The sequence below is a fragment of the Yersinia massiliensis CCUG 53443 genome, assembly GCF_000312485.1.
GTDB classification, from domain to species: domain Bacteria; phylum Pseudomonadota; class Gammaproteobacteria; order Enterobacterales; family Enterobacteriaceae; genus Yersinia; species Yersinia massiliensis.
Genome location: NZ_HE997644.1, coordinates 230,685 through 288,355, shown reverse-complemented (window position 1 = coordinate 288,355; position 57,671 = coordinate 230,685). Strand labels below are relative to the sequence as shown.

Sequence of the window (57,671 nt, the reverse complement as noted above, 5' to 3'; positions counted from 1 at the left end):
GGGTCTTTTTTGGCTGACATGGTGAGCATGTCGCCATACTGGTACATCTCCAGAATGATCTCTTTGATCGACTTATCGCCATAACCAGGTTCACGTTGCTTAATAAACCAAGCGTTTTCGCAGAAGCGGGCCGAGTCAATGACAACGGGGATATTATGCTGTTGAGCAATGCGATACACCTCGCGCATATTGCTCATTGAAATCGGCTGTCCGCCAGAGCTGTTACAGGTGACGGTCGTAATAATTGAGACGACGTTTTCTGCCCCGTATTCGGCAATGGTGGCCTTGAGTTGATCTAAATCGAAATCGCCTTTCCAATCGTAATAAGCCACAGTATCAAAGGCTTTCGGCGTCACAACGTTGATGGCTTTGGCACCATTCATTTCAACGTGGGCGGCAGTAGTATCGAAATGGAAGTTAGAAATAAAGACAGGGTTTTTCGCGCCGCCCGCTTTTTGTTTTTTCGCAATCAAGCAAGGGAATAGGATTTGTTCCGCTCCACGGCCCTGATGGGTGGGAATGGTAAACGGGTAACCGATCAGCTTCTTCACTTGATCACACAAATTATAATAATTGCGTGAACCCGCATAGGCTTCATCGCCCATCATTAACCCCGCCCATTGACGATCACTCATTGCGCCAGTACCTGAGTCCGTCAGTAAATCAATATAGACATCTTCACTCGGTAATAAGAAAGGGTTATAGCCGGCTTCAATTAATGCTTTCTCGCGATCTTCCCGATTGGTCATCCGAATATTTTCTACCATTTTAATACGGAAGGGTTCAGGGATACGTTTCATAGCTTATTACTCCAAATACCTTGAGTACTGGACGCCGCATAAATATAGCCACGCACATGCACGGGCTTACTTGCAGCACCAATGACTTTGGGTGTTTTTAGATATTAATATTTAAAATACAGTCATGTTTTGGCAATAAAAATAGCCAACCGATTAACCATGACGGCAATAAAAATAAGAATGAGATGTTTCAGCCGAAGCTGAATAAGCGATGAGAAACTAACGCGGGAAATCGTTGGCGAGGCGGTAATCAATATTAAACCAAGCTCGGCTGTCGCCGGAGATGCGTGCTTCGTAACGCAGTGCGATGCGTATCATAAGGCGCCCTCTAGGAGTGGATGGTGGGAAACAGCATACCGTTGTTTAAGAAATAAAAAGTGACCGCTAGCACAGAATACAATCAATAAAAATCACATTAACCCCCCTAATAGGTAGGCAATCTAATAACTTACGATATTGTTATATAACAGATTGATTATGCGGGTTTTTGGTTGTTTAGGTTATTATCTCAGGAAAAATGGGGGGGCATTTGATTAATATTTTTGTGCGATCTTTAATGATTGGTATTAGGAAGATTATGACGACAATAATACCGCATCATTTCCCGTGGCATATTGGATGAAGGTAAAGTAAGCCAGCAATATAAATATTGCTGGCTCCAAAGGATATTAACGTAAAAACGCGGGCTGCTGTTTTTCGTAGGTAGAAATAGCCTTTTCATGTTGCAGTGTCAGACCAATACTGTCCAAACCATTAATCATGCAATGGCGGCGGAAACTATCAATCTCGAACGAATAACTTTTGCCCCCTGCATTCACGGTCTGCGCTTCCAAATCGACAACAAATTGAATGCCTTCGTTATTTTTAACTAACTGGAATAACGTATCAATATCGGCTTCACTTAATGTGACCGGCAGCAGTTGGTTATTAAACGAGTTGCCATAGAATATATCGGCAAAGCTCGGTGCAATAACTACTTTAAAACCGAAATCGGTCAATGCCCAAGGTGCGTGTTCACGAGATGAGCCGCAGCCGAAATTCTCACGTGCGAGCAAAATGCTGGCACCTTGATAGCGAGGCTGGTTCAGCACAAATTCAGGGTTAGGCACTTTGCCGGCATCGTCTAGAAAACGCCAATCGTTAAACAGGTGTTGTCCAAAACCGGTGCGGGTGACTTTCTGCAAAAACTGTTTAGGGATAATCGCATCGGTATCGACGTTCGCCGCATCTAACGGGACAACCAAACCAATGTGTTGAGTAAATTTAGCCATGGTGGTATCTCCGGTTAGTGGGTGGCGGCGGATAAGTCGCGAACGTCAGCAAAATGACCACTGACCGCCGCTGCTGCTGCCATTGCGGGGCTAACCAAATGGGTACGCCCACCACGGCCTTGACGGCCTTCAAAGTTACGGTTGCTGGTGGAGGCACAGCGCTCACCCGGTTCCAGACGGTCATTGTTCATTGCCAAACACATTGAGCAGCCGGGTAAACGCCATTCGAAACCGGCGTCGATAAAGATCTTATCCAAACCTTCGGCCTCTGCCTGCGCCTTCACGGGGCCAGAACCTGGGACCACGATAGCCTGTACGCCACTGGCAACTTTACGCCCTTGCGCGATAGCGGCAGCAGCCCGCAAATCTTCAATGCGCGAGTTGGTGCAAGAGCCGATAAACACTTTATCAATCGCCACTTCGGTTAACTTAATACCTGGGCGTAAATCCATATAAGCCAAGGCTTTTTCGGCCGAAGCACGTTCGACAGGATCGCTAAAGGACTCCGGTGCCGGAATGGTTTGATTCACGGCAATCACTTGGCCTGGGTTCGTCCCCCAAGTGACTTGCGGTGCAATATCTGCCGCGTCTAAGGTGACAACCGTATCGAATTTAGCCTCAGCATCTGACTTCAAGCCGCGCCAGTAGGCCACGCCTTGTTCCCATTGCTCACCCGTTGGCGCAAATTGACGCCCTTTCAGGTAATCGAAGGTGGTGTCATCCGGTGCCACTAATCCCGCTTTAGCGCCCATTTCGATAGCCATATTGCACAATGTCATACGGCCTTCCATGCTCAACGCTTCAATGGCGCTGCCACAGAATTCCACCACATGGCCCGTACCACCGGCACTGCCGGTTTTGCCAATAATGGCCAACACGATATCTTTAGCCGTAATCCCTGCGCCGACATCGCCATTGACTTCAATTTTCATGGTCTTGGCACGGCCCTGTTTCAGGGTCTGAGTTGCCAACACGTGTTCAACTTCTGAAGTCCCGATACCGAAGGCCAAGGAGCCAAATGCGCCATGCGTAGCGGTATGGGAGTCGCCGCAGACAATGGTCATGCCGGGTAACGTCATGCCTTGTTCTGGGCCAATTACATGGACGATGCCTTGGAATGGATGGTTCAAGTCATATAAAGAGACGCCAAATTCAGCGCAGTTCTTAATCAACTCTTGCATCTGAATGCGCGCCATTTCGCCGCTAGCATTAATATCTTTGGTCTGCGTTGAAACGTTGTGATCCATGGTGGCAAAGGTTTTACTTGGCTGACGCACAGGGCGTCCCATAGCCCGCAAGCCATCAAATGCTTGCGGAGACGTCACTTCATGCACTAAGTGACGGTCGATATACAACAAGGGTGTTTCATTCGGCGCTTCGTGCACGATGTGGGCATCGTACAATTTTTGATATAACGTTTTGCCCATGTTAAACCCCCTCAGCCACGAATTTAGCGATGATATCGCCCATTTCGTTGGTGCCAATGGCTTTGCCATCACCGGCTAAATCAGCGGTACGATAGCCTTGTTCCAATGCCTGATTGATTGCGCGCTCAATAGCATCAGCGGCCTCGTCTTTGCCTAAACTAAAGCGCAGCAGCAAGGTTAAAGAGAGGATCTGAGCGATCGGGTTTGCGATGTTTTTGCCGGCGATATCCGGTGCGGAACCGCCAGCGGGTTCGTATAAGCCAAAGCCTTGCTCGTTCAAACTGGCGGATGGCAACATCCCCATTGAGCCGGTAATCATGGCGCACTCATCGGACAGAATATCGCCAAATAAATTGGAGCACAGCAACACGTCAAACTGCGAAGGGTCTTTGATTAACTGCATAGTGGCGTTATCGATATACATATGGGACAACGCCACATCTGGGTAATCCGCAGCAATCGCGTTGACCACTTCACGCCACAAAATCGAGCTTTGCAACACGTTGGCTTTATCGATTGAGGTCACTTTGCTACGACGTTTACGCGCAGATTCAAAGGCAATACGGGCAATCCGCTCAATTTCGAAGCGATGATACACTTCGGTATCAAACGCACGTTCGTATTGGCCTTGGCCTTCACGGCCCTTCGGTTGACCGAAATAGATACCGCCAGTTAACTCACGCACACACAGAATATCGAAGCCTTTGGCGGCGATATCACTGCGCAGTGGGCAGAAATCTTCCAGCCCTTGATATAAGCGTGCTGGGCGCAGGTTACTGAATAATTTAAAGTGTTTACGCAGCGGCAATAATGCTCCGCGCTCAGGTTGTTCCGCTGGTGGCAAGTGCTCCCATTTAGGGCCGCCAACTGAGCCGAATAAAATGGCATCAGCCTGTTCGCAGCCGTTAACGGTTGCTGGCGGTAATGGGCTGCCGTGGCGGTCAATGGCCGCACCGCCCACATCATAGACGCTAGTTGAAATCTTAATGCCGAAACGCTGGCGTACTGCATCCATTACTTTATTTGCTTGAGCCATTACTTCTGGACCAATGCCGTCTCCGGGTAAAACGGCAATATGATAAGTCTTCGTCATGTTCACACCATTTCCTGATTATTTTGTTGCAAGCGCTGTTTCTCGATTTCAACTTGATGAGCGCGCCAGATATTATTTAATACGTTAACCAATGCCTTAGCAGAGGATTCGACAATGTCCGTTGCCAAACCTACGCCATGGAAACGACGGCCCTTGTGATCAACCACGATATCAACCTGACCCAATGCGTCTTTACCTTGACCTTTGGCCGATAATTGATATTTCACCAGTTCAATGGGGTAGTCGGTGATGCGGTTAATCGCTTGATAGACCGCATCTACCGGACCGTTACCTGTGGCTGCTTCTGATTTTGTTTCTTCACCACAAACCAATTTTACTGAGGCAGTTGCCATCACACTGGAGCCTGATTGGACGCTGAAATAGTCCAAACGATAATACTCGGGTTCTTCTTGTTGCTTGTTGATGAAGGCCAACGCCTCCAAATCGTAATCAAACACTTGGCCTTTTTTGTCTGCCAATTTCAGGAAGGCATCGTACAAAGAGTCCAAATTATAATCTTTATCCTGATAGCCCATCTCTTCCATACGGTGTTTCACTGCCGCGCGACCAGAGCGAGAGGTCAGGTTCAACTGCACTTCTTTCAGGCCGATAGACTCGGGCGTCATGATTTCGTAGTTTTCGCGGTTTTTCAGTACGCCATCCTGATGAATACCAGAGGAGTGGGCAAAAGCATTACTACCGACAATGGCCTTGTTACCAGGGATTGGCATATTGCATATTTTGCTGACCAATTGGCTGGTACGGTAAATTTCCTGATGATTGATATTGGTATGCACGCCTAACATCTGATGGCGCACTTTAATCGCCATGATCACTTCTTCCAGTGAACAGTTACCGGCACGTTCGCCTAAGCCGTTAATGGTGCCTTCAACCTGACGTGCACCGGCTTGAACGGCGGTAATGGAGTTAGCAACCGACATACCCAAATCATCATGGCAATGCACTGAGATGATTGCTTTATCAATGTTAGGAACGCGCTCATACAAATCAGTGATGATTCCGCCAAACTGATATGGCGTGGTGTAACCGACGGTATCAGGGATATTGATGGTGGTAGCACCGGCACTGATTGCCGCTTCCACGACACGACACAAGTTATCAATTGGTGTACGACCTGCATCCTCACAGGAGAACTCTACGTCGTCGGTATAGTTACGCGCGCGCTTCACAGAATGAACCGCCATCGCCAACACATCATCAAATGAGCGCTTTAATTTGGATTCGATGTGCAAAGTCGACGTCGCCAAAAAGACGTGGATACGGAACGCTTCTGCGATGCGTAAGGCTTCAGCCGCCACATCAATGTCTTTATCGACACAGCGCGCCAAGGCGCAGACTCGGCTGTTTTTCACTTGCTGCGCGATGGTACGGACTGATTCAAAATCGCCAGGAGAAGACACCGGGAAGCCGACTTCCATTATGTCGACACCCATTCTTTCCAGTGCCAACGCGATTTGCAGCTTCTCTTTAACGCTCAGACTGGCTTGCAACGCTTGTTCACCGTCACGCAATGTTGTATCAAAAATAATGACCTGTTGGCTCATGTGGGTATTCCTTGTCGTGTTTACATTTGCGCTTAGCGGGTAAAAAAAAACCCGCGCATTTGCGCGGGCTTGTTAATCTTGATGACTGAATCAGTTCTGATTTCCGTCCACCAACATACCGCGCAAGTGAGTTGCGTTGAGTAGTAGGCCTAGTAGACGGGTTGAATAGAACATTTTTTCAGTTTCTCATTGGTTACGATATTGCGTTACCTAAATTGATACGTGAATTCTATGGGTATGTCAATATTTGTTTGAAATAGTGTCTTCAACTGGTTATGACGACAAGGGAATTCTCTTATTGGAGTAAATGACTGATTTTTTCGTTAAATTGGATTGTTAGTCTAATTTATGGTTAATGACCTTTTTGTTTGTTTGGTATAACGATAGTAATGCGGGTTATTGTACTTTTCAGATTATTTTGGGTGATGATCCGTTTTTTGGGGGGACTGCTGTGCCAAAGATGATATTTACACTTAATAAGATAGAGGTTAATAACTGAAACTGTTCTTGATTGTTTAATCAGCGAGTAAATTTATAGCAAAACTTATTATTAATGATTTCTATGTCGTGTGGATATAAATACTTATTCGTGTAATGAATAGTGTTATTTATTTGATTAACATGTTATGACTATAACGTAAACTCATCATTGCATGAGCAAAATTCAATCTATTATTAAGTTAATTAGCCGCTATAATTAATAACTAATAAGTTTTCATTAATGAATTTATTATTTGTTAATGGCATAGTTGTCAATTATCTCATTTTGTGATGTGATCATGTTATTGCTTTTATTATTGACGCTTATGATATATCAGAATCTTATGTTTAGAGTGAATTAGTCCTAAGGGTTATATGGGGTACTTTATGTGGATGGCTTGTTCACGTATTTATCCATGGGCGTTATTGGCGGAAAATACATGGAGGCAATTCATATCGTTTTATATATACAAGGATGAGGCTCATTTTATCTTACAACGATAATAATGAAAATATTGGCGTCATTAATAGTAAGAAATCAAAGATATTTTGAGAAGATGATAAATATCAACAGGACTCTTTTATTAATCGTGTCATCTGCATAAAGCTTAGTGGAGTTAAGCATGTCTGAATACAACTTAGTAACCGACGGTCAAGCGACTAAAAAAGCATGTAGCGAAGTTCATTTAAGAAGTGTTGACCTCAATTTATTAACTGTTTTTGATGCAGTAATGCAAATGCATAATGTTACACGTGCAGCCCAGTCTCTGGGCATGTCTCAGCCCGCCGTGAGTAATGCCGTCGCCCGCTTGAAAGTGATGTTTAATGACGAATTGTTTGTTCGTTATGGCCGAGGGATTCAGCCGACTGCCAGAGCGCGTCAACTTTTTGGGCCGGTAAGACAAGCATTACAACTTGTCCAAAATGAGTTGCCGGGGGCGGGTTTTGAGGCTAAAAATAGTGGACGAGTATTTAATTTATCAATTTGTAGTCCATTAGATATTAGGCTTACAGCACAAATAATAGAGCGAATTAAGTCATTGGCACCTAATATACAACTCATTATCCGATCTTATCTTAATGAGAATATTGAGCATCAGTTACGTTATCAAGAAACTGAATTCGTTATTGGTTATACTAAATTCGAACGCCCAGACTTTCATGATATCTCATTATTTGATGATGAATCTGTCTTGGTTGTGTCTAAAGATCATCCACGTATTGACCATTCAATTACTCAAGAACAACTCATCTCTGAACAACATGCTGTTGTCTCATTAGATAAAATGGGCTCTTTCAGTGAGGCTTATTATGAGTCCATTGTAAGCGCTCAAACTATTGCCTATGAAAGTACGGATATGAATAGCGTACTTAATATTGTTTCTCAAACTTCCTTTGTGGCTATCGCACCTCGCTGGTTGGTTCAGCAATATAACGAAACGCTTAATTTGAAATTAATCTCATTACCTTGGAAAGAGAAAATAAGCCGACCTTGCTATCTCACATGGCATGAATCAACGGATAGAGATAAAGGCCATCAATGGATGAAAGAATTACTCGGACAACTTAGTACCCCTTTGTAGCGGCTTGCTAAGCCCTGCTGCTGAAATGATATATCGCTCAGTGGCAGGGAAAGTGAGATTGAATGCCATCTTGCTTCCTTCCATCGCTCATGACATCCCTTAGCAACATGTTGCTGCTTTACTTAACCCCTCAATCTTTATGCTCTGCTGCTGCTTTGGAAGCGGTATTTTTCATCAAAGTCTATTTTAGCTCACACTTCTGCGCTGAATTTTATTTGCCATAACCTCTAGAGCAGGTAGACTGCGCGAAAAAAGTGTACACATGTAAGCTGAATATCGGCGAACAACAAAGTTACAGTATACTTTATGAACGAATGATTGATTTAGCAGCGAGCAGCGATGTTATGACCCATACATTAGAGCAATACCACCTTGTGCGCCGTTTGCGCCAGCAAATCAGTGATCGCGCAGATCAAGTCGCCCTACGTGAATGGTCGCCAAAAGGAGAAAAACAGCTCAGTTGGCGTCAGGTTGACGAACACGTCACCCAGATTTCGACTGCGCTGTTGTCCTTCGGTGTCGCTATACAAGAGCGCATTGGGATTTTTGCTAATAACAGTATGGCTTGGTCATTGGCCGACTTGGCTATTTTGCAATTGCGTGGCGTGAGTGTGCCCTTATATGCCACTAATACCACGGCACAAGCCGCGTATGTGCTCAATGACGCCGATGTGCGCATTCTGTTTGTTGGTGGACAAGCACAATTTGATGTTGCCATCACGTTAAAGCCGCATTGTCCGCAGTTGACTCAAATTATTGTTTTAGACGCGGCAGTTGATTTGCGCGGATGTGAGTATGCTCAACACTTGGCTGATTTTGAACAACAACCTGATGTGGTACAGCGGCATTTATTGGCCACACGTCTAGAGCATTGTGACTTAGACGATTTGTTTACCCTGATTTATACCTCAGGTACGACCGGGGAGCCAAAAGGTGTGATGCTTGATTACCGTAATATGGCAGCCCAACTTTATTTGCATGATCAGCGCCTAACGCTGACCACCCATGACGTTTCCCTCAGTTTCTTGCCGTTATCCCATGTGTTTGAGCGGGCTTGGAGCTTTTATGTCATGCATACCGGCGCACAGAATGTCTACATCAGCGACACTGATTGGGTCCGTCCTGCCATGCAGGCGGTAAAACCCACGGTAATGTGTGCGGTTCCCCGTTTCTACGAAAAAGTATTCAGCGCCATCAATGATAAAGTCGCTCTAGCAAAATGGCATCGCCGGATGTTGTTCCGCTGGGCAGTGAACTGTGGCGAAAGCAAATTCCAGCATCAACAGCAGGGGAAAACGCTATCGCCGCTGTCTGAGCAGATGTTTAAGCTCGCGGATCGCTTGGTACTAAGTAAGTTGCGTGATTTATTGGGTGGAAGAGTGCGTTTCTTACCTGCTGCGGGTGCGCGGTTAGATGACAATATTATTCTGTTTTTCCAAGCGATTGGCGTCAATATCAAGTATGGGTATGGTATGACCGAAACCTGCGCCACGGTATCCTGTTGGGAAGAGAAAGACTTCTGTTTTGGCTCCATCGGCAAGCCATTACCGGGGATTGATGTCCGCTTAGGCGCTGAAAATGAAATTCAAGTTCGTGGTCCTATTGTCATGCGTGGTTATCTCAACAAGCCGCAAGAAACAGCAGAGTCATTTACCGAAGATGGCTGGCTCAAAACCGGTGATGCGGGCGCATTGGATGCCAATGGCAATTTATTTATCACTGAGCGGCTAAAAGACCTGATGAAAACTTCAGGTGGGAAATACATTGCGCCGCAAATGATTGAAGGCACGCTTGGTCAGGATCGTTTTATCGAGCAAGTGGCGGTTATTGCCGATACGCGTAAGTTTGTCTCAGCGCTGATTGTCCCCTGTTTCGAGTCACTGGAAGAGTACGCACGTTCGATTAACCTGAAATATCACGATAGATTGGAATTATTACGCCATAGTCATATTGTCAGCTTATTCGAGCAACGGCTTAAAGAGATGCAAAAAGAGTTGGCGCTGTTCGAACAGGTTAAACGCTTCACTCTGTTGCCGCAGGCATTCACCATGGAAACAGGTGAGCTGACACCAACCATGAAATTGCGGCGTAAAATCATTCTCCAGCGCTATCAGAATGAAATTGATTCCATGTATCGCGATTAATCCATCTTGTTTTCCGTTTTTGGCCACGACGGCTTATCTCTCACTTGATAGAGGCCGTCGTTGTTTTTATGTTCAAACGCCCGCTCTATCTACTCATTTCTGTGTAGTAGCTATCAATTTCCTGAATCCAATGCATAAAATCCATTAGCCTGATTTAGTGCTATTGTTACTCGTTTGTACGGCGTAAAAACCAAGACGATAGATTAATCGATAGTTTTTTATTTCTCTTTCAAGGTGAAATCCAGTGTGTGACTAACAGAATTGTCTTTAGGGCAGATAATTGCTGTTTGCCTGCCAGAAATTCTGACGTTATGTTAATAAGTTAGTAACCCTAACGATAACAAACTAAGAATAGGAATAAGGGGCGTTGTGCCTTTCCTACAGGATCCCGTGGAAATGACTTCCCGTTATCCAATGAGCAAACTAAGCCTGGAGGCAAAACCATGGAGATGTTGTCAGGAGCCGAGATGGTTGTCCGATCGTTAATCGATCAGGGCGTTAAGCATGTGTTCGGTTATCCCGGCGGGGCCGTACTAGATATCTACGATGCCCTGCACACGGTAGGAGGCATTGATCATGTGCTAGTGCGCCATGAGCAAGGTGCGGTTCATATGGCCGATGGCTATGCGCGGGCTACTGGAGAGGTCGGTGTGGTGCTCGTCACTTCCGGCCCCGGTGCAACCAATGCGATTACCGGTATTGCTACGGCCTATATGGATTCAGTACCCATGGTGGTGCTCTCTGGTCAGGTGCCTAGCTCGTTGATTGGCTATGATGCTTTCCAAGAGTGCGACATGGTGGGCATTTCCCGCCCAGTGGTTAAACACAGCTTTCTGGTTAAGCGCACGGAAGATATTCCCTCAGTACTGAAAAAGGCATTTTATTTGGCCTCGACAGGTCGCCCAGGGCCAGTCGTCATTGATCTACCAAAAGACATCGTCGGACCGGCGGTCAGAATGCCTTACGCTTACCCTGAACAGGTTAGCTTGCGCTCTTATAATCCGACGGTACAAGGTCACCGTGGGCAGATTAAGCGCGCACTGCAAACTATTTTAGCGGCTAAAAGACCGATCATGTATGTCGGTGGTGGCGCGATAAATGCGGCTTGTCACGAAGAGTTATTGGCTTTTGCTGAGAAACTAAACCTGCCTGTTACCAGTTCTCTGATGGGGTTAGGGAGCTTCCCCGGTACTCATCGCCAGAATGTTGGCATGTTGGGGATGCACGGGACGTTTGAGGCCAATATGGCCATGCATAATGCGGACCTTATTTTTGCTGTGGGCGTACGCTTTGACGACCGTACGACCAATAACTTGGCGAAATACTGCCCAGATGCAACCGTGTTACACATTGATATCGACCCGACATCCATCTCCAAAACGGTGACAGCAGATATCCCGATTGTTGGTGACGCTAAACAAGTCCTGACGCAAATGTTGGACTTGATGTCTCAGGTCGATTGCGCGCAAGATTTTGATAGCCTACGTGACTGGTGGCAATCCATTGAACAGTGGCGTGCCCGTGATTGCTTGGGTTACAGCAAAGACAGCGGCAAGATAAAGCCACAAGCGGTTATTGAAACGCTGCATCGTCTGACTAAAGGTGATGCTTACGTGACATCAGATGTGGGCCAACACCAGATGTTCGCTGCACTGTATTACCCGTTTGATAAACCGCGTCGTTGGATTAACTCCGGTGGTTTAGGCACGATGGGCTTCGGGTTACCGGCCGCACTGGGGGTTAAACTGGCGCTACCGGATGAAACCGTGGTCTGTGTGACCGGTGATGGCAGCATCCAAATGAATATTCAGGAATTATCGACGGCGTTGCAATATAACTTGCCGGTGCTGGTACTGAACCTGAATAACCGCTATCTCGGCATGGTGAAGCAGTGGCAGGATATGATTTATTCAGGCCGTCATTCACAGTCTTATATGGATTCACTGCCTGATTTCGTCAAATTGGCTGAAGCCTATGGGCATATCGGTATCGCAATCCGCACCCCTGATGAGCTGGAAAGCAAATTGGCCGATGCCTTGTCACAACTATCCGAGACCAATCGCCTAGTATTTGTGGATGTGACAGTGGATGAAACGGAGCATGTTTACCCGATGCAGATTCGCGGTGGTGGCATGGACGAAATGTGGCTTAGCAAAACGGAGAGGACATAATTATGCGCCGCCGGATCTTATCAGTTCTGCTGGAAAACGAATCAGGTGCCTTATCACGGGTAGTTGGCCTGTTTTCTCAGCGCGGTTATAACATTGAGAGTTTGACTGTCGCACCAACCGATGACCCAACACTGTCAAGAATGACCATCCAAACCGTGGGTGATGCCAAGGTATTGGAGCAAATCGAAAAACAGCTTCATAAGCTGGTGGATGTTTTGCGGGTCAGCGAGTTGGTCTCTGGCTCACATGTTGAGCGTGAAATCATGCTGGTCAAATTGCAGGCCAGCGGCTATGGGCGTGAAGAAGTGAAGCGCTGCGCAGAAATTTTCCGTGGGCAAATTGTTGATGTGACCGCTACGCTCTATACCGTTCAACTTGCTGGGACTAGCGATAAACTGGATGCATTCTTAAATGCCGTCAGGGAAGTCGCCGAAATTGTTGAAGTGGCGCGTTCCGGTATTGTTGGTGTATCCCGTGGCGACAAGATCATGCGTTAAGCTGAGGGATTAATCCTAATTATTAAGCTCGGCTGACATGCTGAGCTTTTTTTTCTTATTATTTAACCCAGATAGCGTTATATGGCGGTTAAAGCGGTTGCTCAATAACGAGTTCTGCGGTTAGATCTACAGAGCGCAATATCCGTAGTTAAACTATGTCTATAAGGTTTGATTGTTTAGTTGTCATCCTTAGGTTTTATGGCGGATTGAAATATTCCGAGAGATTTTGAGATATTGCGCGCTGGCAGACATCATGCCTTTCATTACTTTATTGGGTTTATAAGGGGTCAATGTGAAACTGGATGAAATCGCGCGTCTTGCGGGCGTTTCGCGCACAACCGCCAGTTATGTCATTAATGGCAAAGCGAAACAGTACCGAGTCAGCGATAAAACAGTCGATAAAGTGATGGCTGTTGTCAGGGAACATAACTATCACCCAAATGCTGTCGCGGCAGGATTGCGTGCGGGGAGAACCCGTTCGATAGGGTTAGTTATCCCTGATCTGGAAAATACCAGCTACACACGTATCGCAAATTATCTTGAGCGTCAGGCTCGTCAGCGTGGTTACCAGTTGTTGATCGCCTGTTCTGAAGATCAACCCGATAATGAAATGCGTTGTATTGAACACCTCTTGCAGCGTCAGGTTGACGCCATCATTGTTTCAACAGCTTTACCACCGGAGCACCCTTTTTATCAGCGATGGGCGAATGACCCACTGCCGATAATCGCACTTGATCGCGCGTTAGACAGGGAGCATTTCATTAGTGTGGTAGGGGCAGATCAAGAAGATGCGCTGATGTTGGCGCAAGAGTTACGCACATTCCCAGCCGAATCGGTACTGTATTTGGGCGCATTACCGGAGCTGTCAGTCAGTTTCCTGCGAGAAATGGGTTTCCGTGAAGCGTGGAAAGACGACCCTCGCAAAGTCGATTATCTCTATGCTAACAGTTATGAGCGTGAAGCTGCCGGTGCGCTATTCGCTGAATGGCTAAAGACCCACCCAATGCCACAGGCGCTGTTTACGACCTCATTCCAACTGCTACAGGGTGTTATGGACATCACGTTGAAGCAAAATGGGCGCTTACCCAGCAATCTGGCTATCGCCACCTTTGGTGATAACGAGTTGCTCGATTTCCTAGAATGCCCAGTGCTGGCTGTTGCACAACGTCACCGTGATGTGGCTGAGCGTGTGCTAGAACTGGTATTAGCCAGCTTAGATGAGCCACAAAAACCGAAACCTGGCTTAACGCGCATTCGCCGTAACTTGTTCCGTCGCGGCAGTTTGAGCCGCAGATAGCGTAAGTAAGAAATCATGATGACCAATCAGGGCAGTCAAAAGCCCTGATTGAGTACCGCCAACACTGAAACCAATCCTACTATCCTCGTCACACGCCCCAAATCCGTTGTGCTAGCACGCTCTAACTTGAGATAGAGTAGGGCAATCAAACATAACCTGCGACGCGGAACAACCTGCGGCAATACTCCAAAAAGTAACCATAAGCCACGCCCATCGCCATTGAAACCAAGGCATTACTCGCGACAGCGGTTGCAATTTGCTCTAAATCAGCGCCTACCGACCACAAAATCAACGCATAGACCGGTGACTGGAAACTCACGTATGCCAGTAAATCCGCCAGATTTCGTGCCCAGAAATGTTCCCCAGCATGACGATGTGCAAAGCGAATGAATGCATCTCGATACACGCCGTAAGGCCAAGCAATAAGAATGTTGACCGGTATTGAAACCAAGCGGGAGGAGAGTGACTGCTGAAAGGTCATTCCTGAGATCAGGATCTCAATAGCCATGCCAATGACAAAGCAATACACCACGAGAGCGAAAGTATCGGCTGCGGCACTACGCAGACGGGACCCAGTTGAAAACATGGTCATTAACTCCCTGTTTGGGGTAAAAATCTGCTAAAACGTCAATCAATGACATTATTAACAGGCTTTATATGTGGGTTTTTCTTTGAATGATGGTTAATTGTGTTGTGTTTTTGCTTGTTAAGTAGTCTACAGTGCCAGCTTGATCAATATAACTAGCTTAAAATTTTTATTTTTAACATTTGCCTGATTTTTATACTTTCTACTGTGGGATTTTGGGCTATCAGTAGTTTTTAAAATGGTGGTTTTTTTGTTTATTGTTTAAAAACAGATGGTTATGATTTTCCGTTGTTCGGGCAGATTAAAGCATGCAATTTAAGCCAAATATAAATTAGCGGCTGAATAAAATGCCATTTCGCCCTATTTTCCGAATTTAGGATTTATCTGTCTGAAGGTATTCATATTTCAGCGACACTCCTAAATATGTGCCATTAATTTATTTCAAAATAGATTAATCTTGGCGGCTTAATTGAAGTAAAATGCAGCGCCGGTAACACATGTTGTTTCCAAGGGTATTATTGTGTTGTTGTGGGTTTTACCGCTAATTTTCGCTGTTTCTCCTTTCGAGAAGCCAGCCAATGCGGCTTTTGTACTCAGATGAGCTATTTTCAGAACGTACAATTTTCATACTGGAAATGAGACATTCCTTGCAGAAGGAAATAATGAGACAATTAATCGACAATTAATTATTTATTTAAGTTGCTGGAATTACTGGCGGAAAAATAGCCCGTTAATCATGACCTTATTTTCTATTTCGAGCACTAAAGTAGCCCCTTCTACGAGATATATCTCAAAAATGGCCCATAAATATTGTCAAAGCCCCTCGGCTCTGGCTTGACAAGGTTTTCATACCATCCGTAAACTCTTTAATGTGGGGATTTGTGGGGTAAAGTGGTGAATTGGGTCATGAAGGGGTAACTCAGCCATGTTTCGTGGGGCAACGATGGTTAACCTCGACAGCAAAGGGCGGCTCGCCGTACCTACCCGTTATCGGGATTTGCTGAATGAGGAATCGCAAGGCCAGATGGTCTGTACCATAGACCTTCACCAACCATGCCTATTACTTTACCCACTCCCTGAATGGGAAATCATTGAGCAAAAATTATCTCGTCTGTCGAGCATGAACCCGGCTGAGCGTCGGGTTCAGCGTTTGCTGCTAGGACATGCCAGTGAATGTCAGATGGACGGTGCTGGGCGCTTACTGATCGCAGGAACATTGCGTCAGCATGCTGGGTTAAATAAAGAAGTGATGCTGGTTGGGCAGTTCAACAAGTTTGAACTGTGGGATGAACAGACCTGGTATCAACAAGTCAAGGATGACATCGACGCAGAGCAGTCCACTCAGGAACCACTTTCTGAGCGGCTACAGGACTTATCGCTATAAGCATGGTTGATAAAAATAAAGTTGTAGATAACACCTACAAGCACACAAGCGTATTGCTAGATGAGGCCGTGAATGGCCTGAACATCCGCGATAACGGTATCTATATTGACGGAACTTTTGGCCGTGGTGGTCACTCGCGTCTGATTTTGTCCCAACTTGGGCCAGAAGGGCGCTTGATAGCAATTGATCGCGATCCTCAAGCGATTGAAGCAGCAAAATCTATTACCGATCCGCGTTTTTCTATCGTACACGGTCCTTTTTCTGATTTGGCACATTATGTGCGGGAATTGGATTTAGTCGGCCGTATTAACGGTATCTTGCTGGATCTCGGTGTGTCATCACCGCAATTGGATGATCCAGAACGTGGTTTTTCATTTATGCGTGATGGGCCATTGGATATGCGCATGGACCCTTCTCGTGGGTTATCAGCCGCTGAATGGCTAATGAAAGCGAGTGCTGATGATATCGCTTGGGTATTGAAAACCTTCGGTGAAGAGCGTTTTGCTAAGCGTCTCGCTAAGGCCATTGTTGAGCGTAATCTCACGCAACCTATGACGCGTACTAAAGAGCTAGCGGATTTGATTGCGAATGCCAGTCCATTCCGTGAAAAGCACAAGCATCCGGCGACACGTAGTTTTCAAGCCATCCGTATCTATATCAACAGTGAATTAGAAGAGATTGAGCGTGCATTGGATGGCGCACATGAGGTGTTGGCACCTGAAGGTCGTTTGTCAGTGATTAGCTTCCACTCACTAGAAGACCGCATTGTGAAGAACTTTATCCGCCAGCATAGCCGTGGGCCACAGGTTCCAGCAGGGTTGCCGCTGACGGAAGCGCAGTTACGTAGCATGGGTGGGCGCACCATAAAGTCCATCGGCAAAATGATGCCAGCAGATGCTGAAGTGGCTGAAAATCCGCGGGCACGTAGCTCCGTATTACGTTTTGCTGAGAAGGTTAAAGCGTGATAGGCAACGAACGTCACGGATTAGTTGGGGTCATCGGCGGGGATTTACTCCGCAACGCGAAGATCCCCTTAATTCTACTGGCCGCGGTGTTAGTGTCTGCCGTTTTTGTTGTCACCACCGCGCACCGTACACGTTTGCTGACCGCCGAGCGTGAGCAGTTGGTACTGGAGCGGGATGCGCTGGATATCGAATGGCGTAACCTGATTCTGGAAGAGAACGCGTTAGGTGATCACAGCCGTGTTGAAAGTATCGCGACCGACAAACTGAAGATGCAACATGTTGATCCATCACAAGAAAATATTTTGGTTCAGCAATAAGGTTTTTCTTAACTTAGATTTAGTTAACAAACTGTTTTTCAAAGAAAAAAAGGAAATAGTGGCCACCATGACTCTACGTTGCCAAGGTAACGCATGAAAGCAGCGCGCCCTGGGAAGTTAAAGCGCCAACAAGAAGAACAAGCCAGCTTTATTAGCTGGCGTTTTGCGTTGTTATGCGGCTGTATTTTATTGGCATTGGTTGGCTTGATGTTACGCACGGCCTATCTGCAAGTAATTAATCCCGACAAGTTGGTGCGTGAGGGCGATATGCGCTCGTTGCGCGTGCAATCCGTGCCGACAGCGCGTGGCATGATAAGCGATCGTTCTGGCCGACCTTTGGCCGTCAGCGTACCGGTTAATGCGGTTTGGGCTGATCCGAAAGAGTTAATTGAGCGCGGCGGTATCACACTGGATACACGCTGGAAAGCCCTGTCAGATGCTTTGGAGATCCCCCTCGATCAATTGGCGACGCGAATCAACGCCAATCCAAAAGGTCGCTTTGTTTATCTGGCCCGCCAAGTTAACCCTGCCATTGGCGACTATATCCATAAGTTGAAATTGCCTGGCATTTACTTGCGTCAAGAATCCCGCCGTTATTATCCCGCAGGCCAAGTCATGGCGCACATCATCGGTGTGACCAATATCGATAGCGAAGGTATTGAAGGCGTTGAGAAAAGTTTTGACCGTTGGCTGACCGGACAACCTGGTGAGCGTACGGTGCGTAAAGATCGCTACGGTCGCGTGATTGAGGATATCTCCTCCGTTGATAGTCAAGCGGCACATAATTTAGCGCTGAGCATTGATGAGCGCTTACAGGCGTTGGTGTATCGCGAATTGAACAATGCGGTGGCCTTTAACAAAGCGGAGTCGGGTACGGCGGTGTTGGTCGATGTAAATACCGGCGAAGTGTTAGCGATGGCGAATAGCCCGTCATACAACCCAAACAATCTGACCGGTACGCCGAAAGACGCGATGCGTAACCGAGCAATAACCGATATTTTTGAACCCGGCTCAACAGTGAAGCCAATGGTCGTCATGACGGCATTGCAGCACGGTGTAGTGAAAGAAAACAGTGTGCTGAACACCTTGCCGTACTTTGTTAACGGTCACCAAATTAAAGACGTGGCCCGTTACGCAGAGTTATCTGTAACCGGGATCTTGCAGAAGTCGAGTAACGTCGGTGTTTCTAAACTGGCGTTAGCGATGCCATCCTCAGCGTTAGTAGATACTTACTCACGGTTTGGGTTTGGGAAAGCGACCAATTTGGGGTTGGTCGGAGAAAGCAGTGGCTTATATCCTAAAAAACAACGGTGGTCTGACATAGAGAGGGCCACCTTCTCTTTCGGCTACGGGCTAATGGTAACACCGTTACAACTAGCGCGAGTCTATGCAACCATCGGCAGCATGGGGGTTTATCGCCCGCTGTCGATCACCAAAGTTGACCCGCCAGTGGCCGGTGAACGCGTTTTCCCTGAACCGCTGGTACGTACCGTGGTTCATATGATGGAAAGTGTGGCATTACCTGGCGGCGGGGGCACTAAAGCCGCCATCAAAGGCTACCGGATCGCCATTAAAACCGGTACAGCCAAGAAAGTCGGGCCGGATGGCAAATATATGGACCGATACCTCGCTTACACCGCAGGCGTAGCGCCTGCGAGTAACCCTCGATTTGCTCTGGTTGTGGTCATTAATGACCCGCAGGCAGGGAAATATTACGGTGGTGCGGTTTCTGCACCGGTGTTCGGTGCCATCATGGGCGGCGTCTTGCGCACCATGAACATCGAGCCGGATGCATTACCCACTGGTGATAAAAGCGAATTAGTGACTAATACAAAAGAGGGTTCAGGTGGCAGATCGTAACTTGCGCAACTTACTCGCGCCTTGGGGGCTAGATGTCCCGGAGCGTGCGCTACGGGAAATGACATTAGACAGCCGTGTTGCCGCTGCCGGGGATTTGTTTGTCGCCATTGTTGGCCATCAGACGGACGGGCGTCGCTATATTCCGCAAGCCATCGCACAAGGTGTTGCCGCCATTGTCGCTGAAGCTGATGGTGTGGCACCGGATGCCAGTGTTGCAGAAATGCATGGTGTCCCTGTTATTTATTTGCGTAATTTGAATCAGCATTTATCCACGCTGGCAGGGCAGTTTTATCATCAACCTGCGGCGGCTTTACGTTTGGTCGGTGTGACTGGCACGAACGGTAAAACCACCACTACTCAGTTGTTGGCGCAATGGAGCCAAGCGCTGGGCGAAACCAGTGCAGTGATGGGAACGGTGGGCAATGGTTTATTAGGGCAAGTGGTGCCAACGGAAAACACCACGGGCTCAGCAGTTGATATTCAGCATTTACTGCGCAATTTGGTTGATCAAGGTGCGACGTTCGCTGCGATGGAAGTCTCTTCCCACGGTTTGATTCAGAATCGCGTGGCAGCATTGCCGTTTGCCGCCGCAGTGTTCACTAACTTAAGTCGTGATCATCTGGATTACCATGGCGATATGGCGAGTTACGAAGCAGCAAAATGGCTGCTGTTCTCCACTCATCAATCCGAACACAAGATTATTAATGCTGATGACGAAGTGGGTCGCCGCTGGTTAAGTCAGTTGCCACAAGCGGTCGCCGTCAGTATGGAAGGTAACGTCCCTACGGGTTGGAAAGGCCCGTGGTTATCGGCCAGCAAGGTGGAGTATCACGATAATGGTGCCAGTATCGCTTTTGATTCCAGTTGGGGCGAAGGCCAGTTAGAAAGCCGCCTGATGGGGGCATTCAATGTCAGCAATTTGCTGGTCGCACTGTCAACGCTGTTATCGCTGGGTTATCCGTTGCCACAACTTTTAGCTGCCGCACCGCATTTACAACCGGTTTGTGGGCGGATGGAAGTGTTCAACGCACCGGGTAAACCGACAGTCGTGGTGGATTATGCTCACACACCAGATGCATTAGAAAAAGCGCTGGCGGCAGCCCGTTTACATTGCAAAGGTCAGCTTTGGTGCGTGTTTGGTTGCGGTGGTGATCGTGACAAAGGTAAGCGCCCACTTATGGGCGGTATCGCAGAACAACTGGCTGATCGTGTCGTCGTGACGGATGACAACCCACGTAGCGAAGAGCCTCAGGCCATTGTGGCCGATATCCTCAATGGGTTATTAGATGCAGGTCATGCGCAGGCGATTCATGGTCGTGCTGAAGCGGTGACCAGCGCCATTATGCAGGCTAAAGAAGACGATGTTGTTCTGATCGCTGGTAAAGGACATGAAGATTATCAATTGGTTGGTAATCGTCGACTGGATTACTCCGACCGTGTGACCGTCGCCCGTTTATTGGGGGTGATCGCATGATTAAGGTCTCGCTGCATTTCTTGTCCGAATTGCTTAACGCTGAATTAATCGGCGCTGGCATCGAGATAACCGAAGTGACCATTGATACTCGTCAGGTCACGGCTGGCTGTCTGTTTGTGGCGCTCAAAGGCGAGCGTTTTGATGGGCATGATTTTGCAGAAGATGCAGTTGCTGCTGGTGCTGCAGCTTTGCTGGTAAGTAAACGCTTACTGGTGGAGGCACCGCAATTAGTGGTTAAAGACACTCGCTTGGCATTGGGGCAATTTGCTGCCTGGGTTCGCCAGCAAGTACCTGCTCGTGTGGTGGCCTTAACGGGCTCGTCAGGTAAAACGTCCGTCAAAGAAATGACGGCAGCGATTTTGCGCCAATGCGGCAATGTGCTGTATACCGCCGGTAACTTTAATAATGATATCGGTGTACCGCTGACGTTGCTGCGTTTGACGCCTGAGTATGATTTTGCCGTCATTGAATTGGGTGCCAATCATGTGGGTGAAATTGCTTACACCACAGATTTAAGCCGCCCAGAAAGCGCTTTAGTGAACAATTTAGCGGCTGCTCATCTGGAAGGTTTTGGTTCACTGGCCGGTGTGGCGCAGGCCAAAGGCGAGATTTTTGCCGGATTACCCGCTAACGGCACCGCGATTATCAATGCCGACAGCAATGACTGGCCACATTGGCAAGAAACACTGCATAACAAGCAGGTCTGGCGTTTTTCCCCTCAGGGTGCCGCCGATATTGATTTCTATGCCAGCGATGTCCGCATTACGCCGCAGGCAACGCATTTCACCCTGCATTCACCCTTTGGTACGGTCGCCATTGAGCTGCCATTACCCGGGCGGCATAACATCGCCAATGCGCTTGCCGCAGCGGCGTTAGCCATGTCGGTTGGTGCTGATCTCGCGGCTGTTCGTCAGGGGCTGATGCAGTTACAAGCCGTACCGGGGCGCTTATTCCCGATACAACTCGCCACTGGCAAATTGCTACTAGACGACACTTACAACGCCAACGTGGGTTCCATGACTGCCGCCGCGCAAGTGCTAGCAGAAATGCCGGGCTATCGTGTCATGGTGGTCGGTGACATGGGCGAATTGGGCGATACCGCGATCGATTGCCATCGTCAGGTGGGTGAAGCCGCTAAACAGGCGGGTATCGACAAAGTACTGAGTGTCGGCACGTTAAGTCAGACATTGAGCGACGCCAGCGGCAGTGGCGAACATTTTCAGGATAAGAGTGCATTGGCAGCCCGTGTGAGTGAATTGCTGCTCGAACATCCGGTTATTACCGTCTTAATTAAAGGTTCACGTAGCGCCGCCATGGAGCATGTCGTGCGTGCGTTACAGGAGAAGGCATCATGTTAGTTTGGTTAGCTGAATATCTCGTGCAATTTTATTCGGGCTTTAACGTCTTTTCCTATTTGACGTTCCGAGCCATTGTAAGTCTGTTAACGGCGTTGGTGATCTCATTGTGGATGGGGCCGCATTTGATTGCTTATTTGCAGAAATTGCAGATTGGGCAAGTGGTGCGTAACGATGGGCCAGAGTCACATTTCAGTAAACGCGGCACGCCGACCATGGGCGGCTTAATGATTCTGTTCTCCATCACCATTTCGGTGCTGATGTGGGCTTATCCTTCTAACCCGTATGTTTGGTGTGTGCTGTTCATCTTAGTGGGTTATGGCATCGTCGGGTTTATCGATGACTACCGCAAAGTGGTACGTAAAAACACCAAAGGTTTGATTGCTCGCTGGAAGTACTTCTGGCAATCGATCATCGCACTGGCTGCGGCATTCGCGATGTACAGCATTGGGAAAGATACGCCCGCTACTGAGTTAGTGGTGCCATTTTTCAAAGACATCATGCCGCAACTGGGCTTGCTCTACATCCTGCTCGCTTACTTCGTGATTGTTGGCACCAGTAATGCGGTCAACTTGACTGACGGGCTAGATGGGTTGGCGATTATGCCGACGGTATTTGTTGCGGGCGGTTTTGCATTAGTGGCTTGGGCGACCGGTAACGTGAACTTTGCGGCCTATCTGCATATTCCTTATCTGCGCCATGCCGGTGAACTGGTGATCGTCTGTACCGCCATTGTCGGCGCTGGGTTGGGCTTCCTTTGGTTTAACACTTATCCGGCACAAGTTTTCATGGGCGATGTGGGCTCATTGGCCTTAGGTGGTGCGCTAGGTACCATCGCGGTTTTACTACGCCAAGAGTTCTTATTAGTGATTATGGGTGGCGTGTTCGTCGTTGAAACACTGTCAGTCATCTTGCAAGTCGGGTCCTTTAAGCTACGTGGGCAGCGCATATTCCGTATGGCGCCGATTCACCACCATTACGAACTTAAAGGCTGGCCGGAACCACGAGTGATCGTGCGCTTCTGGATTATTTCGCTGATGCTGGTCCTGATTGGCCTGGCGACGCTGAAGGTGCGGTAATGATGGTTGATTATCAGGGTAAAAAAGTGGTCATTATCGGGCTGGGGCTAACCGGCCTTTCCTGCGTTGATTTCTTTATGACACGTGGTGTTAAGCCGCGCGTCATGGATACCCGTATCAACCCTGCAGGTCTGGATAAGTTACCGGAAAGTATCGAGCGCCATGTCGGTGACCTGAACCAACAGTGGTTATTGGATGCTGATTTGATTGTCGCCAGCCCCGGTATTGCATTGGCACATCCTGCCTTGAGTGAGGCGGCTGATGCGGGTGTCGAGATTGTTGGTGATATCGAGCTGTTTTGCCGTGAGAACCAAGCCCCTATTGTGGCAATCACTGGCTCTAACGGTAAAAGCACCGTGACCACATTGGTCGGAGAGATGGCGAAAGCGGCAGGTTGGCAGGTTGGCGTCGGTGGTAATATCGGCGTTCCGGCTCTAACGTTGCTGAAGCAAGAAAACCAATTGGTGGTGTTAGAGCTGTCCAGTTTCCAGTTAGAAACGACCTCGAGCCTACGGGCTAGTGCCGCCACCATACTGAACGTGACGGAAGATCATACTGATCGTTATCCGTTCGGTTTGCAGCAATATCGCGCAGCTAAACTGCGGGTGTATGAAAACGCTAAAGTTTGTGTCGTGAATGCCGATGACGCGCTCACGATGCCCGTACGTGGTGCTGATAGCCGCTGTATTAGCTTTGGGGTTGATGTCGGTGATTACCACCTCAATAAGCAGCAGGGCGAAATCTGGCTGCGTGTGCGGGGTGAGAAAGTGCTGAATACGCGTGAGATGAAGCTCACTGGGCGTCATAACTACACTAATGCGTTGGCTGCCTTGGCGTTAGCTGATGCTGCGGGCATCCCGCGTTCGTCCAGTTTGAAGGCGTTGACCACTTTTACCGGTTTACCTCATCGCTTCCAATTGGTGTTTGAACACAATGGGGTGCGTTGGATTAATGATTCGAAAGCCACCAATGTGGGCAGTACAGAGGCGGCCTTAGAAGGATTGCAGGTTGATGGTACCTTGCATCTGTTACTCGGTGGCGACGGTAAATCGGCTGATTTCTCTGGGTTAACGCGTCTCCTGCAAGGCGACAATATCAAGATTTACTGCTTTGGCCGTGATGGCGAGGAACTGGCGGCATTGCGACCTGAGGTTTCCCAACTGACAGAGACCATGGCACAGGCCATGACTTTACTGACGAAGGATCTGACGTCAGGCGATATGGTGTTGTTATCACCTGCTTGCGCCAGTTTGGACCAATTCCGCAGTTTCGAGCAGCGTGGTGATGAGTTTGCTCGTTTGGCAGAGGAGTTGGGCTGATGCGCATGCCGGGGCTGGGGCTGGTCAATACCCTGAAGCATTTTGTGATGGGATCGCGGGAGAGCGATACCACCAGTATGGTGCTTTACGACAGAACCTTGCTGTGGTTGACATTTGGTTTGGCGATTATCGGTTTTGTGATGGTGACATCGGCGTCGATGCCGATTGGTCAGCGTTTAGCCAGTGACCCCTTCTTGTTCGCTAAGCGTGATGCACTCTACTTGGCGCTGGCGTTTGGTTTGTCGCTGGTGACGTTGCGTATACCGATGGCCGTTTGGCAGCGTTACAGTAACATTATGTTACTGATTTCACTGGTGATGCTGTTGGTGGTATTGGTCGTCGGTAGCTCAGTCAACGGGGCATCACGCTGGATTGCCATCGGGCCGCTACGTATTCAGCCAGCAGAATTGTCCAAGCTGTCGCTATTTTGTTATCTGGCGAGTTATTTGGTCCGTAAGGTTGAGGAAGTCCGCAGTAACTTCTGGGGCTTTTGTAAACCGATGGGCGTGATGGTCATTCTGGCGGTGTTACTGCTGGCGCAACCCGATTTAGGTACCGTGGTGGTGCTGTTTGTGACCACGCTGGCGATGCTGTTTTTAGCTGGGGCTAAAATGTGGCAGTTTCTGGCCATCATCGGCTCAGGTGTCTTTGCGGTCGGTCTGCTGATTGTCGCCGAACCTTATCGTATGCGCCGCGTGACCTCATTCTGGAACCCATGGGCGGATCCATTCGGTAGTGGTTACCAGCTAACTCAGTCGCTGATGGCATTTGGCCGCGGTGAATTCTGGGGGCAGGGTTTAGGGAATTCAGTGCAGAAACTGGAGTATTTACCGGAAGCACATACCGACTTCATTTTCTCGATTTTAGGCGAAGAACTCGGCTATTTCGGTGTGGTTCTCGCATTGTTAATGGTATTCTTCGTCGCTTTTCGTGCGATGTCCATTGGGCGTCGCGCATTAGAGATAGATCAGCGATTTTCTGGCTTTTTGGCCTGCTCGATCGGCGTCTGGTTTAGTTTTCAGGCACTGGTTAACGTTGGGGCTGCGGCGGGAATGTTGCCGACCAAGGGTTTGACATTACCGCTGATCAGTTACGGTGGTTCGAGCCTGATTATTATGTCAACTGCGATAGTGCTGTTGTTACGTATTGATTTTGAGACACGTTTGGCTAAAGCCCAAGCGTTTGTAAGGAGTGCCCGATGAGTGGGAAGACCAAGCGTTTGATGGTGATGGCCGGTGGCACTGGGGGGCATGTCTTCCCCGGTTTGGCCGTGGCACATCATCTTATGGCGCAAGGTTGGCAGGTGCGTTGGTTAGGCACAGCAGACCGAATGGAAGCATCATTAGTACCCCAACATGGCATTGAAATTGATTTTATTCAGATATCAGGTTTACGCGGTAAAGGGCTAATGGCCCAACTGACGGCTCCACTGCGGATTTACCGTGCAGTACGTCAGGCGAAGAAAATCATGCGTGATTATCAGCCTGATGTCGTGCTGGGCATGGGCGGCTATGTTTCTGGCCCCGGCGGTTTAGCGGCATGGCTATGCGGTATCCCAGTAGTATTGCATGAGCAGAATGGGATTGCGGGTTTGACTAACCGCTGGCTGGCGAAGATTGCGAAGAAGGTTTTGCAGGCATTCCCCGGTGCTTTCCCCCATGCCGACGTGGTAGGGAATCCCGTTCGCACCGATGTTTTGGCGCTGCCATTGCCCGCTGAGCGATTGGCGGGCCGTGAAGGGCCGGTTCGGGTGTTGGTTATCGGTGGCAGTCAGGGTGCTCGAGTGCTTAACCAAACAATACCGCAGGTTGCTGCAACTTTGGGTGAGCAGATCATCCTGTGGCATCAGGTGGGGAAAGGTGCGTTGCCGGAAGTCTTGCAAGCTTATCAGCAAGCTGGGCAGGGAGATAAGCATCAGGTTGTCGAGTTCATCGATGATATGGCTGCCGCCTATGCTTGGGCTGATGTGGTGGTTTGCCGCTCAGGAGCATTGACGGTGAGCGAGGTGGCCGCTGCAGGGTTACCCGCGATTTTTGTGCCTTTTCAGCATAAAGACCGGCAGCAATATTGGAATGCATTGCCGCTGGAAAAGGCAGATGCAGCCAAAATTATCGAGCAACCACAATTTACCGCGCAAGCTGTCAGCAGCCTGTTGGCTGAGTGGGATCGCGCAACGTTACTGGCGATGGCCGAACGGGCAAGAACCGTGGCTATCCCTGATGCGACGGAACGTGTGGCAGTTGAAGTCGTCTCTGCCAGTAAGTGAACAAAGAGATAATGAATGGCCGGCAGCGATGCGGGTCATGAGTGTGTAACAGACAAAAAAGTGAAGAGAAACGTGAATACACAGCAACTAGCGAAACTACGAACTATCGTGCCCGAGATGCGCCGCGTCCGGCACATACACTTTATCGGCATCGGTGGTGCTGGTATGGGTGGTATCGCTGAAGTGTTGGCAAACGAAGGTTATCAGATTAGCGGTTCAGATTTAGCACCCAACCCGGTAACTCAGCATTTGGCTTCATTGGGCGCACAGATTTATTTTCATCACCGTCCAGAGAATGTGCTGGATGCGAGTGTAGTTGTGGTTTCAACGGCAATTTCTGCGGATAACCCAGAGATTGTTGCGGCTCGCGAGGCGCGTATTCCGGTGATCCGCCGCGCAGAAATGTTGGCAGAATTAATGCGTTACCGTCATGGCATTGCAGTGGCTGGTACCCACGGTAAAACCACCACCACTGCGATGGTGTCCAGTATTTATGCTGAAGCTGGTTTGGATCCAACGTTCGTGAATGGTGGATTGGTTAAAGCTGCGGGAACCCATGCGCGCTTAGGGTCTAGCCGTTATTTGATAGCGGAAGCTGATGAAAGCGATGCATCATTCCTGCATTTGCAGCCGATGGTGGCGATTGTCACCAATATTGAAGCCGACCACATGGATACCTATCAGGGCGACTTCGAAAACTTAAAACAGACATTTATTAACTTTTTGCACAACTTGCCATTTTATGGCCGTGCCGTGATGTGTATTGATGATCCTGTGGTACGCGAATTGTTGCCACGAGTCGGTCGCCATATCACCACTTATGGATTCAGTGATGATGCCGATGTGCAGATCGCCAGCTATCGTCAGGAAGGTCCACAAGGGCATTTCACGCTCAAGCGTTTGGATAAACCATTGATGAGCGTGACCTTGAATGCACCGGGTCGCCACAATGCACTGAATGCAGCGGCAGCCGTTGCCGTCGCAACGGAAGAAGGCATTGAGGACGAAGACATCCTGCGCGCGTTGGCAGGGTTCCAAGGGACAGGTCGCCGTTTCGATTTCCTCGGCAACTTCCCACTGGCACCTGTCAATGGCAAAGAAGGGAGTGCAATGCTGGTGGATGATTACGGTCATCACCCAACGGAAGTGGACGCCACCGTTAAAGCGGCCCGTGCTGGCTGGCCAGATAAACGCATCGTGATGGTTTTCCAACCGCACCGTTATACCCGCACCCGCGATTTGTATGACGACTTTGCTAATGTACTCTCGCAAGTCGATGTTTTGTTGATGTTGGATGTGTATGCCGCCGGTGAAGCACCGATCCCAGGTGCGGATAGTCGCTCGCTCTGCCGAACTATCCGTAACCGTGGCAAGTTAGACCCGATTTTGGTTTCAGACAGTGAAACCGTACCAGAGGTATTGGCGCAAGTGCTCAATGGCGATGACCTTATTCTGGTTCAGGGCGCAGGTAACATTGGTAGGATTGCCCGTAAATTGGCTGAGCTTAAATTGCAGCCACAGATAAAAAACGAGGAACATCATGGCTGAGAAAGTTGCGGTACTGTTGGGGGGAACCTCTGCCGAACGTGAAGTGTCATTGCTATCCGGTCAAGCCGTTTTAGCGGGCTTGCGTGAAGCAGGTATCGACGCACATGGCGTTGATACCAAAGACTTCCCAGCCACTCAGCTCAAAGAACAGGGTTTTGATAAGGTCTTTATCGCCCTGCATGGTCGTGGTGGTGAAGACGGCACTTTGCAAGGTGTGTTGGAATTCCTGCAACTGCCTTATACCGGTAGTGGTGTGATGGCCTCTGCCCTGACTATGGACAAATTGCGCACTAAATGGGTATGGCAGGCATTAGATTTACCCATTTCGCCGTATGTTGCGTTGAATCGTCAACAGTTTGAAACACTTTCGTCAGAGGAATTGGCGGCCCGTGTCGCTAAGCTTGGCCTGCCATTAATCGTCAAGCCAAGTCATGAAGGCTCTAGCGTGGGCATGAGCAAAGTTGATCACGCTAATGAGTTACAGAGCGCGCTAGTTGAAGCGTTCCGCCATGACACTGATGTGTTGATTGAAAAATGGTTGAGCGGCCCTGAATTTACTGTCGCGATCCTCGGCGAGGAGGTTTTACCGTCCATCCGTATTCAAGCGCCGGGCGTGTTTTATGATTATGAAGCGAAGTATCTGTCGGATGAAACGCAATACTTCTGTCCAAGCGGCCTGAGTGATGAGTCAGAACAACAACTGGCGACATTAGCATTACAGGCTTATCAGGCGCTGGGTTGCAGCGGCTGGGGGCGAGTAGACGTTATGCAAGATAGCGACGGCAATTTTTACTTGCTTGAAGTAAATACGTCACCGGGTATGACCAGCCACAGTTTAGTGCCGATGGCAGCCCGCCAATATGGGTTGAGTTTCTCCCAATTGGTGGCCCGAATTCTGACGTTGGCTGACTGAGATGTCGCAAGCTGCCCTGAATGCGCGCGAACGTGCGGCTGAAACCAGCGTAGCCCGGCGCAGTAACGGAGGACAATTGGCAGGTATGATTTTCCTGCTAATGGTCCTTGGAACCATGCTCTGGGGCGGTTGGGTGGTCGTTGGGTGGATGAAGGACGCTAGCCGTTTACCACTATCGAAGTTGGTGGTGACAGGTGAACGCCATTACACCACCAATGATGATATTCGCCAGGCGATTCTGGCATTGGGCGCACCGGGCACGTTTATGACGCAGGATGTAAACATCATCCAGCAACAGATTGAACGGTTGCCTTGGATTCAGCAGGCCAGCGTGCGTAAACAATGGCCGGATGAGCTGAAAATCCATCTGGTGGAGTATGTTCCCTTTGCCCGCTGGAATGATTTACATATGGTTGATGAGCAGGGGCGGTCATTCAGTGTGCCTTCTGAACGAATCGGCAAACAGGCATTGCCATTACTGTATGGCCCAGAAGGCAGTGAACAAGATGTTCTTGAAGGCTATCGGGCAATGAGCAAAGTATTAGCGGCCAATAAGTATCAGCTAAAAATGGCGGCGATGAGTGCCCGACATTCTTGGCAATTGGCCTTAGATAATGATGTTCGGCTGGAGCTGGGACGGGATGACAGAATGGGCCGTTTGCAACGTTTCATTGAGTTATACCCGATGTTGCAACAGCAGCCAGATAAACGCGTCAGTTATGTTGATTTGCGTTATGAAACAGGAGCAGCAATAGGTTGGGCTCCTGTCTTCATCGGCAGTCAGGGTGGTGAACTACCCCAAGGTGGTAAACAACCCATAAATGGCCAGCAGAACAGTAATCCGCAACAGAATCAGGCACAGGCAAAACAACAATGATCAAGTCGACGGACAGAAAACTGGTAGTAGGTCTTGAGATCGGAACGGCAAAGGTCTCCGCATTGGTAGGGGAAGTTCTGCCCGATGGCATGGTCAATATTATTGGGGTCGGCAGTTGCCCATCCCGTGGCATGGATAAGGGTGGGGTTAACGACCTTGAATCGGTAGTGAAGTGCGTCCAACGCGCTATCGATCAGGCTGAGTTAATGGCTGATTGCCAAATTTCATCTGTTTACTTGGCATTATCGGGCAAACATATCAGTTGTCAGAATGAAATAGGGATGGTTCCTATTTCAGAAGAAGAAGTGACACAGGAAGATGTCGAGAACGTAGTACATACCGCGAAGTCGGTACGTGTGCGTGATGAGCATCGTATCTTGCACGTTATTCCGCAAGAATATGCTATCGACTATCAGGAAGGCATCAAAAATCCTGTTGGGCTGTCTGGTGTGCGGATGCAGGCAAAAGTGCATTTGATCACCTGCCATAACGATATGGCAAAAAATATCGTCAAAGCGGTGGAACGTTGTGGCCTCAAAGTGGACCAACTGATTTTCGCCGGTTTGGCAGCAAGTTATGCCGTTTTGACCGAAGATGAGCGTGAGCTGGGTGTTTGTGTCGTCGATATTGGCGGTGGCACGATGGATATGGCGGTGTATACCGGTGGCGCGTTACGGCACACCAAAGTTATCCCTTACGCCGGGAATGTGGTCACCAGCGACATTGCTTATGCTTTTGGTACACCGCCAACAGATGCGGAAGCGATTAAAGTTCGACACGGCTGTGCGCTCGGGTCGATTGTCAGCAAGGATGAAAGTGTAGAAGTGCCAAGTGTTGGCGGACGCCCTCCGCGTAGTCTGCAAAGACAGACACTCGCTGAGGTTATAGAACCACGCTACACCGAGTTGCTGAATTTAGTTAACGACGAGATTTTACAATTGCAGGAGCAACTACGTCAGCAAGGCGTGAAGCATCATCTGGCAGCCGGTATCGTGCTGACAGGCGGCGCCGCACAAATTGATGGTCTGGCAGAATGCGCGCAACGGGTGTTTCATGCCCAGGTTCGCATCGGCCAACCGCTCAATATCACTGGGCTGACGGATTATGCACAGGAACCCTATTACTCCACTGCTGTTGGGTTGTTGCACTATGGTAAAGAATCTCATCTCAGTGGTGAGTCAGAAGTAGAAAAACGTGCCTCAGTGGGCAATTGGTTTAAACGTATCAATAGCTGGCTGAGAAAAGAGTTTTAATGTTTCAACAAAGAGATCAAGCTGAACCTATTTATTGATCTCGAAGCGACAGGCACAAAACGGAGAGAAACTATGTTTGAACCTATGGAACTAACCAATGACGCGGTGATTAAAGTCATCGGCGTCGGTGGTGGCGGTGGCAATGCCGTCGAACACATGGTGCGCGAGCGCATCGAAGGTGTTGAATTCTTCGCCGTTAATACAGACGCTCAGGCGCTACGTAAGACGGCTGTTGGCCAAACCATCCAAATTGGTAGCGGTATTACCAAAGGTTTGGGTGCTGGCGCGAACCCTGAAGTGGGTCGCAATTCTGCTGAAGAAGACCGTGAAGCACTGCGTGCCGCTCTTGATGGCGCGGACATGGTCTTTATCGCTGCCGGTATGGGCGGTGGTACAGGTACTGGTGCTGCCCCTGTTGTTGCCGAAGTGGCAAAAGATTTGGGCATTTTGACCGTTGCTGTAGTGACCAAGCCTTTCAATTTTGAAGGCAAGAAACGCATGGCGTTCGCTGAGCAGGGTATCGCTGAGTTGTCCAAACATGTGGACTCATTGATCACTATTCCGAACGATAAGTTGCTAAAAGTTCTGGGTCGTGGCATCTCGTTACTGGATGCATTCGGTGCAGCTAACGACGTATTAAAAGGCGCTGTTCAGGGTATCGCTGAGCTGATCACCCGCCCAGGTCTGATGAACGTTGACTTTGCTGACGTGCGCACAGTCATGTCCGAAATGGGTTATGCCATGATGGGTTCTGGTGTGGCTTGCGGTGAAGATCGCGCGGAAGAAGCAGCAGAAATGGCGATTTCCAGCCCGTTGCTGGAAGATATCGACCTGTCTGGTGCCCGTGGCGTGCTGGTCAACATCACAGCCGGCTTCGACTTGCGTTTGGATGAGTTCGAAACGGTGGGTAACACCATTCGTGCATTCGCGTCTGACAATGCGACCGTGGTTATCGGGACGTCGTTAGACCCAGAAATGAACGATGAACTGCGCGTCACTGTGGTGGCAACCGGTATCGGTATGGACAAACGTCCTGAAATCACGCTGGTGACTAACAAGCAGACTCAGCCTGTGATGGACCACCGTTACCAGCAGCATGGTATGTCTCCTTTACCTCAGGAAGTTAAGCCTGCGGCTAAAGTGGTCAATGACCCGACTGCTCAAACCAATAAAGAGCCCGATTATTTGGATATCCCGGCATTTTTGCGTAAGCAAGCCGACTAATTTCCGAAAATATTGGAATCTCCGCTCTTTGTGCTAAACTGTCCCGCCGATCTTGTTATAAGCTAGGTCGGTAGGATGGATAACATTGCGAGATAAAACGATGATCAAACAAAGGACATTAAAACGTATTGTTCAGGCGACTGGTGTCGGTTTGCACACCGGTAAAAAAGTCACGCTGACAATGCGACCCGCGCCGGCTAATACCGGGGTCATCTATCGTCGCACTGACTTGAATCCACCGGTTGATTTTCCGGCAGATGCAAAATCCGTGCGTGATACCATGCTCTGTACTTGCTTAGTCAATGAGCATGACGTGCGTATTTCTACTGTTGAGCATCTCAACGCTGCGTTGGCAGGGTTAGGGATCGATAACATTATTATTGAAGTTAACGCACCAGAAGTGCCGATTATGGACGGTAGTGCCAGCCCATTCGTGTACTTACTGCTAGATGCGGGTATCGAAGAGCTAAACTCTGCGAAGAAATTCCTGCGTCTGAAAGAGACCGTGCGGGTAGAAGACGGTGATAAATGGGCTGAATTGTCTCCATTCAATGGATTCCGTTTAGATTTCACCATTGATTTTAATCACCCAGCGATAGATTCAAGTACTCAGCGTTACCGCTTAGATTTCTCGGCCGATTCATTCGTCCGCCAAATCAGCCGTGCGCGTACTTTTGGTTTCATGCGTGATATCGAATATCTGCAGTCCCGCGGTTTGTGCCTGGGCGGCAGCTTCGATTGTGCCATCGTGGTGGATGATTACCGCGTATTAAATGAAGATGGCCTGCGCTTCGAAGATGAGTTTGTTCGTCATAAAATGCTGGACGCGATTGGCGACCTGTTTATGTGTGGTCATAACATTATTGGCGCATTTACTGCGTACAAATCTGGCCATGCGTTAAACAACAAGCTATTGCAGGCTGTTTTAGCTAAGCAAGAAGCTTGGGAATTTGTGACGTTCCAAGACGAAGCTGAAATGCCGTTGGCATTTAAAGCACCGTCTACGGTATTAGCCTACTAATCAGGCTATTTATCACCATCACTTTTGGTTGCGTTGGCACTCTCTCCGGCCAACGCAGCTAATCGTTCCAAAATTATTCTCAGTTTTTCAGGGCTACGGCTCGCTAATCCTCTTAATTCCTTAGCACTTTCCAAACTAAGATGACGTAATGGCGGAGAATTCTCAGGATTTTTCGTTGATTTCTCGATATCTTGCGTCATGTTATGGCCGCGGGTCATTAACGATGGATTAATCCTGATGTCGATTGAAGACAATGATGGTAGAATTTGCGCTCGTAGTGCCGAAAGTAAAGCGGGTTGCTCATAGCGTAAGCGCATTAGCCAGCTAGCGTTCGCGGTTTCTAGCACTAAAACACTCTGTCGATAGTTAGCGACACGGCACCATGGCTGCAATTGTGAAGGGAGTAATCCTTTTACTGCACGGTTAAGTTTTAGCAGTGCTGTCGCGCGTTGTTGTACGTGATGTAGTGGCCCGTTTTCTGCCGCAATCGCATCATCGAACAGAACATCTAATAATTGTGGGCGATTCTCACGCATTAATAAGGCTCCGGCGGATTTCAAACTCGTGATTGGTATTCTAAATCGTTGGCGACAATTTGGTAGGCGTTATTTCTGGCCGCATCTCTTATTAGGGATGGTTGCGGCGAGTCTTGGTGTGCCTTCAAATCTCACTGGCGTGCCCGATCAAAATGCGATATCGAACACATCATCAAGTCAAAGCCGCCAGAACTACAGTGCGACAAACTTTACGAGTTTGGCGCTTCTACACGATATACATCGTCGCCCTTCATTCAGCGTAGACTACTGGCAACAGCATGCGCTGCGCACAGTTATTCGTCACCTGACATTTGCATTGGCCCCTCAAACTGCTTATAACCGAGCACAAGAGGCTGCTGAAGCTGAGCAAGTCGTGCCATCACAAGTTCAGCAGCTTGCGCTGTTGGATACCCTCAATGCACTCTTGACTCATGAGTTTAAGCCACCTGCGATCATTCGTGATACTGAGCAGATTAAACAACCGGTCCTTTCGTTACACAAACCAGGGCTTTGGCTTGCACAAGTGCAAGGCATCCGCGCTGGGCCTGCCAATTTCAGTTAATTCTACTCTTGATTTACCCTAACTTTATGCAACCTTTGGCCGCCGCTTTGGTGGTCTTGTAAGAGATACTAAGAATCATGCTAATCAAATTATTAACCAAAGTCTTTGGCAGCCGTAACGATCGTACGCTGCGCCGTATGCGCAAAGTGGTTGAGCTAATCAACCGCATGGAACCTGAAGTTGAAAAGCTGACCGATGCTGAATTACGCGCCAAAACAGACGAATTCCGTGAGCGTCTGGCGAAAGGTGCGGTACTGGAAACCTTAATTCCTGAAGCATTCGCTGTCGTGCGTGAAGCCAGTAAGCGCGTGTTTGGCATGCGCCATTTCGACGTTCAGTTGCTCGGTGGTATGGTCCTGAACGAACGTTGCATCGCTGAGATGCGTACGGGTGAAGGTAAAACACTGACAGCAACATTGCCTGCTTATCTGAACGCGCTGAGTGGCCGTGGTGTTCACGTGGTTACTGTCAACGACTATTTGGCTCAACGTGATGCCGAAAACAACCGCCCATTGTTCGAGTTCCTTGGTTTGAGTGTGGGCATTAACCTGCCGAATATGACAGCGCCTGCTAAGCGTGCTGCTTATGCTGCTGATATCACCTATGGTACGAACAACGAATACGGTTTTGACTATCTGCGCGACAACATGGCATTCAGTCCTGAAGAGCGTGTACAGCGTAAATTGCATTATGCATTGGTGGATGAAGTTGACTCCATCTTGATCGACGAAGCCCGTACCCCGTTGATCATCTCCGGTCCGGCTGAAGACAGTTCCGAGATGTACATTCGGGTTAATAAACTGATTCCACGACTGATTCGTCAGGAAAAAGAAGACTCGGATACCTTCCAAGGTGAAGGCCATTTCTCTGTTGACGAAAAATCACGTCAGGTCCATTTGACAGAACGTGGTTTGATTCAAATTGAACAAATGCTGGTAGAAGCCGGCATCATGGAGGAAGGCGAGTCACTGTACTCTCCGTCCAACATCATGTTAATGCACCATGTCACGGCTGCATTGCGCGCACATGTGTTGTTTACCCGCGACGTGGATTACATCGTGAAAGACGGTGAAGTCATCATTGTCGACGAACACACCGGCCGTACCATGCAAGGGCGCCGTTGGTCAGACGGTTTGCATCAAGCTGTTGAAGCGAAAGAAGGCGTAGAAATTCAGAACGAAAACCAAACTCTGGCTTCTATTACCTTCCAGAACTACTTCCGTCTCTACGAGAAATTGGCTGGTATGACCGGTACTGCGGATACCGAAGCATTCGAATTTAGCTCTATCTATAAACTCGATACCATCGTTGTTCCAACTAACCGTCCCATGATCCGTAAGGATTTGGCTGATTTGGTCTATATGACCGAGCAGGAAAAAATCGGTGCGATTATCGAGGATATCCGTGAGCGTACTGCGAATGGACAACCGGTATTGGTGGGGACCATCTCGATTGAGAAATCTGAAGTTGTCTCTGCTGAGCTCACCAAAGCAGGTATTGAGCACAAAGTTCTGAACGCCAAATTCCACGCAATGGAAGCGGATATCGTTTCTCAAGCGGGTCAACCGGGTGCGGTCACTATCGCAACCAACATGGCCGGCCGTGGTACTGATATCGTGTTGGGTGGGAGCTGGCAGAGTGAGATTGCTTTGCTGGAAGATCCAACTGAAGATCAAATTGCAGCCATTAAAGCCGCATGGCAGGTTCGTCATGACGCAGTATTAGCATCAGGTGGTTTGCACATTATCGGTACTGAGCGTCATGAATCACGCCGTATCGACAACCAGTTACGTGGCCGTGCAGGTCGTCAGGGGGATGCGGGTTCATCACGTTTCTACCTGTCAATGGAAGATGCGTTGATGCGTATCTTTGCCTCTGACCGTGTGTCCGGCATGATGCGTAAACTGGGTATGAAACCTGGCGAAGCCATTGAACATCCATGGGTTACCAAGGCCATTGCTAACGCCCAGCGTAAAGTGGAAAGCCGTAACTTCGATATCCGTAAGCAATTACTGGAATATGATGATGTTGCCAGCGACCAACGTCGTGCGATCTACAGCCAGCGTAACGAATTACTGGACGTGTCCGATGTCAGCGAAACCATTAACAGTATCCGTGAAGACGTCTTCAAAACGGTTATTGATAGCTACATCCCAACCCAGTCACTGGAAGAAATGTGGGATGTTGAAGGGCTGGAACAGCGCCTGAAAAATGATTTCGATCTTGATATGCCGATAGCGCAGTGGTTGGAAGATGAGCCACAGCTACATGAAGAGACGTTACGTGAACGTATCCTTCAGCAGGCGATCGAAGTTTATCAACGTAAAGAAGAAGTTGTTGGCGTTGAAATGATGCGTAACTTCGAAAAAGGCGTGATGCTACAAACGCTTGATTCCTTGTGGAAAGAGCATTTGGCTGCAATGGATTACCTGCGTCAGGGAATCCATTTACGTGGCTATGCGCAAAAAGATCCTAAGCAAGAATATAAGCGTGAATCTTTCGCGATGTTTGCCTCCATGTTGGAATCACTGAAATATGAAGTGATTAGCGTATTGAGCAAAGTACAGGTGCGGATGCCAGAAGAGGTAGAAGCGCTGGAAGTACAACGCCGCGAAGAAGCTGAGCGTTTGGCGAAACAGCAACAACTGAGCCATCAGTCAGATAACAGCGCCTTGATGTCGCAAGATGAAATCAATGTTGCTGCTAATCTTGAACGTAAAGTGGGCCGTAATGATCCGTGCCCATGTGGTTCAGGCAAAAAATACAAACAGTGTCATGGTAGCCTACAGTAATATTTAGGTCATAACTCACACTGACCACTAAGGGCGGCTAAACACCGCCCTTTATTTTGGCTTTTTTTGGTCGATCTTTCTTAGGATAAGTTAGCAGGGAGCCACATGAGCCAATGTTGATACCAGCACCATGCTCAGGCTCTGATTAGGAGGTAGGAGACTTGAAACATTTACAAATTGCGGTAGGGATTATTCGCAATGCCCAACAAGAGATATTCATTACTCAACGTGCGGCTGACTCCCATATGGCCGGTTTTTGGGAGTTCCCCGGAGGAAAGATTGAGCAGGGTGAAACTCCAGAAATGGCGTTAAAACGTGAACTGTTAGAAGAAACCGGCATTGTGGTGCGAAAGACGACTTTACTCGATGTGTTAGAACACATTTTTACTGATCGTATCGTGACTTTAACTTTCTATATGGTCGAGGGATGGGATGGCGAGCCTTTTGGTCGTGAAGGGCAACCGATGCGCTGGGTGAAGCAATCCGAATTGTTGGTTGAAGAGTTCCCGCCTGCCAATGCCCCTATCATCAAATTACTGACAGCCTAGCCGGATGAACGCTGAAATGGAGCAAAAATACAGTTTGCTCCATTTTATAGTGTGAGCATCAGTGCCTAGGAGGTTCTTCCTCGCTCCATTCATCACTGTCAGACAAATCACCACTGCTGGGGATTCGTTTTTCTTCGTCCGCCCATTCACCTAAGTCAATTAGCTGGCAACGCTTACAACAAAAAGGGCGATATGGGCTTTCTTCACCCCAAACGACGATCTTTCCACACGTTGGGCAATTAACCTCAATCACTTCGGGTTCCATTTCTTCTCCTAAAATCTATTTATACCTATCATCTTGTCGGTGACAGAAGTCACTCATCGCTCATCCGCGACTAAAAATCGATTAGGTATAATGATAACTCAATCAACAACAAGCTAATTCAAACGATAACCGAGCTGGCACAGTACCATTTTCACTGTCTAGTGGTAAGAAGCGAATAGCGTATCGAGTCTTATGCCCTGATATCTGCGGGTAGAGTTGTGGTTCCAGCGGCAAGCGTAATCTGAGTAGGTCTGCGCCTTCGGCGTTATCTTGAAAAAAACCATTCAAACTAATTTGTGGACGCAAAGGGCCAGATTGACGTATTAAATCTAAAATGAGGGTTAGCGATTGATTCAATGGCGCTAAACTCGCCATCAATTTACCAATATGCTGGTTACGTTGTTCTTGCGGCTGGTGCAACCAAGTATGCAAAGTGGGTAAATCAAAACTACAACATCCACCAGGAATACTCAGTCGCTGGCGAATGACACTGATTAAACGGTCTTCTTTCAATGCTTGCCCAATACGTGGTGCAGCCTTTAATACAGATGCACGGTTTTTTAGTTGGCTGCGCAAGGTGTCGACTAGCGACATATCAACGCCGGGCATATCAGCCCATTGCTGCAATTTTTGCTGTTGGCGCTCAAGCTCTTTGAGCAAATCAGTCCGCACTTCACCGCGTTCTAGGACATCAATTAAATCAGAGGCCGTACGGAAAAAAGTTAATGCGCTGGCGATATTATCTAATGAGTTTTGGCTTTCTAATTGCTGCAGTAAAAACTCCATTCTCAACCAAGTACGCATTTTTTCATTGAGCGGATGTTCAAAAAGTATTGCTGAGGTGAGGTCACTCATTGATGTAGATCCTGTTGGGCCGCGGCTGCTAATTTTAAATACTGTTGGTGTAATGAAGCAACCTGCGGGGCGATAGTTAACGGATCGCCGCTATTGTCAATAATATCATCAGCACAGGCTAGCCGCTGCTGGCGAGAAACCTGTGATGCTAAAATATGTTCGGCCTGTTGGCGGGTAATACCATCTCTCGCCATTGTGCGCGCAAGCTGTATCTCTGGCGCGACATCCACCACTAACACACGATTTGCGCGGTGTTGTAAACCGTTTTCAACTAGCAGAGGGATGACCCAAAGCACATAGGGTTGAACAATATTGGCTAGTTGGCGCTGAGTTTCTTGTTGAATAAGTGGATGCAGCAATGAATTTAACCACGCTTTTTCATGCGGCTCACTGAAAATTTTCTCTCGTAATGTGGCACGGTTCAATGTGCCATCAGTTTGCACAATCGTTTCTCCATAACGGGAAGCGATAGCGTTTAACGCTGGCATTCCGGGTTCAACGACTTGGCGGGCAATGATATCCGCATCCACAAGCGGCACACCAAAATGAGCGAACGCATTTGCTACGGTACTTTTACCGCTGCCAATTCCGCCAGTGAGGGCCACAATATAGGTCATTGCCAAGCCTTGCATGCTGTTAGTGAGAGGCCGAATTGTATCTGAAAGCAGGCAGGAATGAATAGTAAGGAGTGAGTTCTGTTTAAACTAGATAATGAAAAACGTGAAGCTGGTGACTTGTGAGAAGTGTCACCACGACTCTTCAGGTAATTTGTGGGATTGTAGCGCAAATAAAGGTGAATTCGCAGTCTTGCCGAAGAATTATTCATGCGTATGATAGCTTCACTGGGATGGCGTGATTTACGCCCGATCAATTTTGCGATCTATCGCCACTAACCAGGAATAATAAGCCATGCGTATTGAAGAAGGTTTGAAGTTAGGTTTCAAAGATGTGTTAATCCGCCCTAAACGTTCAACACTGAAAAGTCGCTCTGAAGTAGAACTAGAACGTCAGTTTACCTTCAAACATTCAGGTTGGAAGTGGTCTGGTGTACCTATCATCGCCGCGAACATGGATACCGTTGGCACCTTCCGCATGGCTGAAGTCTTGGCATCATTCGATGTTCTTACCGCCGTTCATAAGCACTACACTGTTGAGCAGTGGGGCGAGTTTGTAAAACGCGTTCCTGAGTCTGTACTACGTCACGTTATGGTTTCAACAGGGACTTCTTCCGCAGATTTCGACAAAATGAAACAAATTTTGGCGTTATCACCAGCCTTAAAATTCATTTGTATCGATGTGGCTAATGGCTATTCAGAACATTTTGTCTCTTTCCTGCAAAAAGCACGTGAAGCATGTCCGGATAAAGTGATCTGTGCAGGTAATGTGGTGACGGGCGAGATGGTTGAAGAGCTTATTCTTTCTGGTGCTGACATTGTTAAAGTGGGCATTGGGCCAGGTTCAGTTTGTACCACACGAGTAAAAACTGGGGTTGGTTATCCACAATTGTCCGCAGTTATCGAGTGTGCTGATGCTGCTCATGGGCTGGGCGGGCAGATTGTGAGTGATGGCGGCTGTTCAGTACCTGGTGATGTGGCTAAAGCATTCGGCGGCGGTGCAGATTTCGTTATGCTGGGCGGCATGTTGGCTGGACATGATGAGTGTGAAGGGCGTGTCGTTGAAGAGAATGGCGAGAAATTTATGCTGTTCTACGGTATGAGTTCTGAATCAGCCATGAAGCGCCATGTTGGCGGTGTTGCTGAGTATCGCGCCGCAGAGGGCAAAACGGTGAAATTGCCATTACGTGGCTCTGTTGATAATACCGTTCGTGACATCATGGGTGGCCTGCGTTCAGCATGCACCTATGTCGGTGCTTCACATTTGAAAGAACTGACCAAACGCACTACGTTTATCCGAGTCGCGGAACAAGAGAACCGTGTATTTGGTAGTAATTAATACACACGGCTAATGTTCAGTTTCCAGGGATAGTTTTTCTGGATACCGTAGCCAATGAATTTCTAAATTAATTCATTGATATATAAAGGGCGTATTGTACTAAGCGCCCTTTATCATTTCGTTGCTCGTTGCTCGTTGCTCGTTGCTCGTTGCTCGTTGCTCGTTGCTCGTTGCTCGTCGCTCGTCGCTCCGCGCGAGTGAACTCCTGACTAGTTGCCCCTCTAACCAATAACATCCCCCAACTGGAATATCGGTAAATACATCGCTATTACTAATACCCCCACAATACCGCCAATAATCAACATCAAAAGTGGCTCTAACATTTGAGTCAGGTTATCAGCCAAATCATGTGTTTGTTGTTGATGCCAATCCGCCAACTTGTTCAACAGTATGTCCAGAGCACCAGACTCTTCACCCACTCGCACTAGCTGTTGGCAGAGTGGGGGAAATAAATGATGCTGGGTGAGGGCTGCATACAAAGGCATGCCCTGATTTATTTGTTTTTGGATATGCAGCAACGCTTGCCGATAACTATCATTACTGACGGAAAGCAACGCTGCATCTAAACCCGCTGTCAGTGGTAATCCAGCATGTTGGGTGATAGCCAATGTTTGGAAGATTTGGCTAAGGCAACTTCCACGAATTAATGCCGAGATTAAGGGTATACGCAATAAAAGCTGTTGCTCATATGCCCGCCAGTGGGCCTTGTGCTGACGTAGATAACAATAGCCGGTGAGGAGTGACAGGCATAATAAGGCGATAACGGGCCCGTAATTCGTCAGCAATCCAGACAACAAGAGAAGTGAAGCAGTCAATGTGGGTAAGGGGGTATTAAATGATTGATATATATGCTCAAACTCAGGTAACACCATGACCAGCATCAGTGTACTGACAAGTGAGGCGATGATGCAGACAAACGCTGGATACTTGAGTGCCTTGACCACTTTTTTATGGAGTTTTTGTTGTCGTTCCTGATGTTCAACCAATTGAATGCAACATTGCTCGAGATTCCCTGTTAATTCTCCCATTGCAATCACCGGAGGAAATAACTTTGGGAAAATGTGAGGGTAATGTGCCATTGCTTCGGATAATGATTGCCCTTGTGAAACTTGTTGGCTGATTTCATGTAATAAACATCGCCAAGGCAGGGCATCCATCTCTTTTGCTAAGAGCTTCAAGCTATTGACCAAAGGCAATCCTGCTTGCAACAACGTGGCTAACTGCCGAGTAATCGTTATTAGGCGTTCACCACGCCAATAGCGGTTTGATAACCGTTTACCGCGCTTAATGGTCAGTAGGTGTAAGCCACGGCCGAACATATGTTCATAGACAATATTTTTATCTGTCGCCAGTAATGTGCCTGTTTGCAACTGCCCAGAAGCACCAATCGCTTTCCAATAAAACAAGCGTTGATGGCTCACGACGCTGCCTCAGTTTTTGTTTCAGCTAAGAGCCCGACGACACGATTAATTTCCTCAAGTGTGGTGATGCCGCTTTCAACCAATGCCAGCCCCGCGGTGAGTAATGTTATTTGACCCTGCTCTCGTGCAATTTGGGCCAGTTCTGATGGGGTGGCATTAGTGAGCAACGCTTGCTGAACTTTCGGGGTAATACTGAGCATTTCATACACGCCCGTTCGGCCATAATAACCTGCACAGCAGTGCTCACAGCCTAGGGCTTGATAATGCTGCAATGGGGTTGCCCTTATTGCTGCTGGAGGTTGATAAAGGTGAGGAGATGCGCGCCGACAATGTAAACAGAGTTTTCGAATGAGTCGTTGGGCAATAACTAATGTCAGGCTTGAGGCGATAAGGTGGCGTTCAACCCCCATTTGAGTGAGGCGTATCAGTGTCTCAGTCGTTGAGTTGGTATGTAGCGTTGAAAGGACCAGATGCCCAGTTAGCGCGGCCTTAACGGCAATTTCAGCCGTTTCATTATCACGAATCTCACCGAGCATAACCACATCGGGATCTTGGCGTAGCATCGCGCGTAAGACAGTGGAGAAATCCAGCCCAATCTTACTGTTGGTTTGGGTTTGATTTATGCCATCAACCTGAATTTCGGTTGGGTCTTCAACACTACAGATGTTTCGTTGTGGCTGATTAAGGTGGCTTAAGCTGCAATAAAGTGTCACCGTTTTACCGCTTCCTGTTGGCCCCGTGACCAGTATCAAACCTTGCGGAGCAGAGAGTGCATGCGTTAGTTGTTGGACGGCAATTTTAGGCAGGCCGAGTTTATCCAATGTGGGTTGTTGCTGCATATTAAGGATTCGCAGTACCAGTTTTTCACCGTATTGTACTGGGAGGATCGCAATTCTCATTGAGTAGCGAGTCCCGTTTAGCTGTACATTTAACTGACCATCTTGTGGTAACCGTTTTTCTGCAATATTCAATTTTGACATCACTTTCAAGCGGCTACTGATCCGGCTGGCTAACTCAGTTGTGGGGGGCGGCGATTCGTGTAGCACGCCATCAATTCTTAAACGAATACGGTAATGATGCTGATAAGGCTCAAAATGAATATCCGATGCACGTTTTTGAATCGCTAGCCAGAGGGTTTGGTTGATAAATTGGATAACTGGCGCATCACCTTCATTATCCAGTAAGGTTTCATCCAAACTTTGTTGAGCTTGGGGAAGTGAGGTCGATCGTTGTTGCACCTCATTTTGTTGGGGTATTGCTTGACCTTGCACTGTGGATCTTGTGCCGCTACTCCGTTGTTTTTCTTTCGATATCACTAGATTTAAAGATTGTTCAATTTTTGCCTCTGGCCAAGACTCCACTATGATTTTACGGCCACAAGTGAAACGCAGTGCTGTTAATAGCTTATTACTCACTGGACCACATACAGCGATAGATAGGCTCTTACCATCAAGACTTAAAGCGATCGCCCGATGGCTGCGACAGACAGCATGTAATTCGTCACTTATCATCTCGAATGATGATGTCATGGGCTCAGTCATTAGATTTAGCCTTATCATTGAAACGGAATACGGCTTTACAGCTCTCTGTTAGGCTGTCTTCTGCTGCCGTACATGCGCGAGTCCAGATGATGTTCGCACTATTATTCATGGTGGGGGACATCACCAGTGTTAATTTAGCGAGTGTTTGTTGGCCAATAAGTGTAATGACGCCTTTATTTATGGTCGCTGCGCTCACATAGCGCGATGATTGTCCTTTAGGTATTCCGTTATTGCCCGCGTTACAGTCATCAAGTTTGGCGTGTTCCAGTGCGCAAAGTTCTACCGCCATTTTATAGGGGACGACGCTCTGTAACATGTCCGTGAGCGCGGCTTTTTGGATGTAACGTTGATATGACGGGATGCCGATGCCACTAAGAACGGCGATTATCGCAATCGCCACCATCAATTCAATTAACGTGAAACCACGCTGGTTTGCCATTTATCACTCTCCCTGTGTTTGAAAAAACGAGGCAAGAGTGCAGTTTTTTAATGCGAGGAAAAAGGGGCATAACACTGATTTGCGAAGTGTACTGTCGGATAGTTAGGTTGTTGCAAAGAAATCACAGATAACTTCGGCGGTGTTCGCAAAACAGAACTCTTGCCTGTTTTTTATTACTCACCGCCGAAGGTCATTTGGTAGAGTTATTTAAATCGCATAGAAAGGTCTAGGGCCGTAACGTGCTTGGTTAATGCGCCGACTGAAATGAAGTCGATACCTGTTTCGGCATAGCTGCGAAGTGTCTCTAACGTCACATTACCTGAGACTTCCAGTTGGGCACTTTCCTGCGTTTTAGCGAGCTCATCACGCATTCTGACGGCATCACGCATCATTGGGATGGTGAAGTTATCCAACATAATGATGTCTGCACTAGCGTTGAGTGCTTGTTGCAATTCATCAAGGGATTCCACTTCAACCTCGACAGGGACATCGGCGTGTATCCAAAACGCTTTGGCAACAGCTTCTTTGATAGAACCGGCGGCAATAATATGATTTTCTTTGATAAGAAAAGCATCAGACAAACCAAGTCGGTGATTGTTGCCACCGCCACAAAGTACCGCGTACTTCAAGGCTGTACGTAGGCCCGGCAAGGTTTTACGGGTATCAAGTAGTTGCGTATTCAGCCCCGAAAGTACCGCCATATAACGGCTCACTTCAGTCGCGACACCGGATAACGTTTGCAGGAAGTTGAGAGCAGTACGTTCACCGGTAAGCAGAATACGGGCAGGGCCAGTGAGGTGGCAGAGTGCTTGGTTCGGCACCAACTTGTCGCCATCATTAACGAGCCATTCTACTGATACTTGAGCACCAAGTTGAATGAACACTTCATTCAACCAGCGTTGACCGCAGAAAACACCCGCTTCACGTGTGATAATCGTAGCGTTAGCTTGTTTCTCTGCGGGGAGTAATTGCGCAGTGAGGTCACGGTCTGCGTTAACCTCACCACCGAGATCCTCACTCAAAGCATGAGCAACAGTTGAAGGGATATCGTATTGAATTCGTTCCAATAGCTCGGCACGGCGGCTGTCAGCGTTATAGCTGCGGGTCGGCATAGAAAACTCCGAAATGGCGGATGGATAGTGGTCCAAACATGCTACTCTGTTGCTCGCAGAAGTGCCATAAAAGAGCCGGTAAAGTGTACGTTTAGGGGAGCTTAAGTAGACTATGCAGTTAAAAAATGGCGGGCCGTTAGAAAAAGGCTGGCAGTTAGAAGATGGCTGGATCTCAGGAGTGAAACGAGTTCCCTCTCCCCACTTTGATCTGCGGCCTGAAGATGAAGCGCCCTCGCTACTGGTGATTCACAATATCAGTTTGCCTCCCGGCGAATTTGGTGGTCCATATATTGACCAGTTGTTTACGGGCAAACTGAATGCGGATGAACACCCTTACTTCGCTGATATTGTTCATTTAAGAGTTTCAGCTCATTGTCTGATTCGCCGTGATGGTGAGATTATTCAATATGTTCCGTTTGATAAACGTGCTTGGCATGCTGGGGTATCAATCTTTGCTGGGCGTGAGCGGTGTAACGATTTTTCGATTGGGATCGAGCTAGAAGGGACGGATGTGTTACCGTTTACGCCCGCACAATATCACAGCCTAAATAAGATAAGTGCACTGCTTTTTGCTCATTATCCGATTACAGCTGATCGGGTGACTGGGCATAGTGATATTGCGCCAGGGCGTAAAACAGATCCTGGTCCTGCGTTTGATTGGGCCATGTATCAGCAGTGTTTAGTGACCTTATCACCATCAGAGTGAGGCTGGTGCCTCTTTGGTGAGGGCTGATTACCTAGCACACATTTGTTTACTGCCTTATCTTGATATTGTTGCCTATAGATGCCGTGAGGCATATGCCCTGCTTCGGGGCGGTTAAATGCAAAGGGAGAATAAGAGCTAATGACACTGTTCACGTTATTACTGGTGCTAGCATGGGAACGCTTATTTAAGCTAGGCGAACATTGGCAACTGGACCATCGTCTTGAAGTGGTATTTGCGCGTTTGCGCCACTTTTCGTTAGTGCAAACTCTACTGTTGGCTGTGATATGGATGGCGTTGGTATGGCTGGTATTACAGTTAGTACAGAATATCTTATTTGGTCTGCCGCAGTTGCTACTCTGGATTCTGATTTGCCTGTTATGCATTGGTGCGGGGGGCATTCGTAAACATTATCGCGCTTACCTAAAGGCTGCACGTCAAGGCGATGCGCATGCCACCGATAAAATGGCGGAAGAGCTGGCACTAATTCATGGTCTACCGATGGATAGTGGCGAGAAAGCGAGGCTGCAATCGCTACAAAATGCACTTTTGTGGATAAATTTTCGCTATTACTTAGCCCCCATTTTCTGGTTTGTTGTCTGCGTGAGCAACGGCCCTGTGGCGTTAGCTGGTTATGCGATGCTACGAGGCTATCAAACTTGGCTAGCACGACATCACACACCTTTACAACGCTCTCAATCAGGCATTGACCGCATCCTTCATTGGCTAGATTGGATACCTGTACGCTTAGTGGGGGTTGCCTATGCATTATTAGGGCACGGTGAAAGAGCATTACCCGCTTGGTTCGCTTCACTGGGGGATTTCCATTCTCAGCAATACCAAGTACTCACAAAGCTTGCTCAGTATTCTTTGGCTCGGGAGCCTCATTTAGACCCAGTACAGACACCAAGGTCTGCCGTCTCATTAGCACGAAAAGTAACGCTGACGATAATTGTTGTCGTGGCATTACTGACGATTTACGGCGCTTTGGTCTAATATTTTGAATTATTACACGGGTTAGATAACTTGCTCTGACCCATGTGATTTCATTGCAGTTCAGTCATACAGGCCTTTCTCGTTTAGTGAGTTAGGATCTACCCGCTATGTGCCCACCCGTATTACGAATTGATCTTATCATTATAAATAGTTTCAGTTGGTTGCAAAAAAACAGGCCAGCACTGAAGGCTGGCCTGTTTGAGCTGTTATCGTCAGATATCTGACGATAACAGGTGGCTTTCTGCTATTCAACGAGACTGGTATTAAGATTTTACCCGCTGACCACGGTTCTTCAAGATATAGCTCACCGCGAGCAACAGTATCCACGCCGGAATCAATAGCACTGAAATCTGGATACCCGGTGTCAGATACATGATGACCAGAATCCCCGTCAGGAAGATTAAGCACAGGTAGTTGCTAAACGGATACCAGAATGCTTTGAACTGAGGAATAACACCCTGACGGTTTTTGGCTGCACGGAATTTAAGGTGTGCCAGGCTAATCATCGCCCAGTTGATCACCAGTGCGGAAACCACCAATGCCATCAATAATTCAAAAGCACGGCCTGGAATCAGATAGTTGATCAGTACGCAAAATGCGGTAGCAAATGCAGAGACGGCAATGGCAATCACTGGAACACCGCGACCATCGACTTTTAACAAGAATTTCGGGCCATTACCTTGTTTTGCCAAGCCAAATAACATGCGGCTGTTGCAGTAAACGCAGCTGTTATAGACCGACAATGCCGCCGTCAGTACCACGATATTCAAGACAGTAGCGACGGCATTACTGTTCAATGCATGGAAAATTAGCACAAACGGACTGCCGCCTTCGACCACTTTTCCCCACGGGTAGAGTGACAGCAAGACTGCCAGAGAACCAATATAAAACAGTAGAATACGGTAGATAACTTGATTAGTGGCTTTAGGGATGCTCTTGGCTGGATTCTCGGCTTCTGCTGCGGTAATACCTACTAATTCAAGGCCACCGAAGGAGAACATGATAACGGCCATTGCCATCACCAGACCCATGATGCCATTGGGGAAGAAACCACCTTGCGCCCACAAGTTAGTCACGGTCGCTTCTGGGCCGCCTTGTCCACTCAGTAATAACCATCCACCAAACAAAATCATCGCGATAATCGCAACCACTTTGATAATGGCAAACCAGAACTCCATCTCACCATAGACTTTCACGTTTGCCAGATTGATAGCATTAATGGCGAGGAAGAAAACAGCGGCAGAAACCCATGTTGGGATCTCAGGCCACCAATATTGTATATAGATACCCACCGCCGTCAGTTCGGCCATCGCCACTAACACGTACAGGACCCAGTAGTTCCAGCCGGAAGCGAAACCAGCAAAGTTACCCCAATACTTATACGCAAAGTGGCTGAAAGAACCGGCTACCGGCTCCTCAACGACCATTTCACCCAACTGGCGCATAATCAAAAATGCGATAAAACCACCGATTGCATACCCCAGTAAAACGGAAGGGCCTGCCATTTTAATGGTTTGCGCGATACCGAGAAATAACCCAGTACCAATCGCGCCACCTAAGGCAATTAGCTGAATGTGGCGGTTTTTAAGCCCCCGCTTTAGCTCCGCACCTTCTTGTTGAACACTCATTGTTGCATCCTCTGTCGTTGTGACTTCTAGCTGGCAATCCCGTCACCTTTCAAGTTGCTGCCGTGTTAGCAGTCAATTGAAATTTTTGGGTATAAATAGGTGCCTTTTGCTATGCGTAAGGTTTTGATTACGTTATCTGTATTGTTTTGTTTACGGTTGCTCTGTATATGATTTCTCTCATCTGGCTACCGTTTAACAGAGAATAGTGGTAGGCAAGAATTATTGCATCTGCTTTTTATTTTAACCGGCGATTATTTGGTCAAAATGAGAAGAAAAATGTGGATGCATGATCAAGCTCTTGTTTTGGGAAAGAGTCGTAATACGCGGTTTCTGTATAAAAGAACGCCAGTAGGCCATTTCTAGTATGGTCTAACCAGTACTCAGTCAGAAAATATGAGGATGCAGATTATTCTTGGTTTTGATTGTTTAATCATTCATTAATATTGCATTTAAATTCACAAATAAAATGACTATAACGCTTCAGCTTGCGTAAATCTCCGTTTCATAAAAGTTAAAACTCTTTTATGTCAGGTAATGGTATTACCACCGGTACGTTATCACTTTGCATCGCTTTATCAGTGAAGTTGTTAAAATGTGCTGGGTTTCATGATTTTGGTCAAGGTCCGTATGGACAGGTAGTGAATACTTTGTTACTTTATCGTCACGTTTTAGAAATTGGTATTACCAATTGACTCCGCGCTATTCGCAGAGACGATTCACTCAATACGGCTTACAGCACATATGGCCTACAACAAAATCCGTCAACCCAAATTATCAGATGTTATCGAGCAACAGCTCGAGTACCTGATTTTGGAAGGGACGCTACGCCCAGGCGAGAAGTTACCGCCCGAGCGTGAGTTGGCGAAGCAATTTGATGTTTCCCGACCTTCTTTGCGAGAAGCAATCCAGCGTCTAGAAGCGAAAGGCCTGCTGCTGCGTCGTCAGGGTGGTGGTACGTTCGTGCAAGTCAATCTGTGGCAAAGTTTTAGCGATCCGCTGGCTGAAATGCTGGCCGACCATCCCGAATCACAATTCGATCTGTTAGAAACCCGTCATGCTCTCGAAGGTGTTGCTGCTTATTATGCGGCCCTGCGTGGCACAGATGAAGATCTTCAGCGCATCCGTGAGTGCCATACTGTTATTCAGCAAGCTCAAGATAGTGGCGATTTGGATGCAGAGGCTGATGCTGTAATGCAGTATCAAGTGGCTGTCACAGAGGCGGCGCACAATGTGGTTTTACTGCATTTGCTGCGTTGTATGGGGCCAATGCTGGAACAAAACGTTAAACAAAACTTTGAATTGCTTTACTCGCGCCGCGAAATGCTGGCAACGGTGAGCAGTCACCGCGCCGGGATTTTTGAGGCGATTGTGGCACGCGAGCCAGAGAAAGCCCGCGAAGCTTCACACCGTCACTTGGCGTTTATTGAGGAGATCCTGTTGGACCTCAGTCGGGAGCACAGTCGCCGTGAGCGATCTTTGCGTCGGCTCCAACAGCGCAAGGATTAGAAACGAATCATTCGGGTTGCGCCTCTGCAAAACCTCAATAACTCGTTTTATACCCTTTGTATTTGAAATTGCAGGGTTATTCGCTGCAATGCCAATTCATTTGGGTGATGCCTCTCATTTGAGGGGCATTAGCGGCAACTAAACTGATGGGCCTATCTTCCGGTGTTTTCACCAGGGCACGTGCTTTAGCCTGGGGTTAAAGCACAGGAAGATAGGCTCCAAATAAACCATTAGAAACAGATAAGGAATACCACCATGTCAGAACGTTTAAACAATGACGTGGATCCGATCGAAACGCGCGACTGGCTACAGGCGATTGAATCGGTTATCCGTGAAGAGGGTGTTGAGCGTGCTCAGTATCTGATTGATCAGGTCTTGGGCGAAGCCCGTAAAGGTGGTGTGAGTGTTGCTGCTGGTTCAGCCAGCCGTGATTACATCAACACAATTCCAGTAGAAGAAGAACCGGCTTACCCGGGCAACCTGGAACTGGAGCGTAACATTCGTTCCGCTATCCGTTGGAACGCCGTGATGACCGTATTGCGTGCGTCGAAGAAAGATCTGGATTTGGGCGGCCACATGGCATCCTTCCAGTCTTCCGCTACCTTCTACGAAGTTTGCTTCAACCACTTCTTCCGTGCGCGTACTCAAAAAGACGGCGGTGATTTGGTTTACTTCCAAGGTCACATCTCTCCGGGCGTTTACGCACGTGCTTTCCTTGAAGGCCGCTTGACTGAAGATCAGATGAACAACTTCCGTCAGGAAGTTCACGGTAAAGGTCTGTCTTCTTACCCGCACCCGAAACTGATGCCTGAATTCTGGCAGTTCCCAACGGTATCAATGGGCCTTGGCCCGATCAGCGCTATCTATCAAGCCAAGTTCTTGAAATACCTATCTCACCGTGGTCTGAAAGACACTTCAGCACAGACCGTGTACGCCTTCTTGGGCGACGGCGAGATGGATGAGCCAGAATCTAAAGGTGCGATCACCATCGCGACCCGTGAAAAACTGGATAACTTGGTCTTTGTTATCAACTGTAACTTGCAGCGTCTTGATGGCCCAGTGACCGGTAACGGCAAAATCATTAATGAGCTGGAAGGCATCTTCAGCGGTGCTGGCTGGCAGGTTCTGAAAGTGATTTGGGGTGGTCGTTGGGATGAACTGCTGCGTAAAGATACCAGCGGTAAACTGATCCAACTGATGAACGAAACGCTGGATGGTGACTACCAGACCTTCAAATCCAAAGATGGCGCCTATGTGCGCGAACACTTCTTTGGTCGTTTCCCAGAAACTGCTGCATTAGTGAAAGACATGAGCGACGAAGAGATCTGGTCTCTGAACCGTGGTGGTCATGATCCGAAGAAAGTCTTTGCCGCACTGAAAAAAGCACAAGATACGACTGGCAAACCAACCGTTATCCTAGCCCACACCATTAAAGGTTACGGCATGGGTGAAACGGCGGAAGGTAAAAACATTGCCCATCAGGTCAAGAAAATGAACATGGAAGGGGTTCACCACTTCCGCGATCGTTTTAATGTGCCTGTTGCTGATGCTGATATCGAAAAACTGCCATACATTACTTTCGATAAAGCGTCAGAAGAGTACAAATATCTGCATGAACGCCGTCAGGCGCTGGAAGGCTACCTGCCAACCCGTATGCCTAAGTTCACCGAGAAACTGGAAATCCCTGCTTTGTCAGATTTCAGTTCCTTGCTGGAAGAGCAGAATAAAGAAATCTCTACCACTATCGCTTTCGTGCGTGCACTGAACGTGATGCTGAAGAACAAATCTATCAAAGATCGTATCGTGCCAATCATCGCCGATGAAGCGCGTACTTTCGGTATGGAAGGTCTGTTCCGTCAGATTGGTATTTACAGCCCGAATGGTCAGCAATACACCCCGCAAGACCGTGAGCAGGTTGCTTACTACAAAGAAGACGAAAAAGGTCAGATCCTGCAAGAAGGGATCAACGAACTGGGTGCAGCATCTTCATGGCTGGCGGCGGCAACGTCATACAGCACCAATGATCTGCCAATGATCCCGTTCTACATCTACTACTCCATGTTCGGTTTCCAACGTATCGGCGATCTGTGCTGGGCGGCGGGTGACCAACAAGCACGTGGCTTCTTAGTCGGCGGGACTTCAGGTCGTACCACACTGAACGGCGAAGGTCTGCAACACGAAGATGGTCATAGCCATATTCAGTCACTGACTATCCCGAACTGTATCTCTTACGATCCAGCTTATGCTTACGAAGTGGCAGTCATCATGCATGACGGTCTGGAACGTATGTATGGCGAAGCGCAGGAAAACGTTTATTACTACCTGACGACGCTGAACGAAAACTACCACATGCCAGCCATGCCACAGGGCGCAGAAGAAGGTATCCGTAAAGGTATCTACAAACTGGAAACTGTTGCAGGTAGCAAAGGCAAAGTGCAGTTGATGAGTTCAGGCGCAATCTTGCGTCACGTACGTGAAGCCGCTCAGATTCTGGCTAACGACTACGGTGTCGGTTCTGACGTTTACAGCGTGACTTCATTCACTGAACTGGCCCGTGATGGTCAGGATTGTGAGCGTTGGAACATGCTGCATCCATCAGAAACACCACGTGTTCCTTACGTGGCTCAGGTGATGAATGACGCACCAGCCGTTGCTTCTACCGACTACATGAAGCTGTTCGCTGAACAAATTCGTAACTTCATTCCTGCTAGCGAGTTCCGCGTTCTGGGGACTGATGGTTTCGGCCGCTCTGACAGCCGTGAGAACCTGCGTCACCACTTTGAAGTTGATGCTTCTTACGTTGTGGTTGCTGCTCTGGGTGAATTGGCTAAACGCGGTGACATCGACACCAGCGTAGTTGCAGAAGCAATTACTAAGTTTGGTATCGACGCTGATAAAGTTAACCCGCGTCTGGCATAAGAGGTAAAGAACAAATGTCTATCGAAATCAATGTACCGGACATCGGTGCGGATGAAGTTGAAGTCACCGAAATTATGGTGAAAGTTGGCGATACTGTTGAAGTGGAACAATCGCTGATCACCGTTGAAGGCGACAAAGCTTCTATGGAAGTCCCCTCTCCGCAGGCGGGTGTGGTGAAAGAAATCAAAATTGCCGTTGGTGACACAGTTGCTACCGGTAAGCTGATGATGATCTTCGAAGCAACGGGTGCCGCTGCGGCACCTGCTAAAGCTGAAGAGCAAGCGGCTGCACCAGCACCGGCAGCAGCACCTGCTGCGCCAGCGGCATCAGCGGCTAAAAACGTTGAAGTGCCAGACATCGGTGACGACGAAGTTGAAGTCACTGAAGTGATGGTGAAAGTTGGCGATAAAGTTGAAGCTGAACAATCACTGATCACTGTTGAAGGTGACAAGGCTTCCATGGAAGTCCCTGCTCCTTTCGCGGGTATCGTGAAAGAGATCAAAATCAGCACCGGCGATAAAGTGAAAACCGGTTCCCTGATCATGGTGTTCGAAGTGGAAGGCGCAGCACCTGCGGCCGCTTCGGCTCCAGCTCCGCAAGCAGCAGCGCCAGCAGCACCGGCTGCAACGGCGGCTCCAGCAGCAGCCCCAGCGGCGAAAGCAGAGAGCAAAGGCGAATTTACCGAGAATGATGCTTACGTGCATGCTACTCCGGTTATCCGTCGCTTGGCCCGTGAGTTCGGTGTGAATTTGGCGAAAGTCAAAGGCACCGGTCGTAAAGGCCGTATCCTGCGCGAAGACGTTCAGGCTTACGTGAAAGAGGCAGTGAAACGTGCTGAGTCTGCACCTGCAGTTTCAGGCGGTGGTTTGCCTGGCATGTTGCCTTGGCCGAAAGTAGATTTCAGCAAGTTTGGTGAAATCGAAGAAGTCGAATTGGGCCGTATCCAGAAAATCTCTGGTGCGAACCTGAGCCGTAACTGGGTCATGATCCCACATGTGACACAATTCGACGAAGCGGATATCACTGAAGTTGAAGCCTTCCGTAAGCAACAGAACATCGAAGCTGAGAAGAAGAAACAAGATCTGAAGATCACCCCATTGGTGTTCCTGATGAAGGCGGCTGCCAAAGCATTGGAAGAGTTCCCACGCTTTAACAGCTCCATTTCAGAAGATGGTCAGAAACTGACGCTGAAGAAATACATCAACATCGGTGTGGCGGTTGATACCCCTAACGGCCTGGTTGTTCCGGTATTCCGTGACGTGAACAAAAAAGGTATTGTCGAGTTGTCTCGCGAGCTGTCGGTCATTTCGAAGAAGGCGCGTGATGGCAAACTGACTGCATCTGATATGCAAGGCGGCTGTTTCACTATCTCCAGCCTGGGCGGTATCGGCGGTACGGCGTTTACGCCAATCGTCAACGCACCAGAAGTGGCTATCTTGGGTGTGTCAAAATCATCCATGAAACCTGTTTGGAATGGTAAAGAGTTTGCTCCACGTCTGATGCTGCCTCTGTCTCTGTCCTTCGACCACCGTGTGATCGATGGCGCAGCAGGTGCTCGCTTCGCAGCGTATATCGCGACCATTATGGCGGATATTCGCCGTCTGGTGATGTAATCGTTAAGGCCGGCTTCGCGCCGGCCTTGTTTTTACATAAGTCGACAAGGTTGTTGAGACACTCGTCACGTGATGCAGCTTTTCAGATTATTAACAATTCTGTAAACTGCCGCGTGTCAGTATCCCGGTGAATGAACGGCGTTATGAACTTTATGAGTCTAATGAAATGACGTCAGACCCGCCGGACAAACAATTAAGAGGTCATGATGAGTACTGAAATTAAAACTCAGGTCGTGGTACTTGGGGCAGGTCCAGCAGGGTACTCTGCTGCTTTTCGTTGCGCGGATTTAGGTTTAGAAACCATTCTGGTTGAGCGTTACTCCACACTGGGTGGCGTTTGTCTGAATGTGGGTTGTATCCCATCCAAGGCGTTGTTACACGTTGCTAAAGTGATCGAAGAAGCCAAAGCACTGGCTGAACACGGTATCGTTTTTGGCGAGCCTAAAACTGACATCGATAAAGTACGTGTTTGGAAAGAGAAAGTTATCAATCAGTTAACCGGTGGTTTGGCAGGTATGGCTAAAGGCCGTAAAGTCAAAGTGGTTAACGGTTTTGGTAAATTTACCGGTGCGAATACCTTAGTGGTTGAAGGCGAAAATGGTCCAACGACCATCACCTTTGATAACGCGATTATCGCTGCGGGCTCACGTCCAATCCAACTGCCATTCATTCCTCATGAAGACCCACGTGTTTGGGACTCAACTGATGCGTTGGCACTGAAAACCGTCCCTGAGCGTCTGTTGGTCATGGGCGGCGGTATCATCGGTCTGGAAATGGGTACCGTTTACCACGCGCTGGGTTCTAAGATTGACGTCGTAGAAATGGCTGATCAAGTGATTCCTGCTGCTGATAAAGACGTGGTGAAAGTCTTCACTAAACGTATCAGCAAGCAATTCAACCTGATGCTGGAAACCAAAGTCACTGCCGTAGAAGCCAAAGAAGATGGTATCTACGTCACGATGGAAGGCAAAAAAGCACCGGCTGAGCCACAGCGTTATGATGCGGTTCTGGTGGCTATCGGCCGCGTACCTAACGGTAAGCTGTTGGATGCAGGTCAGGCTGGCGTTGAAGTCGATGAACGTGGCTTTATCCACGTGGATAAACAACTGCGTACTAACGTGCCGCATATCTTTGCTATCGGTGACATCGTCGGTCAGCCAATGCTGGCACACAAAGGTGTTCACGAAGGCCACGTTGCCGCTGAAGTTATTTCTGGCCTGAAGCATTACTTCGATCCGAAAGTGATCCCATCTATTGCGTACACTGAACCAGAAGTCGCATGGGTTGGTTTGACCGAGAAAGAAGCGAAAGAAAAAGGCATCAGCTACGAAACCTCCACCTTCCCGTGGGCGGCATCGGGCCGTGCTATCGCTTCAGATTGCGCTGATGGTATGACTAAACTGATTTTCGACAAAGAAACTCACCGTATCATCGGTGGTGCGATTGTCGGGACTAACGGCGGCGAGCTGTTAGGTGAAATCGGTCTGGCAATTGAGATGGGTTGTGATGCGGAAGATCTTGCGCTGACCATCCATGCTCACCCAACACTGCATGAATCTGTTGGTCTGGCGGCGGAAATCTACGAAGGTAGCATTACCGACTTGCCTAACCCGAAAGCGAAAAAGAAATAAATTCTTTTTGCTGAGGCAGTGTCAGTTGTCTCCTGCTTTCAACGTTGAAACGGCTCCTTTATCGGGGCCGTTTTTTATTTAACGCTTTTAATCAGCCTGCGCCTAGAAATCAAGAAAGTGCCCAGCTCGTAACTGGCTGGGGGTGATATGAAAGGTTCGCCGCAGGGCGGTGGCGAAATTGGCTGGGCTGGTATAACCCGCGATGGCGGCAGCTTGATCGATACTGATCCCTTCCTTCTGCAAGGCCAGCATTGCACGTTTCAAACGGCAATGACGCAGATATTCAAACACCGTGATGTTGTAGCTTTCACGAAAACGCCGCTGCAAGGTGCTTTGGCTCATGTTCACCAAGCGCGCTAATTCACTCATCGATAAGTGATCTGCTTCACCACTCTCCAGCCAGTCACGTACCTGTTGAACGCGGTTTAACCCACGGAGTGAAACTTTATTTTGCTGTTGAGCTAATTGTTCTAGTGAGCTAAACGCCTCAATAATCAAGCTGATACACTGTGTTTCCCACTGCAATCTTTCCAGTGGGGTAGCGAAGGGCGGGGAGTTAACGATTTTCTGGGCGATAGCTTGCGCATGGATTGAAGGTCGCCAGAGATGAATCGCTAAATGCTGCTGTGTGAAGTTATACAGTGCATCCCAATGGCCATCTTGTGGCATCAAATCCCCGTATAGCCATTCACGATCAAAGGTCAGCGTGAGCGTTCTCTCGTGGCTGTTATTTTTGCCGTGGCGGGTAAACAACGTGCTTTCAGTTAATGAAACCAGCGAAGCATCGCCTTTCTCCTGTAAATGCAGTTGTTTGCCGCCAAAAGAAATATGTGCGCTGCCATTGACCACAATCGCTAATTTTAGCGCCGGATTGAGCTGATT

General features: G+C 48.3%; 48 protein-coding genes (2 of these 48 cut by a window edge). 31 read left to right on the top strand and 17 right to left on the bottom strand.

Annotation, left to right across the window (positions count from 1 at the left end; genetic code table 11):
* The 6 genes from tnaA to leuA all read right to left on the bottom strand — a co-directional run.
* Positions 1 to 800: the 5' portion of a tryptophanase gene (gene tnaA, locus BN68_RS10360; RefSeq protein ID WP_019211098.1), read on the bottom strand. 601 nt of this gene lie to the left of the window's left edge; only the first 800 of its 1,401 coding nucleotides appear in the window; its start codon is at positions 798 to 800; the stop codon falls past the left edge of the window.
* Between the two features lie 219 nt (positions 801 to 1,019).
* Positions 1,020 to 1,118, bottom strand: coding sequence for a tryptophanase leader peptide (gene tnaC / locus BN68_RS10355; RefSeq protein WP_019211097.1), 99 nt, complete (start codon positions 1,116 to 1,118; stop codon positions 1,020 to 1,022).
* Between the two features lie 350 nt (positions 1,119 to 1,468).
* Positions 1,469 to 2,071 (bottom strand): 3-isopropylmalate dehydratase small subunit, encoded by a 603-nt coding sequence (gene leuD, locus BN68_RS10350; protein WP_019211096.1) that lies wholly within the window; start codon positions 2,069 to 2,071, stop codon positions 1,469 to 1,471.
* Positions 2,072 to 2,085: 14 nt separating this feature from the next.
* The gene (gene leuC / locus BN68_RS10345; protein ID WP_019211095.1) at positions 2,086 to 3,498 is read right to left on the bottom strand and encodes a 3-isopropylmalate dehydratase large subunit; all 1,413 of its coding nucleotides are present in this window, start codon (positions 3,496 to 3,498) and stop codon (positions 2,086 to 2,088) included.
* A gap of 1 nt (position 3,499) precedes the next feature.
* Positions 3,500 to 4,591, bottom strand: a complete 1,092-nt coding sequence (gene leuB / locus BN68_RS10340; RefSeq protein ID WP_019211094.1) for a 3-isopropylmalate dehydrogenase — start codon at positions 4,589 to 4,591, stop codon at positions 3,500 to 3,502.
* A 2-nt stretch (positions 4,592 to 4,593) separates the two neighbouring features.
* Positions 4,594 to 6,156, bottom strand: coding sequence for a 2-isopropylmalate synthase (gene leuA / locus BN68_RS10335; protein WP_019211093.1), 1,563 nt, complete (start codon positions 6,154 to 6,156; stop codon positions 4,594 to 4,596).
* Between the two features lie 1,103 nt (positions 6,157 to 7,259).
* On the opposite strand from leuA, the gene leuO reads away from it, so the two are divergent.
* From leuO to cra, 5 genes are all read left to right on the top strand, one after another.
* Positions 7,260 to 8,219 carry a transcriptional regulator LeuO gene (gene leuO, locus BN68_RS10330; RefSeq protein ID WP_019211092.1) on the top strand — a complete coding sequence of 320 codons (960 nt, stop codon included), beginning with the start codon at positions 7,260 to 7,262 and terminating at the stop codon, positions 8,217 to 8,219.
* A 344-nt stretch (positions 8,220 to 8,563) separates the two neighbouring features.
* Entirely contained in the window at positions 8,564 to 10,363 is a 1,800-nt protein-coding gene (locus tag BN68_RS10325; protein ID WP_042806694.1) for an AMP-dependent synthetase/ligase, read from the top strand.
* A gap of 443 nt (positions 10,364 to 10,806) precedes the next feature.
* Positions 10,807 to 12,534 (top strand): acetolactate synthase 3 large subunit, encoded by a 1,728-nt coding sequence (ilvI, locus tag BN68_RS10320; protein WP_042806632.1) that lies wholly within the window; start codon positions 10,807 to 10,809, stop codon positions 12,532 to 12,534.
* A gap of 2 nt (positions 12,535 to 12,536) precedes the next feature.
* Positions 12,537 to 13,031 carry an acetolactate synthase small subunit gene (gene ilvN, locus BN68_RS10315; RefSeq protein WP_004388986.1) on the top strand — a complete coding sequence of 165 codons (495 nt, stop codon included), beginning with the start codon at positions 12,537 to 12,539 and terminating at the stop codon, positions 13,029 to 13,031.
* Positions 13,032 to 13,323: 292 nt separating this feature from the next.
* The gene (gene cra / locus BN68_RS10310) at positions 13,324 to 14,328 is read left to right on the top strand and encodes a catabolite repressor/activator (RefSeq protein ID WP_019211090.1); all 1,005 of its coding nucleotides are present in this window, start codon (positions 13,324 to 13,326) and stop codon (positions 14,326 to 14,328) included.
* A gap of 145 nt (positions 14,329 to 14,473) precedes the next feature.
* On the opposite strand, the gene BN68_RS10305 is transcribed toward cra, so the two are convergent.
* Positions 14,474 to 14,914: an L-alanine exporter AlaE gene (locus tag BN68_RS10305; RefSeq protein WP_042806693.1), complete on the bottom strand. Its 441-nt coding sequence runs from the start codon at positions 14,912 to 14,914 to the stop codon at positions 14,474 to 14,476.
* Between the two features lie 925 nt (positions 14,915 to 15,839).
* Between BN68_RS10305 and mraZ the strand changes: the two genes are divergently transcribed.
* From mraZ to lpxC, 16 genes are all read left to right on the top strand, one after another.
* Entirely contained in the window at positions 15,840 to 16,298 is a 459-nt protein-coding gene (mraZ, locus tag BN68_RS10300; protein ID WP_004875568.1) for a division/cell wall cluster transcriptional repressor MraZ, read from the top strand.
* Between the two features lie 2 nt (positions 16,299 to 16,300).
* Positions 16,301 to 17,263 carry a 16S rRNA (cytosine(1402)-N(4))-methyltransferase RsmH gene (rsmH, locus tag BN68_RS10295; protein ID WP_019211088.1) on the top strand — a complete coding sequence of 321 codons (963 nt, stop codon included), beginning with the start codon at positions 16,301 to 16,303 and terminating at the stop codon, positions 17,261 to 17,263.
* On the top strand, positions 17,260 to 17,580 hold the full coding sequence (gene ftsL, locus BN68_RS10290; RefSeq protein WP_019211087.1) for a cell division protein FtsL: 321 nt from the start codon (positions 17,260 to 17,262) through the stop codon (positions 17,578 to 17,580). Before rsmH ends, ftsL begins: the two co-directional genes overlap by 4 nt.
* Positions 17,581 to 17,673: 93 nt before the next feature.
* Positions 17,674 to 19,440, top strand: coding sequence for a peptidoglycan glycosyltransferase FtsI (locus BN68_RS10285; protein WP_019211086.1), 1,767 nt, complete (start codon positions 17,674 to 17,676; stop codon positions 19,438 to 19,440).
* Positions 19,427 to 20,914 carry a UDP-N-acetylmuramoyl-L-alanyl-D-glutamate--2,6-diaminopimelate ligase gene (gene murE / locus BN68_RS10280; RefSeq protein WP_019211085.1) on the top strand — a complete coding sequence of 496 codons (1,488 nt, stop codon included), beginning with the start codon at positions 19,427 to 19,429 and terminating at the stop codon, positions 20,912 to 20,914. Before BN68_RS10285 ends, murE begins: the two co-directional genes overlap by 14 nt.
* The gene (gene murF, locus BN68_RS10275; RefSeq protein WP_019211084.1) at positions 20,911 to 22,272 is read left to right on the top strand and encodes a UDP-N-acetylmuramoyl-tripeptide--D-alanyl-D-alanine ligase; all 1,362 of its coding nucleotides are present in this window, start codon (positions 20,911 to 20,913) and stop codon (positions 22,270 to 22,272) included. Before murE ends, murF begins: the two co-directional genes overlap by 4 nt.
* Positions 22,266 to 23,348, top strand: a complete 1,083-nt coding sequence (gene mraY, locus BN68_RS10270) for a phospho-N-acetylmuramoyl-pentapeptide-transferase (RefSeq protein WP_019211083.1) — start codon at positions 22,266 to 22,268, stop codon at positions 23,346 to 23,348. Before murF ends, mraY begins: the two co-directional genes overlap by 7 nt.
* A 2-nt stretch (positions 23,349 to 23,350) precedes the next feature.
* Positions 23,351 to 24,667: a UDP-N-acetylmuramoyl-L-alanine--D-glutamate ligase gene (gene murD / locus BN68_RS10265; protein ID WP_042806692.1), complete on the top strand. Its 1,317-nt coding sequence runs from the start codon at positions 23,351 to 23,353 to the stop codon at positions 24,665 to 24,667.
* On the top strand, positions 24,667 to 25,869 hold the full coding sequence (gene ftsW, locus BN68_RS10260; RefSeq protein ID WP_019211081.1) for a cell division protein FtsW: 1,203 nt from the start codon (positions 24,667 to 24,669) through the stop codon (positions 25,867 to 25,869). The genes murD and ftsW overlap by 1 nt, the downstream gene beginning before the upstream one ends.
* Positions 25,866 to 26,933, top strand: a complete 1,068-nt coding sequence (gene murG, locus BN68_RS10255; protein WP_019211080.1) for an undecaprenyldiphospho-muramoylpentapeptide beta-N-acetylglucosaminyltransferase — start codon at positions 25,866 to 25,868, stop codon at positions 26,931 to 26,933. The genes ftsW and murG overlap by 4 nt, the downstream gene beginning before the upstream one ends.
* Positions 26,934 to 27,005: 72 nt before the next feature.
* Positions 27,006 to 28,481 carry a UDP-N-acetylmuramate--L-alanine ligase gene (gene murC, locus BN68_RS10250; protein WP_042806691.1) on the top strand — a complete coding sequence of 492 codons (1,476 nt, stop codon included), beginning with the start codon at positions 27,006 to 27,008 and terminating at the stop codon, positions 28,479 to 28,481.
* Positions 28,474 to 29,394: a D-alanine--D-alanine ligase gene (locus BN68_RS10245; protein ID WP_019211078.1), complete on the top strand. Its 921-nt coding sequence runs from the start codon at positions 28,474 to 28,476 to the stop codon at positions 29,392 to 29,394. Before murC ends, BN68_RS10245 begins: the two co-directional genes overlap by 8 nt.
* A gap of 1 nt (position 29,395) precedes the next feature.
* A complete protein-coding gene (gene ftsQ, locus BN68_RS10240) occupies positions 29,396 to 30,271 on the top strand; it encodes a cell division protein FtsQ (RefSeq protein ID WP_019211077.1) in 876 nt (291 codons plus the stop codon).
* Positions 30,268 to 31,524, top strand: coding sequence for a cell division protein FtsA (gene ftsA / locus BN68_RS10235; protein ID WP_002210431.1), 1,257 nt, complete (start codon positions 30,268 to 30,270; stop codon positions 31,522 to 31,524). The genes ftsQ and ftsA overlap by 4 nt, the downstream gene beginning before the upstream one ends.
* 72 nt (positions 31,525 to 31,596) lie before the next feature.
* Positions 31,597 to 32,748 (top strand): cell division protein FtsZ, encoded by a 1,152-nt coding sequence (gene ftsZ / locus BN68_RS10230; RefSeq protein WP_019211076.1) that lies wholly within the window; start codon positions 31,597 to 31,599, stop codon positions 32,746 to 32,748.
* Between the two features lie 100 nt (positions 32,749 to 32,848).
* On the top strand, positions 32,849 to 33,769 hold the full coding sequence (lpxC, locus tag BN68_RS10225) for a UDP-3-O-acyl-N-acetylglucosamine deacetylase (protein ID WP_004389005.1): 921 nt from the start codon (positions 32,849 to 32,851) through the stop codon (positions 33,767 to 33,769).
* A 5-nt stretch (positions 33,770 to 33,774) separates the two neighbouring features.
* Here lpxC and BN68_RS10220 read toward each other — a convergent pair whose 3' ends face one another.
* Positions 33,775 to 34,305 carry a DUF721 domain-containing protein gene (locus BN68_RS10220; RefSeq protein ID WP_019211075.1) on the bottom strand — a complete coding sequence of 177 codons (531 nt, stop codon included), beginning with the start codon at positions 34,303 to 34,305 and terminating at the stop codon, positions 33,775 to 33,777.
* Between the two features lie 28 nt (positions 34,306 to 34,333).
* On the opposite strand from BN68_RS10220, the gene secM reads away from it, so the two are divergent.
* From secM to mutT, 3 genes are all read left to right on the top strand, one after another.
* Positions 34,334 to 34,867 carry a secA translation cis-regulator SecM gene (gene secM / locus BN68_RS10215; RefSeq protein WP_019211074.1) on the top strand — a complete coding sequence of 178 codons (534 nt, stop codon included), beginning with the start codon at positions 34,334 to 34,336 and terminating at the stop codon, positions 34,865 to 34,867.
* A 77-nt stretch (positions 34,868 to 34,944) separates the two neighbouring features.
* Positions 34,945 to 37,659, top strand: a complete 2,715-nt coding sequence (gene secA, locus BN68_RS10210) for a preprotein translocase subunit SecA (protein ID WP_019211073.1) — start codon at positions 34,945 to 34,947, stop codon at positions 37,657 to 37,659.
* A 161-nt stretch (positions 37,660 to 37,820) separates the two neighbouring features.
* Complete coding sequence (gene mutT / locus BN68_RS10205; protein ID WP_019211072.1) at positions 37,821 to 38,207, top strand: 8-oxo-dGTP diphosphatase MutT; 387 nt, start codon at positions 37,821 to 37,823, stop codon at positions 38,205 to 38,207.
* Positions 38,208 to 38,265: 58 nt separating this feature from the next.
* Here mutT and yacG read toward each other — a convergent pair whose 3' ends face one another.
* The 3 genes from yacG to coaE form a co-directional block, all read right to left on the bottom strand.
* A complete protein-coding gene (gene yacG / locus BN68_RS10200) occupies positions 38,266 to 38,472 on the bottom strand; it encodes a DNA gyrase inhibitor YacG (RefSeq protein WP_019211071.1) in 207 nt (68 codons plus the stop codon).
* 102 nt (positions 38,473 to 38,574) lie between these two features.
* On the bottom strand, positions 38,575 to 39,327 hold the full coding sequence (zapD, locus tag BN68_RS10195; protein WP_019211070.1) for a cell division protein ZapD: 753 nt from the start codon (positions 39,325 to 39,327) through the stop codon (positions 38,575 to 38,577).
* Positions 39,324 to 39,944 (bottom strand): dephospho-CoA kinase, encoded by a 621-nt coding sequence (coaE, locus tag BN68_RS10190; RefSeq protein ID WP_042806631.1) that lies wholly within the window; start codon positions 39,942 to 39,944, stop codon positions 39,324 to 39,326. The genes zapD and coaE overlap by 4 nt, the downstream gene beginning before the upstream one ends.
* 292 nt (positions 39,945 to 40,236) lie before the next feature.
* Between coaE and BN68_RS10185 the strand changes: the two genes are divergently transcribed.
* On the top strand, positions 40,237 to 41,280 hold the full coding sequence (locus BN68_RS10185) for a GMP reductase (protein ID WP_019211068.1): 1,044 nt from the start codon (positions 40,237 to 40,239) through the stop codon (positions 41,278 to 41,280).
* Between the two features lie 221 nt (positions 41,281 to 41,501).
* Here BN68_RS10185 and hofC read toward each other — a convergent pair whose 3' ends face one another.
* The 4 genes from hofC to nadC all read right to left on the bottom strand — a co-directional run bounded on the left by hofC (position 41,502) and on the right by nadC (position 45,793).
* On the bottom strand, positions 41,502 to 42,701 hold the full coding sequence (gene hofC, locus BN68_RS10180) for a protein transport protein HofC (protein ID WP_019211067.1): 1,200 nt from the start codon (positions 42,699 to 42,701) through the stop codon (positions 41,502 to 41,504).
* Entirely contained in the window at positions 42,698 to 44,212 is a 1,515-nt protein-coding gene (gspE, locus tag BN68_RS10175; RefSeq protein WP_391592293.1) for a type II secretion system protein GspE, read from the bottom strand. Before gspE ends, hofC begins: the two co-directional genes overlap by 4 nt.
* Positions 44,213 to 44,234: 22 nt before the next feature.
* Positions 44,235 to 44,681, bottom strand: a complete 447-nt coding sequence (ppdD, locus tag BN68_RS10170) for a prepilin peptidase-dependent pilin (RefSeq protein ID WP_019211065.1) — start codon at positions 44,679 to 44,681, stop codon at positions 44,235 to 44,237.
* A gap of 203 nt (positions 44,682 to 44,884) precedes the next feature.
* Entirely contained in the window at positions 44,885 to 45,793 is a 909-nt protein-coding gene (gene nadC, locus BN68_RS10165; protein ID WP_019211064.1) for a carboxylating nicotinate-nucleotide diphosphorylase, read from the bottom strand.
* A gap of 112 nt (positions 45,794 to 45,905) precedes the next feature.
* Here nadC and ampD point away from each other — a divergent pair, with 112 nt between their 5' ends.
* The gene (gene ampD, locus BN68_RS10160) at positions 45,906 to 46,499 is read left to right on the top strand and encodes a 1,6-anhydro-N-acetylmuramyl-L-alanine amidase AmpD (protein ID WP_019211063.1); all 594 of its coding nucleotides are present in this window, start codon (positions 45,906 to 45,908) and stop codon (positions 46,497 to 46,499) included.
* A gap of 138 nt (positions 46,500 to 46,637) precedes the next feature.
* Positions 46,638 to 47,492 (top strand): beta-lactamase regulator AmpE, encoded by an 855-nt coding sequence (ampE, locus tag BN68_RS10155; protein WP_019211062.1) that lies wholly within the window; start codon positions 46,638 to 46,640, stop codon positions 47,490 to 47,492.
* Positions 47,493 to 47,755: 263 nt separating this feature from the next.
* On the opposite strand, the gene BN68_RS10150 is transcribed toward ampE, so the two are convergent.
* Entirely contained in the window at positions 47,756 to 49,120 is a 1,365-nt protein-coding gene (locus BN68_RS10150; protein ID WP_019211061.1) for an amino acid permease, read from the bottom strand.
* A 741-nt stretch (positions 49,121 to 49,861) separates the two neighbouring features.
* Here BN68_RS10150 and pdhR point away from each other — a divergent pair.
* From pdhR to lpdA, 4 genes are all read left to right on the top strand, one after another.
* Entirely contained in the window at positions 49,862 to 50,626 is a 765-nt protein-coding gene (pdhR, locus tag BN68_RS10145) for a pyruvate dehydrogenase complex transcriptional repressor PdhR (RefSeq protein WP_019211060.1), read from the top strand.
* Between the two features lie 255 nt (positions 50,627 to 50,881).
* The gene (aceE, locus tag BN68_RS10140; RefSeq protein ID WP_019211059.1) at positions 50,882 to 53,545 is read left to right on the top strand and encodes a pyruvate dehydrogenase (acetyl-transferring), homodimeric type; all 2,664 of its coding nucleotides are present in this window, start codon (positions 50,882 to 50,884) and stop codon (positions 53,543 to 53,545) included.
* A 14-nt stretch (positions 53,546 to 53,559) separates the two neighbouring features.
* Positions 53,560 to 55,158 carry a pyruvate dehydrogenase complex dihydrolipoyllysine-residue acetyltransferase gene (gene aceF / locus BN68_RS10135; protein WP_019211058.1) on the top strand — a complete coding sequence of 533 codons (1,599 nt, stop codon included), beginning with the start codon at positions 53,560 to 53,562 and terminating at the stop codon, positions 55,156 to 55,158.
* A gap of 206 nt (positions 55,159 to 55,364) precedes the next feature.
* Entirely contained in the window at positions 55,365 to 56,789 is a 1,425-nt protein-coding gene (gene lpdA, locus BN68_RS10130) for a dihydrolipoyl dehydrogenase (protein WP_019211057.1), read from the top strand.
* Between the two features lie 102 nt (positions 56,790 to 56,891).
* Here lpdA and BN68_RS10125 read toward each other — a convergent pair whose 3' ends face one another.
* Positions 56,892 to 57,671, bottom strand: the 3' portion of a protein-coding gene (locus BN68_RS10125; RefSeq protein WP_019211056.1) for a helix-turn-helix domain-containing protein. It continues 234 nt past the right edge of the window; 780 of the gene's 1,014 nt are visible here — the last part of the coding sequence; its start codon lies beyond the right edge, outside the window — the gene reads right to left on this strand; the stop codon is at positions 56,892 to 56,894.

Coding starts and splice junctions, on each gene's coding strand:
- tnaC (WP_019211097.1), bottom strand. CDS start 1,118: ATGATACGCATCGCACTGCGTTACGAAGCACGCATCTCCGGCGACAGC.
- leuD (WP_019211096.1), bottom strand. CDS start 2,071: ATGGCTAAATTTACTCAACACATTGGTTTGGTTGTCCCGTTAGATGCG.
- leuC (WP_019211095.1), bottom strand. CDS start 3,498: ATGGGCAAAACGTTATATCAAAAATTGTACGATGCCCACATCGTGCAC.
- leuB (WP_019211094.1), bottom strand. CDS start 4,591: ATGACGAAGACTTATCATATTGCCGTTTTACCCGGAGACGGCATTGGT.
- leuA (WP_019211093.1), bottom strand. CDS start 6,156: ATGAGCCAACAGGTCATTATTTTTGATACAACATTGCGTGACGGTGAA.
- leuO (WP_019211092.1), top strand. CDS start 7,260: ATGTCTGAATACAACTTAGTAACCGACGGTCAAGCGACTAAAAAAGCA.
- BN68_RS10325 (WP_042806694.1), top strand. CDS start 8,564: ATGACCCATACATTAGAGCAATACCACCTTGTGCGCCGTTTGCGCCAG.
- ilvI (WP_042806632.1), top strand. CDS start 10,807: ATGGAGATGTTGTCAGGAGCCGAGATGGTTGTCCGATCGTTAATCGAT.
- ilvN (WP_004388986.1), top strand. CDS start 12,537: ATGCGCCGCCGGATCTTATCAGTTCTGCTGGAAAACGAATCAGGTGCC.
- BN68_RS10305 (WP_042806693.1), bottom strand. CDS start 14,914: ATGTTTTCAACTGGGTCCCGTCTGCGTAGTGCCGCAGCCGATACTTTC.
- mraZ (WP_004875568.1), top strand. CDS start 15,840: ATGTTTCGTGGGGCAACGATGGTTAACCTCGACAGCAAAGGGCGGCTC.
- rsmH (WP_019211088.1), top strand. CDS start 16,301: ATGGTTGATAAAAATAAAGTTGTAGATAACACCTACAAGCACACAAGC.
- BN68_RS10285 (WP_019211086.1), top strand. CDS start 17,674: ATGAAAGCAGCGCGCCCTGGGAAGTTAAAGCGCCAACAAGAAGAACAA.
- murF (WP_019211084.1), top strand. CDS start 20,911: ATGATTAAGGTCTCGCTGCATTTCTTGTCCGAATTGCTTAACGCTGAA.
- mraY (WP_019211083.1), top strand. CDS start 22,266: ATGTTAGTTTGGTTAGCTGAATATCTCGTGCAATTTTATTCGGGCTTT.
- murD (WP_042806692.1), top strand. CDS start 23,351: ATGGTTGATTATCAGGGTAAAAAAGTGGTCATTATCGGGCTGGGGCTA.
- ftsW (WP_019211081.1), top strand. CDS start 24,667: ATGCGCATGCCGGGGCTGGGGCTGGTCAATACCCTGAAGCATTTTGTG.
- murG (WP_019211080.1), top strand. CDS start 25,866: ATGAGTGGGAAGACCAAGCGTTTGATGGTGATGGCCGGTGGCACTGGG.
- BN68_RS10245 (WP_019211078.1), top strand. CDS start 28,474: ATGGCTGAGAAAGTTGCGGTACTGTTGGGGGGAACCTCTGCCGAACGT.
- ftsQ (WP_019211077.1), top strand. CDS start 29,396: ATGTCGCAAGCTGCCCTGAATGCGCGCGAACGTGCGGCTGAAACCAGC.
- ftsA (WP_002210431.1), top strand. CDS start 30,268: ATGATCAAGTCGACGGACAGAAAACTGGTAGTAGGTCTTGAGATCGGA.
- ftsZ (WP_019211076.1), top strand. CDS start 31,597: ATGTTTGAACCTATGGAACTAACCAATGACGCGGTGATTAAAGTCATC.
- lpxC (WP_004389005.1), top strand. CDS start 32,849: ATGATCAAACAAAGGACATTAAAACGTATTGTTCAGGCGACTGGTGTC.
- BN68_RS10220 (WP_019211075.1), bottom strand. CDS start 34,305: ATGCGTGAGAATCGCCCACAATTATTAGATGTTCTGTTCGATGATGCG.
- secA (WP_019211073.1), top strand. CDS start 34,945: ATGCTAATCAAATTATTAACCAAAGTCTTTGGCAGCCGTAACGATCGT.
- yacG (WP_019211071.1), bottom strand. CDS start 38,472: ATGGAACCCGAAGTGATTGAGGTTAATTGCCCAACGTGTGGAAAGATC.
- zapD (WP_019211070.1), bottom strand. CDS start 39,327: ATGAGTGACCTCACCTCAGCAATACTTTTTGAACATCCGCTCAATGAA.
- coaE (WP_042806631.1), bottom strand. CDS start 39,944: ATGACCTATATTGTGGCCCTCACTGGCGGAATTGGCAGCGGTAAAAGT.
- BN68_RS10185 (WP_019211068.1), top strand. CDS start 40,237: ATGCGTATTGAAGAAGGTTTGAAGTTAGGTTTCAAAGATGTGTTAATC.
- gspE (WP_391592293.1), bottom strand. CDS start 44,212: ATGATAAGTGACGAATTACATGCTGTCTGTCGCAGCCATCGGGCGATC.
- ppdD (WP_019211065.1), bottom strand. CDS start 44,681: ATGGCAAACCAGCGTGGTTTCACGTTAATTGAATTGATGGTGGCGATT.
- nadC (WP_019211064.1), bottom strand. CDS start 45,793: ATGCCGACCCGCAGCTATAACGCTGACAGCCGCCGTGCCGAGCTATTG.
- ampD (WP_019211063.1), top strand. CDS start 45,906: ATGCAGTTAAAAAATGGCGGGCCGTTAGAAAAAGGCTGGCAGTTAGAA.
- ampE (WP_019211062.1), top strand. CDS start 46,638: ATGACACTGTTCACGTTATTACTGGTGCTAGCATGGGAACGCTTATTT.
- BN68_RS10150 (WP_019211061.1), bottom strand. CDS start 49,120: ATGAGTGTTCAACAAGAAGGTGCGGAGCTAAAGCGGGGGCTTAAAAAC.
- pdhR (WP_019211060.1), top strand. CDS start 49,862: ATGGCCTACAACAAAATCCGTCAACCCAAATTATCAGATGTTATCGAG.
- aceE (WP_019211059.1), top strand. CDS start 50,882: ATGTCAGAACGTTTAAACAATGACGTGGATCCGATCGAAACGCGCGAC.
- aceF (WP_019211058.1), top strand. CDS start 53,560: ATGTCTATCGAAATCAATGTACCGGACATCGGTGCGGATGAAGTTGAA.
- lpdA (WP_019211057.1), top strand. CDS start 55,365: ATGAGTACTGAAATTAAAACTCAGGTCGTGGTACTTGGGGCAGGTCCA.